Source organism: Glycomyces salinus (genome assembly GCF_016428645.1).
Classification (GTDB): Bacteria; Actinomycetota; Actinomycetes; order Mycobacteriales; family Micromonosporaceae; genus Glycomyces; species Glycomyces salinus.
Window position 1 is genome coordinate 1 of sequence record NZ_JAELXW010000034.1, and the last position, 56,076, is coordinate 56,076.

55 protein-coding genes and 1 pseudogene (1 of these 56 only partly in view) are annotated in these 56,076 nt (G+C 70.0%); 38 read left to right on the forward strand and 18 right to left on the reverse strand.

The window, feature by feature from the left end; genetic code table 11:
- Positions 1-144 precede the first annotated feature (144 nt).
- Entirely contained in the window at positions 145-879 is a 735-nt protein-coding gene (locus tag JFB92_RS11325) for an SDR family oxidoreductase (RefSeq protein WP_199038200.1), read from the reverse strand.
- Between the two features lie 102 nt (positions 880-981).
- Here JFB92_RS11325 and JFB92_RS11330 point away from each other — a divergent pair, with 102 nt between their 5' ends.
- Both JFB92_RS11330 and JFB92_RS11335 read left to right on the forward strand, forming a co-directional pair.
- Entirely contained in the window at positions 982-1,815 is an 834-nt protein-coding gene (locus JFB92_RS11330) for a helix-turn-helix transcriptional regulator (protein ID WP_199038202.1), read from the forward strand.
- 185 nt (positions 1,816-2,000) lie between these two features.
- Positions 2,001-3,185, forward strand: a complete 1,185-nt coding sequence (locus JFB92_RS11335) for an MFS transporter (RefSeq protein ID WP_199038204.1) — start codon at positions 2,001-2,003, stop codon at positions 3,183-3,185.
- Between the two features lie 4 nt (positions 3,186-3,189).
- Here the strand turns inward: JFB92_RS11335 and JFB92_RS11340 are convergent, their stop codons facing one another.
- Positions 3,190-4,179, reverse strand: coding sequence for a zinc-binding dehydrogenase (locus tag JFB92_RS11340; RefSeq protein WP_199038206.1), 990 nt, complete (start codon positions 4,177-4,179; stop codon positions 3,190-3,192).
- 73 nt (positions 4,180-4,252) lie between these two features.
- The gene (locus JFB92_RS11345; RefSeq protein WP_199038208.1) at positions 4,253-7,336 is read right to left on the reverse strand and encodes an AfsR/SARP family transcriptional regulator; all 3,084 of its coding nucleotides are present in this window, start codon (positions 7,334-7,336) and stop codon (positions 4,253-4,255) included.
- 217 nt (positions 7,337-7,553) lie between these two features.
- On the opposite strand from JFB92_RS11345, the gene JFB92_RS11350 reads away from it, so the two are divergent.
- Complete coding sequence (locus JFB92_RS11350) at positions 7,554-8,414, forward strand: D-glutamate cyclase family protein (protein WP_199038210.1); 861 nt, start codon at positions 7,554-7,556, stop codon at positions 8,412-8,414.
- Here JFB92_RS11350 and JFB92_RS11355 read toward each other — a convergent pair.
- Entirely contained in the window at positions 8,411-9,082 is a 672-nt protein-coding gene (locus tag JFB92_RS11355; RefSeq protein WP_199038213.1) for a winged helix-turn-helix transcriptional regulator, read from the reverse strand. The two genes, JFB92_RS11350 and JFB92_RS11355, sit on opposite strands and share 4 nt — an antisense overlap.
- A 197-nt stretch (positions 9,083-9,279) precedes the next feature.
- On the opposite strand from JFB92_RS11355, the gene JFB92_RS11360 reads away from it, so the two are divergent.
- The 3 genes from JFB92_RS11360 (at position 9,280) to JFB92_RS11370 (ending at position 10,603) form a co-directional block, all read left to right on the forward strand.
- The gene (locus JFB92_RS11360) at positions 9,280-9,882 is read left to right on the forward strand and encodes a carbonic anhydrase (RefSeq protein WP_199038215.1); all 603 of its coding nucleotides are present in this window, start codon (positions 9,280-9,282) and stop codon (positions 9,880-9,882) included.
- Positions 9,883-9,895: 13 nt separating this feature from the next.
- Positions 9,896-10,186 carry a 4a-hydroxytetrahydrobiopterin dehydratase gene (locus JFB92_RS11365; RefSeq protein WP_199038217.1) on the forward strand — a complete coding sequence of 97 codons (291 nt, stop codon included), beginning with the start codon at positions 9,896-9,898 and terminating at the stop codon, positions 10,184-10,186.
- A 69-nt stretch (positions 10,187-10,255) separates the two neighbouring features.
- Complete coding sequence (locus tag JFB92_RS11370; protein ID WP_199038220.1) at positions 10,256-10,603, forward strand: hypothetical protein; 348 nt, start codon at positions 10,256-10,258, stop codon at positions 10,601-10,603.
- Here the strand turns inward: JFB92_RS11370 and JFB92_RS11375 are convergent.
- A complete protein-coding gene (locus tag JFB92_RS11375) occupies positions 10,581-11,870 on the reverse strand; it encodes a pyridoxal phosphate-dependent aminotransferase (protein WP_199038222.1) in 1,290 nt (429 codons plus the stop codon). The two genes, JFB92_RS11370 and JFB92_RS11375, sit on opposite strands and share 23 nt — an antisense overlap.
- 97 nt (positions 11,871-11,967) lie before the next feature.
- Between JFB92_RS11375 and JFB92_RS26945 the strand changes: the two are divergent.
- Positions 11,968-12,792 (forward strand): annotated as a pseudogene (locus JFB92_RS26945) (LysR family transcriptional regulator); the annotation flags it as partial.
- A 93-nt stretch (positions 12,793-12,885) separates the two neighbouring features.
- Here JFB92_RS26945 and JFB92_RS11390 read toward each other — a convergent pair.
- Together JFB92_RS11390 and JFB92_RS11395 are read right to left on the reverse strand one after the other, a co-directional pair.
- The gene (locus JFB92_RS11390) at positions 12,886-14,157 is read right to left on the reverse strand and encodes a YibE/F family protein (RefSeq protein ID WP_199038226.1); all 1,272 of its coding nucleotides are present in this window, start codon (positions 14,155-14,157) and stop codon (positions 12,886-12,888) included.
- 120 nt (positions 14,158-14,277) lie between these two features.
- A complete protein-coding gene (locus tag JFB92_RS11395; protein ID WP_199038228.1) occupies positions 14,278-15,063 on the reverse strand; it encodes a maleylpyruvate isomerase family mycothiol-dependent enzyme in 786 nt (261 codons plus the stop codon).
- Between the two features lie 198 nt (positions 15,064-15,261).
- On the opposite strand from JFB92_RS11395, the gene JFB92_RS11400 reads away from it, so the two are divergent.
- Positions 15,262-15,768, forward strand: a complete 507-nt coding sequence (locus JFB92_RS11400; RefSeq protein WP_307789118.1) for a thiamine phosphate synthase — start codon at positions 15,262-15,264, stop codon at positions 15,766-15,768.
- Here JFB92_RS11400 and JFB92_RS11405 read toward each other — a convergent pair.
- Positions 15,765-17,111: a GH1 family beta-glucosidase gene (locus tag JFB92_RS11405; protein ID WP_199038232.1), complete on the reverse strand. Its 1,347-nt coding sequence runs from the start codon at positions 17,109-17,111 to the stop codon at positions 15,765-15,767. The two genes, JFB92_RS11400 and JFB92_RS11405, sit on opposite strands and share 4 nt — an antisense overlap.
- 281 nt (positions 17,112-17,392) lie before the next feature.
- On the opposite strand from JFB92_RS11405, the gene JFB92_RS11410 reads away from it, so the two are divergent.
- From JFB92_RS11410 to JFB92_RS11420, 3 genes are all read left to right on the forward strand, one after another.
- Positions 17,393-18,727, forward strand: coding sequence for an ABC transporter substrate-binding protein (locus JFB92_RS11410; RefSeq protein WP_199038234.1), 1,335 nt, complete (start codon positions 17,393-17,395; stop codon positions 18,725-18,727).
- An 83-nt stretch (positions 18,728-18,810) separates the two neighbouring features.
- Positions 18,811-19,785, forward strand: a complete 975-nt coding sequence (locus JFB92_RS11415; protein ID WP_307789119.1) for a carbohydrate ABC transporter permease — start codon at positions 18,811-18,813, stop codon at positions 19,783-19,785.
- Positions 19,782-20,732 carry a carbohydrate ABC transporter permease gene (locus JFB92_RS11420; protein WP_233162978.1) on the forward strand — a complete coding sequence of 317 codons (951 nt, stop codon included), beginning with the start codon at positions 19,782-19,784 and terminating at the stop codon, positions 20,730-20,732. Before JFB92_RS11415 ends, JFB92_RS11420 begins: the two co-directional genes overlap by 4 nt.
- Positions 20,733-20,745: 13 nt before the next feature.
- Here JFB92_RS11420 and JFB92_RS11425 read toward each other — a convergent pair whose 3' ends face one another.
- A complete protein-coding gene (locus tag JFB92_RS11425) occupies positions 20,746-21,855 on the reverse strand; it encodes a phospholipase D-like domain-containing protein (protein ID WP_199038236.1) in 1,110 nt (369 codons plus the stop codon).
- A gap of 234 nt (positions 21,856-22,089) precedes the next feature.
- Here JFB92_RS11425 and JFB92_RS11430 point away from each other — a divergent pair, with 234 nt between their 5' ends.
- From JFB92_RS11430 to dapB, 6 genes are all read left to right on the forward strand, one after another.
- Positions 22,090-22,320, forward strand: a complete 231-nt coding sequence (locus JFB92_RS11430) for a hypothetical protein (RefSeq protein WP_199038238.1) — start codon at positions 22,090-22,092, stop codon at positions 22,318-22,320.
- Between the two features lie 66 nt (positions 22,321-22,386).
- On the forward strand, positions 22,387-23,313 hold the full coding sequence (locus tag JFB92_RS11435; protein WP_199038240.1) for a bifunctional riboflavin kinase/FAD synthetase: 927 nt from the start codon (positions 22,387-22,389) through the stop codon (positions 23,311-23,313).
- Positions 23,314-23,400: 87 nt separating this feature from the next.
- Positions 23,401-23,670: a 30S ribosomal protein S15 gene (rpsO, locus tag JFB92_RS11440; protein WP_199038242.1), complete on the forward strand. Its 270-nt coding sequence runs from the start codon at positions 23,401-23,403 to the stop codon at positions 23,668-23,670.
- A gap of 289 nt (positions 23,671-23,959) precedes the next feature.
- On the forward strand, positions 23,960-26,374 hold the full coding sequence (locus JFB92_RS11445; protein WP_199038244.1) for a polyribonucleotide nucleotidyltransferase: 2,415 nt from the start codon (positions 23,960-23,962) through the stop codon (positions 26,372-26,374).
- On the forward strand, positions 26,375-27,673 hold the full coding sequence (locus JFB92_RS11450; RefSeq protein WP_199038246.1) for a M16 family metallopeptidase: 1,299 nt from the start codon (positions 26,375-26,377) through the stop codon (positions 27,671-27,673). It abuts the gene before it with no gap.
- Positions 27,670-28,404, forward strand: coding sequence for a 4-hydroxy-tetrahydrodipicolinate reductase (gene dapB / locus JFB92_RS11455; RefSeq protein ID WP_199038248.1), 735 nt, complete (start codon positions 27,670-27,672; stop codon positions 28,402-28,404). Before JFB92_RS11450 ends, dapB begins: the two co-directional genes overlap by 4 nt.
- A 7-nt stretch (positions 28,405-28,411) precedes the next feature.
- Here the strand turns inward: dapB and JFB92_RS11460 are convergent, their stop codons facing one another.
- Positions 28,412-29,188 carry a hypothetical protein gene (locus JFB92_RS11460; protein WP_199038250.1) on the reverse strand — a complete coding sequence of 259 codons (777 nt, stop codon included), beginning with the start codon at positions 29,186-29,188 and terminating at the stop codon, positions 28,412-28,414.
- Positions 29,189-29,281: 93 nt separating this feature from the next.
- Entirely contained in the window at positions 29,282-29,962 is a 681-nt protein-coding gene (locus JFB92_RS11465) for an LppM family (lipo)protein (RefSeq protein WP_199038252.1), read from the reverse strand.
- A 96-nt stretch (positions 29,963-30,058) separates the two neighbouring features.
- Here JFB92_RS11465 and JFB92_RS26580 point away from each other — a divergent pair, with 96 nt between their 5' ends.
- Positions 30,059-30,553, forward strand: coding sequence for a DUF2752 domain-containing protein (locus JFB92_RS26580; protein ID WP_199038254.1), 495 nt, complete (start codon positions 30,059-30,061; stop codon positions 30,551-30,553).
- On the opposite strand, the gene JFB92_RS11475 is transcribed toward JFB92_RS26580, so the two are convergent.
- Positions 30,544-31,362 (reverse strand): DUF4097 family beta strand repeat-containing protein, encoded by an 819-nt coding sequence (locus JFB92_RS11475; RefSeq protein ID WP_199038256.1) that lies wholly within the window; start codon positions 31,360-31,362, stop codon positions 30,544-30,546. The genes JFB92_RS26580 and JFB92_RS11475 overlap by 10 nt on opposite strands.
- A 12-nt stretch (positions 31,363-31,374) precedes the next feature.
- Positions 31,375-31,866: a hypothetical protein gene (locus JFB92_RS11480; RefSeq protein WP_199038258.1), complete on the reverse strand. Its 492-nt coding sequence runs from the start codon at positions 31,864-31,866 to the stop codon at positions 31,375-31,377.
- A 193-nt stretch (positions 31,867-32,059) separates the two neighbouring features.
- On the opposite strand from JFB92_RS11480, the gene thyX reads away from it, so the two are divergent.
- The 5 genes from thyX (at position 32,060) to JFB92_RS11505 (ending at position 36,224) form a co-directional block, all read left to right on the forward strand.
- The gene (gene thyX, locus JFB92_RS11485; protein WP_199038260.1) at positions 32,060-32,812 is read left to right on the forward strand and encodes an FAD-dependent thymidylate synthase; all 753 of its coding nucleotides are present in this window, start codon (positions 32,060-32,062) and stop codon (positions 32,810-32,812) included.
- A 116-nt stretch (positions 32,813-32,928) separates the two neighbouring features.
- Positions 32,929-33,825, forward strand: coding sequence for a 4-hydroxy-tetrahydrodipicolinate synthase (gene dapA, locus JFB92_RS11490; RefSeq protein WP_199038262.1), 897 nt, complete (start codon positions 32,929-32,931; stop codon positions 33,823-33,825).
- On the forward strand, positions 33,822-35,513 hold the full coding sequence (locus JFB92_RS11495; protein ID WP_199038264.1) for a ribonuclease J: 1,692 nt from the start codon (positions 33,822-33,824) through the stop codon (positions 35,511-35,513). Before dapA ends, JFB92_RS11495 begins: the two co-directional genes overlap by 4 nt.
- A gap of 70 nt (positions 35,514-35,583) precedes the next feature.
- Positions 35,584-35,796 carry a hypothetical protein gene (locus JFB92_RS11500; protein WP_199038266.1) on the forward strand — a complete coding sequence of 71 codons (213 nt, stop codon included), beginning with the start codon at positions 35,584-35,586 and terminating at the stop codon, positions 35,794-35,796.
- Positions 35,793-36,224: a PIN domain-containing protein gene (locus JFB92_RS11505; RefSeq protein WP_199038268.1), complete on the forward strand. Its 432-nt coding sequence runs from the start codon at positions 35,793-35,795 to the stop codon at positions 36,222-36,224. Before JFB92_RS11500 ends, JFB92_RS11505 begins: the two co-directional genes overlap by 4 nt.
- A 63-nt stretch (positions 36,225-36,287) precedes the next feature.
- Here the strand turns inward: JFB92_RS11505 and JFB92_RS11510 are convergent, their stop codons facing one another.
- Both JFB92_RS11510 and JFB92_RS11515 read right to left on the reverse strand, forming a co-directional pair.
- Complete coding sequence (locus tag JFB92_RS11510; RefSeq protein ID WP_199038270.1) at positions 36,288-36,983, reverse strand: hypothetical protein; 696 nt, start codon at positions 36,981-36,983, stop codon at positions 36,288-36,290.
- A gap of 53 nt (positions 36,984-37,036) precedes the next feature.
- Entirely contained in the window at positions 37,037-37,738 is a 702-nt protein-coding gene (locus JFB92_RS11515; protein WP_199038272.1) for an SDR family oxidoreductase, read from the reverse strand.
- Between the two features lie 73 nt (positions 37,739-37,811).
- On the opposite strand from JFB92_RS11515, the gene JFB92_RS11520 reads away from it, so the two are divergent.
- A complete protein-coding gene (locus JFB92_RS11520; protein ID WP_233162980.1) occupies positions 37,812-40,373 on the forward strand; it encodes an FtsK/SpoIIIE family DNA translocase in 2,562 nt (853 codons plus the stop codon).
- Positions 40,374-40,381: 8 nt separating this feature from the next.
- On the opposite strand, the gene JFB92_RS11525 is transcribed toward JFB92_RS11520, so the two are convergent.
- The gene (locus tag JFB92_RS11525; protein WP_199038274.1) at positions 40,382-41,479 is read right to left on the reverse strand and encodes a hypothetical protein; all 1,098 of its coding nucleotides are present in this window, start codon (positions 41,477-41,479) and stop codon (positions 40,382-40,384) included.
- A 93-nt stretch (positions 41,480-41,572) separates the two neighbouring features.
- On the opposite strand from JFB92_RS11525, the gene rimO reads away from it, so the two are divergent.
- The 7 genes from rimO to cimA all read left to right on the forward strand — a co-directional run bounded on the left by rimO (position 41,573) and on the right by cimA (position 48,505).
- Positions 41,573-43,078 (forward strand): 30S ribosomal protein S12 methylthiotransferase RimO, encoded by a 1,506-nt coding sequence (gene rimO, locus JFB92_RS11530; protein ID WP_199038276.1) that lies wholly within the window; start codon positions 41,573-41,575, stop codon positions 43,076-43,078.
- Entirely contained in the window at positions 43,075-43,656 is a 582-nt protein-coding gene (gene pgsA, locus JFB92_RS11535) for a CDP-diacylglycerol--glycerol-3-phosphate 3-phosphatidyltransferase (protein ID WP_199038278.1), read from the forward strand. The genes rimO and pgsA overlap by 4 nt, the downstream gene beginning before the upstream one ends.
- Before the next feature lie 56 nt (positions 43,657-43,712).
- Positions 43,713-44,144: a helix-turn-helix domain-containing protein gene (locus JFB92_RS11540; protein ID WP_199038280.1), complete on the forward strand. Its 432-nt coding sequence runs from the start codon at positions 43,713-43,715 to the stop codon at positions 44,142-44,144.
- A 116-nt stretch (positions 44,145-44,260) separates the two neighbouring features.
- Entirely contained in the window at positions 44,261-45,133 is an 873-nt protein-coding gene (locus JFB92_RS11545; protein ID WP_199038282.1) for a PspA/IM30 family protein, read from the forward strand.
- Between the two features lie 18 nt (positions 45,134-45,151).
- A complete protein-coding gene (pspM, locus tag JFB92_RS11550) occupies positions 45,152-45,949 on the forward strand; it encodes a phage shock envelope stress response protein PspM (protein ID WP_199038284.1) in 798 nt (265 codons plus the stop codon).
- A 17-nt stretch (positions 45,950-45,966) separates the two neighbouring features.
- Entirely contained in the window at positions 45,967-46,653 is a 687-nt protein-coding gene (locus JFB92_RS11555) for a hypothetical protein (RefSeq protein WP_199038286.1), read from the forward strand.
- Positions 46,654-46,801: 148 nt separating this feature from the next.
- Positions 46,802-48,505: a citramalate synthase gene (gene cimA / locus JFB92_RS11560; protein ID WP_199038288.1), complete on the forward strand. Its 1,704-nt coding sequence runs from the start codon at positions 46,802-46,804 to the stop codon at positions 48,503-48,505.
- A gap of 45 nt (positions 48,506-48,550) precedes the next feature.
- Here cimA and JFB92_RS11565 read toward each other — a convergent pair whose 3' ends face one another.
- Positions 48,551-49,693, reverse strand: coding sequence for a PQQ-binding-like beta-propeller repeat protein (locus JFB92_RS11565; protein WP_199038291.1), 1,143 nt, complete (start codon positions 49,691-49,693; stop codon positions 48,551-48,553).
- A 106-nt stretch (positions 49,694-49,799) separates the two neighbouring features.
- Between JFB92_RS11565 and JFB92_RS11570 the strand changes: the two genes are divergently transcribed.
- The 7 genes from JFB92_RS11570 (at position 49,800) to JFB92_RS11600 (ending at position 56,053) form a co-directional block, all read left to right on the forward strand.
- Positions 49,800-50,147, forward strand: a complete 348-nt coding sequence (locus JFB92_RS11570; protein WP_199038294.1) for a hypothetical protein — start codon at positions 49,800-49,802, stop codon at positions 50,145-50,147.
- Positions 50,148-50,190: 43 nt separating this feature from the next.
- The gene (locus tag JFB92_RS11575) at positions 50,191-50,967 is read left to right on the forward strand and encodes a fumarylacetoacetate hydrolase family protein (protein ID WP_199038296.1); all 777 of its coding nucleotides are present in this window, start codon (positions 50,191-50,193) and stop codon (positions 50,965-50,967) included.
- Positions 50,960-52,426, forward strand: a complete 1,467-nt coding sequence (gene gltX, locus JFB92_RS11580; RefSeq protein ID WP_199038298.1) for a glutamate--tRNA ligase — start codon at positions 50,960-50,962, stop codon at positions 52,424-52,426. The genes JFB92_RS11575 and gltX overlap by 8 nt, the downstream gene beginning before the upstream one ends.
- A 94-nt stretch (positions 52,427-52,520) precedes the next feature.
- Positions 52,521-52,853 carry a PadR family transcriptional regulator gene (locus JFB92_RS11585; RefSeq protein WP_199038299.1) on the forward strand — a complete coding sequence of 111 codons (333 nt, stop codon included), beginning with the start codon at positions 52,521-52,523 and terminating at the stop codon, positions 52,851-52,853.
- Complete coding sequence (locus JFB92_RS11590) at positions 52,850-53,941, forward strand: ICP22 family protein (RefSeq protein WP_199038300.1); 1,092 nt, start codon at positions 52,850-52,852, stop codon at positions 53,939-53,941. The genes JFB92_RS11585 and JFB92_RS11590 overlap by 4 nt, the downstream gene beginning before the upstream one ends.
- Before the next feature lie 296 nt (positions 53,942-54,237).
- Positions 54,238-54,954 (forward strand): aggregation-promoting factor C-terminal-like domain-containing protein, encoded by a 717-nt coding sequence (locus JFB92_RS11595; protein WP_199038301.1) that lies wholly within the window; start codon positions 54,238-54,240, stop codon positions 54,952-54,954.
- Positions 54,955-55,150: 196 nt separating this feature from the next.
- Positions 55,151-56,053 (forward strand): RpnC/YadD family protein, encoded by a 903-nt coding sequence (locus JFB92_RS11600; RefSeq protein WP_199038303.1) that lies wholly within the window; start codon positions 55,151-55,153, stop codon positions 56,051-56,053.
- Between the two features lie 22 nt (positions 56,054-56,075).
- Here the strand turns inward: JFB92_RS11600 and JFB92_RS11605 are convergent, their stop codons facing one another.
- A protein-coding gene (locus tag JFB92_RS11605; protein ID WP_199038305.1) for a cysteine hydrolase family protein crosses the window boundary here: on the reverse strand, position 56,076 shows a 1-nt sliver of it. The gene runs 566 nt beyond the window's last position; just 1 of its 567 coding nucleotides falls inside the window; its start codon lies beyond the right edge, outside the window — the gene reads right to left on this strand; only part of the stop codon is in view: it crosses the right edge, with 1 base visible at position 56,076.

Below are 56,076 nucleotides of genomic sequence, written 5' to 3' on the forward strand. Positions count from 1 at the left end.
AAGACGAGGGCCCGGCCCTCTACCCGATGTGGAGACACCCCGCCCGGTAGCGGGGAGCCCACGGCCGCCCGATACCGGCGACCACGAGAATCCCGGACGGTCGGTGGCCCGCTATCGGGCCACCGACCGTCCGGGATTCGGGCTCTACCAGGGGACCACCACCCCTTCGAGGAAGTCGATCTCGCCGTCGCTCAGGAACGCGCCGTTCGGGCCGTCGTCGCCGATCAATGCCGCGTCTATCGCCGATCGTGCGCCCTCGGCGGGAGTGCGGTGCCCCTGGTTGCCGTTCAGGTCGGTGGCCGTGTAGCCCGGCGTGACCGCGTTGATCTTGATCGGAGTGTCCCGCAGTTCCTTGGCGTAGGAGACCGTCAGCAGGTTCAGCGCCGACTTCGAGGCGCCGTAGGCGCCCGGCTGGATGTCTCCGAACGGGAAGCTCGGGTCCGTGATGGTGCCGAGCGAGCCCAGCTCGCTGGAGACGTTCACGATCCGGCCGGACTCGGCCCGGTGGACCAGCGGCAGGAACGCGTTGGTCACCGAGATCACTCCGAAGAAGTTGACCTCGAAGACCTTCCTGGCGGTGGCCAGGGTCAGCTCGCTGGTGTTCCAATTGCCGTCGGCCTTCGCGATCCCGGCGTTGTTGACCAGGATGTCCAGGCGGCCGTAGCGGTCCGCGACCTGTCTGGCGGCGTTGGCCACCGAGTCGGGTTCGGTCACGTCGAGTTGGAGGAACCCGACCCCGATCTCGGCGGCGGCCTTCCGGCCGCGCTCCTCCGAGCGCGCCCCGGCCAGCACGGTTACCCCGCGCTCGGCCAGACCCTTGGCGATTTCGAATCCGATGCCCTTGTTGGCGCCGGTGATGAGTGCGATCTTGTCTTCCATGGCTCGAGCCTGCGTCCGATTCGCGGGGGCGAAAAGAGGACGGCCTGTGGTGGTACCGCCGGTACCTGGATACACGCCGACGTTCGGAGGAGACTGGAGCGCATGGACCGAAAGCAGCTCGCCGATTTCCTGAAGGTGCGCCGGGCCGCGCTCCAGCCCGCCGACGTCGGGCTCCCCGACGGGCAGCGCCGCCGCACTCCCGGGTTGCGCCGCCAAGAGGTCGCGCAGTTGGCCGGGATGTCGGTCGAGTACCTCATCCGCCTTGAGCAGGCCCGCGGCCCCAAGCCGTCGGGCCAGGTGCTCGGCGCGCTGGCCCGGGCCCTCATGCTCGACCGCGACCAGCGCTCGCACCTGTTCCACCTGGCGGGGCAGTCGCCGGAACCCTCGCCGCCGTCCCGCGAGGTACCGCGGACGGTGCGGAACCTGCTGGAGAACCTGCATGATTTCCCGGCGTACGTGGTGAACGCGGCCTACGACATGCTGGCATGGAACCGAGTGTGCGCCGAGTTCATGGTGCGCCTGGAGGAAAGCGCGCCCTCCGAGCGCAACATCCTGCGAACGAGTTTCACCAGCCCCGGTGCCGCCGAGCATCTGTCCGATCCCGAGCATGCGGCTTTCCTGCGCGACTGCGTGGCGGATGTGCGTGCGAGCTTGGCTCGCAATCCCAACGACACCGAACTGCGGGCGCTGGTCGACGAACTGCTGCGGGCCAGCCCGGAGTTCGGGGCGATGTGGTCCGACCACGAGGTGCGGGTGCGGCGAGTGCGGACCAAGCGAGTGGTGCATCCGGTGATCGGCCCGGTCGAGCTGGACTGCCAGGTCCTGGACGTGCCCGGGACCGAACTGCGGCTGATCGCCTATGTCGCCGAACCGGGTTCGGCCACCGCGGCCGCGTTCGCGGAGCTCGCCGACCGCGCAGTCGGCGTTCGCAACTAGCACGCGATTGATATCACCAATGAAGTTCATCCGGTGGACTCCCCGGCGAGGCGATGCGCTCTTAGGCTTGACGTGGCGGCGCGCTCGGGGGCGCCGCGCGGCGACCGGATGGGCAGAGTGGCGGCCGGTGACAGCTTCTCATTCACCTCCCCGACCCTCCCGACGTCCTTCATCGGAGCCGCTCTATGCGCATGCCTCTGTTCGCCCTGTCCGTCGGCGCGTTCGGAATCGGCACCACCGAATTCGTGGTCATGGGCACCCTCAGCGACATCGCCGACTCGACCGGCGTCTCGCTGGCCCAGGCCGGTCTGCTGGTGACCGCCTACGCCCTCGGCGTCGTCATCGGCGCGCCGCTGCTGACCGTCGCCACCACGAAGGTGGCCCGCAAACGCCTCCTGATCGCCCTCATGGCCTGCTTCGCCGCGGCCAACCTCGCCACCGCCGCCGCCCCCGACTTCGCGTCCCTGCTCGGGGCCCGCTTCGTCGCCGGGCTGCCGCACGGCGCGTTCTTCGGGGCCGCCGCCGTGGTCGGGGCGAGCCTCGTCCCCTACGACCGGCGAGCCCGAGCGATCTCGGCGATCATGTCCGGCCTGACCGTCGCCACCATCGTCGGCGTCCCGATCGGCACCGTGGTCGCCAGCCAGCTGAGCTGGCGGTGGATCTTCGTGGGCATCGCCGCCATCGGCGTGGCCGCGATGGTCGCGATCGCCGTGACCGTCCCCGACACCAAGGGCGCCATCGCCCAGACCCGCCCGATCGACGAGGTCCGGGCGCTGGGCAACCGCCGCGTGATCCTCACCCTGGTGACCGGCGCGATCGGCTTCGGCGGCATGTTCGCCTGCTACACCTACCTCGAACCGCTCCTGTCCGAGGTCACCGGCATGCCGGCGGTGGCCGTAGCGGTCACCCTCGCCGTGTTCGGCATCGGCCTGACCTGCGGAAACGTGGTCGGCGGCCAGGTCGCCGACCGGTTCCCGCTGCCGGGCCTGTTCGGGGCCCTCGTCGCGGTCGCCGCGGTGCTGGTCATGATGTTCTTCACCGTCGCGAACCCGGTCATGGCCGTCGGCGGCGTGTTCCTCATGGCCGCCTCGGCCTCGATCGTCTCGCCGATCCTCCAGCGGCTGCTGCTCGACGGCGCCGGCCGGGCCCCGTCGCTGGCCTCGGCGCTGCACCACTCGGCGTTCAACCTCGCCAACGCCAACGGCGCGTGGCTGGGCGGGCTCGCCGTCGGCGCCGGCTTCGGCCTGACCTCGCCGATCCTGGTCGGCGTCGGCTTGTCGATCGCGGGCCTGGTCCTGGCGTTCGCGCTGGCCCGCGCCCACGCCGAGACCCCGGCCCGCACGATCCGCGAATGGGTCAAGGCCAGTTAGGGGGTCACGCGGTCGGAATCAGGACGACCTTCCCGGCCGTGCCGCGCTCCTCCAGAGCGCGGTGGGCCCGGGCGGCCTCGGCCAGCGCGAACGGGTGGACCGCCGGGATCAGGTTCCCGGCGGACAGCTCGGCCAGCGAGCGCTCCTCGAGCGCGCGCAGGCCGCCCAGCCTCGCCACCAGTTTCGGCCCCAGCGCCGAGGTCACGGTCAGTCCCCGCTCGACGATGTCCTCAAGGGTCAGTTCGGTGGCGCCGCCGGAGGACCAGCCGAACACGACCATGCGGCCGCCGAAGCCGAGCCGCTCGAACGCGGCCCGGCCGACCGCGCCGCCGACCGAGTCGTACAGCAGCGTGGCCTCGCGACCGCCTAGGGCGGCGTCGAGGCGCTCGGTCCAGTCCTCGGAGCGGTAGTCGACGGCCGCGTCCGCGCCGTTCGCGGCGACTTGCGCGGCCTTCGCCCCGCCTCCGGCCAGGCCGACCACGAAGGCCCCGGCCCGCTTGGCGGCCTGCACCAGGAGCGTCCCGATCCCGCCGGCGGCGGCCGGGACGATCACGACGTCGTCGGCCCCGGGCGGGCCCGCCTCCAGGACCATGAGCGTGGTCCGGCCGGTGCCGATCATGGCCACGGCCTCTTCGAAGCCGACCGCGTCGGGCAGGGCGTGCACCGACTCGACCTCGCGGACGGCCTTCTCGGCGTAGCCGCCGGAGGCGAAGCCCAGGTGCGCGACCGCGCGGACGCCGATCCAGGACTCCTCGACGCCCTCGCCGACCGCGTCCACGACCCCGGCGACCTCGCGCCCGGGAATCATCGGCAGCTCCGGCAGAGCGTACGGCATCCCCTCGCGATGGCCGGACCGGAACTTCGTGTCCAGCAGGTGGACCCCTGCGGCGCGCACGGCGATGCGCACCGCGCCCGGCCCCGGCTCCGGATCGGGCACCTCCTCCAGGCGGAGCACTTCGGGTCCGCCGAACTCGTGGTGTCGGATGGCGCGCATGTCGGTTCCTCTTTTCCAATGCCGGTCGTCGGCGCTCGCCGGGCCGTGGATCGGCCCGGCCGCAGGAATCAAGCTACGGCCGCGGTGACTGGCGCGGCATCGGTCGACCGACTGAAGACGATGCGGGTTCCTCCCGCGGAGGGTCGAGGCCGAGACGCGAGTACAGCTCCTCGGCCTCGGCGCGGCAGCGCTCGGCGGCCCCGGTGTCCCCGCCGGCGACGTAGGCGGCGGCCAGCGCACGCAGGCTGCGGGCCTGCCGCAGCGGGTCGGGCATGGCCGCGAACACGTCGGCGGCCTGGCGCCCTTGCTTGACCGCCTGGGCCGCCTCGCCGGTGCGGGTGTAGAGCCTGCACATGACCTGGGCGCGGACGGCGAGGGTCTCGCTGGTCTGGTAGCGGTCGAAGCCTTCGACGCGGTCCAGGGCCTCGCGGGCCCGGTCGACGGCGCCGGTGGCGACGTGGAGCTCGGCCAGCTGGTAGGTGTAGACCAGCTGGTGGCGCCACGAGTTGGTCTCCTCGACCAGTTCGAGTCCGCGGGTCAGGGCCGCCTCGGCGCGACCGTACTCGTCGTCGGCGCGGTGGACGGCGGCCTGCCGGAAGTACAGGCGGGCGCGGTGGTACTTGGAGGGGTTGCCGCGGAGCATCCGGGCCAGGAGCCGGCACATCTCCTCGGCGTGGGTGACGCGGCCGGTGTCGATGTAGAGCTCCGACAGCGTCAGCAGCGGGTACACCGAGGTCGGCCCGCCCTTGGCGGCGGCGTCGATCTCCTTGGCGCGCAGCAGCAGCGTCTCGGCCTCGCCGAAGATGCCCATGCGGCGCAGCACCGAGCCCAGACTGGTCAGCACCTCGACCTGGACGTAGGCCAGCCCGGACCGCTCGGCGGCGCGCACGGCCTCGCGCAGCAGCGAGACGGCCTCCCGGTAGCGGCCGAGCATGGTCAGCGTCGTGGCCAGGTCGCTTCGGGCGATGCCGGTGGCGTCGCCGCCCGCGGTGCGGCGCAGGAACTCCAACCGCTTGTACGAGTGCCGCATGGACGTGTCGAGGTCGCCTCCGGCGTAGGCGACGGCGTCGGCCAGGGCGTAGGCGCGGACGGCGTCCATCGGGTCGGGCGAGTCCCGGCCGGTCTCGATGCCGGCCTCGGCCACCTGGAGCAGCTGCGGGAGTTCGTAGACCTTCTCGGCCGGCGCGTCGCGGTATCCGGCGGCGGCGAAGTCCTTGAGCCGGGTCAGCAGCCGCGAGACGGTGGGGTGGCCGTTCCACTCCAGGAACGTCGCGACGATGTTGCGGTACTCGCCGACCGGCAGCGACCCGGGGTAGGCGGTGGCGTACCAGTCGACGACCTGTTCGCGCAGCCTTTGGAGCGCGGTCTCGTCGAAGGCGTCCTCGGCCTTGCGGCGGGCGTACTCGCCGACCAGGTCGTGGAAGCGGTAGCGGCCGGGCCGGTACTGCTCGATGCGGTGGGCGGCGGTCAGGCGGGCCAGGATGCTCTCGGCGGCCCCGGGCTCCCAGGTGGCCAGGGCCACGGCCAGGTCCTTGCCGAAGTCGGCGCCCGGCAGCAGCGCGAGGTTGAGGTAGAGCAGCTCCTCCTCGGGCCGCATGGTCTGGAGGGACAGGTCGAAGGCGGCGGCGACGGTGGTGGTCGGGTCGCCCTCGACGGCGAGTCGGGAGAGCCGGTCGCGGTCGGACAGGGACGCGGCGGTCTCGGCCAGGGTCGCCTCGGGCCTGGAGGCCAGGTTGGTGCCGACGATCCGCAGCGCCAGCGGCAGTCCGGCGCACAGCTCGGCCAGCCGGTCGGCCGCCTCCGGTTCGGCCGCCAGGCGCTCGGGGCCGAGCATGCTCGACAGCAGGCGCAGCGATTCGGCCGCGGCCATGGAGCTGACGCCGATCTGGAGGACGTCGTGGACGGCGGCCAGGTCGGCCAGCCGGTTGCGGCTGGTGACGATCGCCGCGCACCCGTCGGTGGCCGGAAGCAGCGGCCTCACCTGGGCGGAGTCGCGGGCGTTGTCGATCAGCAGCAGCGTGCGCGTGTCGGCAAGGCGGCTGCGCAGGAGCGCGGCGGCCTCGTCGACGTCGGAGGGGATCGCCCCGGCCGGGACGCGCAGGGCCCGCAGGAACCCGGCGAGGGCGTCCAGGGGCGTCAGGGGCGGGGCCCAGTCGAAGCCTCGGAGGTTGACGTAGAGCTGCCCGTCGGGGAAGCGCTCGCGGCTGCGGTGGGACCAGCGCAGGGCCAGGGCGCTCTTGCCGGCCCCGCCCATGCCGGACAGGACCGCGGTCGAGGGCCCGGGCTCCAGGAGCCGGTCGAGGGTGGCCATTTCGGTGGTTCTGCCGGTGAAGTGGACGTTGTCGGCGGGGAGTTGGGCCGGGGGCGGCAGGGATTCGGCCGGCGGGGCCGGCGGCGGTGGCGGTTTTGGCGGGCCGAGGGAGGGGTCGTCGCGCAGGATCGCGGTGTGCAACTCCCGCAGCCGCTGCCCGGGGTCGATGCCGAGCTCCTCGCGCAGCCGGTTGCGGACGCCCTGGTAGACCTCCAGGGCCTCGGGGACGCGGTCGGCGCGGTGGAGCGCGGTCATCAGCAGCTCGGCGGTGCGCTGCCGGTCGGGGTGTGCGGCGAGGATCCGCTGGAGGTCGGCGATGACCGGCTCGTCCGCGCCGAGGGTGAGGACGATCTCGGCCCGGTACTCGCAGGCGGCCTCGCGTTCCTCGTCCAAGCGGCGGGCCCCCGATTCGATGATCGCGCCGGTCATCCCGGCCAGGGCCGGGCCCCGCCACAGGTCCATCGCCTCGCGCAGGCTGGTCAGGGCCGCCTGGGGTTCGGAGGCGGCGACCTGTTCGCGGGCCAGGCGCAGCAGCGACTGGAAGTGCAGCGCGTCGATCTGCTCGGGTCGGGCGGTGAGCCGGTAGCCCTCGCCGACCTTCTCGATCTCGGCGGTGTCGGCGTCGAACAGCAGCCCGCGGGCGGTCGAGACGGTGTTGAAGATCTGGCGGACGGCGGTCTCGGGCGGGGAGTCCTGCCACACCGCGTCGATGAGCCGGTGCCGGGGCACCACGTGCTCGGCCTCGAGCAGCAGCACCGCCAGCAGGCGGGGCAGCACGCGGCCGGGAACGGCCACTGGCATGCCCTCGCGGGTCAGTCGGAGCGGTCCGAGGATGCCGAACTCCATGGCGACCTCCGGGGCGGCGGGCGTACCGGCGCCGTGGTCGGGGCGTTTCGGGCGTAGGCACGCGGGTTGTGCGGGAGCGGACGTCCAGTCTATGTGCAATCGAAGATCAACGGCGAACTGCCGCTTCGGACCTCGACGACGGACTCGTGAAAAAGTCATGAACGCTTTGGAGTGACCGCCCTCATGCTCGTGGCATCGAGTCATCGAGGAGGAAGTCATGATCTCCACACAGCGCCCCGACGCGGGGCTTCTTCCCGCCGATGCCCGAGCCAGGTTCCGTGAGGGTCTGGTCGCCTCGACCGGCGGCTGGGCTCCCGGGTTCGTGCAGACCGGGATGATCTCCGTGCCCCGCCGCCACGCGGTGGCCCTGCGCCGCTTCGCGGTCCGCAATCTGCGGGCGTGCCCGCTGCTCGACATCATCGGGCCGGGCCGGTTCACCACCTCGCTCGCCGAGGGCGCCGACCTCCGCCGCGACCTCCCCGCCTACCTGGTGTGGCGGAGCGGCACGGTGGTGGACTGGCGCCAGGACGTCTCGTCCCTGTGGGGCGAGGACCTGGTGACGTTCCTGGTCGGGGCCGCCTACACCTCCGACGGGCTGCTGCGGCGCAACGGCATCCCGATCCGGGCCCTGGAGCAGGGCAGGATCACGCCGCTGTACTACACCGGCATGCAGTGCATGAAGGCCGGCAGGTTCCGCTCGAGGCTGGTGGTGTCGATGCGTCCGATCCCGGCCCCGCTGGTGCCGCGCGCGGCGATGGTCACCTCGACCCTGCCCGATTCGCACGGCATGCCGATCTGGGCCGGGGCCCCGTCCCACCTGGGCATCTCCGATCTGACCCGCCCCGACTTCGGCGAGCCGGTCGAGTTCGGCCCCGAGGACGTCCCGGTGTTCTGGGCCTCGGCGGTGACGCTCCAGGAGGCGGTGGCGGCCGCGCGCATCCCGTTCGCGATCACCAACGCCCCCGGGCACCTGCTGGTGACCGACCGCAAGGCCCGCCAGGCCGCGGTCGGGGGCCGCTCGCGCATCCGCCGCCCCAAGCCCAAGGCCCCGGCCGACGATCTGGACCGCTTTTACTAAACCTCCTCCAGCCGGGAGGACGCGGCCGGTTCGGGGAGGCGGAACATGCCGAGGAACCGCTCGGCCATGGCCTGGTCGCCCTGGACGGTGATGCGCCCGGCGTGCAGGGAGACGTCCAGGCTGCGCCCGCCGAGGGTCAGCCGCTTGAGCGTCTCGGCGTCGGTGCGGATCACCGCGTGCGGGTGCTCGGGCCTGCCGGGGGCGAGCAGGAGCTGGGAGTCGAGGAGCTCGGCCACGAACGGCCGGTCGCCGACCCACAGCTCGAAGGCCGCGTCGAAGCCCTGCGCGGCCGCGGGGATGAACAGGCCGCGCAGGGCCAGGATGAGCGCGTCGGTGCCGATCGGGGCGTCCAGCGGCATGTCGGCCGAGCGGGCGCCCCAGCGGATGAGGCGGACGATGAGCGGCTCGAGTTCGCGGCCCCATTCGGTCAGCTCGTAGACCTTGGAGGCGGCCGGCGGCGGGAGGGTGCGCTTGGTGACCACGCCGTTGGCCTCCAGGTCGCGCAGCCGCTGCGAGATGACGTTGGCGCTGGCCCCTCCCAGGCCGCCGCGCAGGTCGGTGAAGCGTTTGGGGCCGAGCACGAGCTCGCGGACGATCAGGAGCGACCATCGCTCGCCGATGAGGTCGAGGGCGTGGGCCGCGGGACAGCCGTCGCCGTAGGTGCGCAAGGTTCCTCCAGGTCAGCGGGTCGGAGAGAAGCAGGTGTGGTTCTGCAATCGTAGTGTCTCGGAACAAGATCACAAGATCCTGATCAAGGACTAACGCATAACGGTTCGGTAAAGACGGGTTTGTAAAACGTCGGTCTCACTGCGCGGGCCGACTTGCGGCGGCCGCGAGCTTTGGGCACTATTCAGGGGTGCCAGAATTGACCGCAGCTTCGCTCATCGAGAACCACCGGGCCTCCGCGACGCTGGTCGGCCTCCTGGAAGGCAACGGCCGATTCGTCGCCGGGGAGCCGCGCTTCAAGCGAGACATCACCGCCGCGCGCGAGGCCGCGCCGAACCAGCATCCCAGCGCCGCCGTGTTCACCTGCATCGACTCCCGGGTGACCGCCGAGAGCGTCTTCGACTGCGACTTCGGGCAGCTGCTCGTGGTCCGCACCGCCGGGCACGTGCCCGACCGGGCCGCGGTCGGCTCGCTCGAGTTCGCCGCCGCCGAACTGGGCATCAGCCTGGTCGTCGTCCTCGGCCACGAGCGGTGCGGGGCGATCGGCGCGGCCCTGAGCGCCGTCGAGTCCGACACCCACGACCCGCGCTCGGACTACCTGGTCGAGCAGCTGTGGCAGCCGGCCTCCCAGGCCCTGTCCGAGATCGAGTCCGAGCCGGACGCGGCCTCGCACGCCATGCGCCTCCAGGTGCGGCGAACGGTCGCCGACCTCGACCGCCGCTCGTCCCTGGAGGGCGTCCTGGTCGTCGGCGCGGTCTACGACCTTGACACGGGAGCCGTCTCGCTGGTCGAGCAGAACTGACACAATCGGCGGTATGAGCGACCGACCATTGACCGAAGCAGAGATCGAACTGGCCCTGTCCGAGCTGTCGGGCTGGGCCCACGAAGGCGACCGGCTCACCCGGACCTGGACCTTCGACGGCCATCTGGCGGCGCTGGCCGCCGTCGGCGCCGTCGGCTGGGTCCAGGAGCGGAAGAACCACCACGCCGACCTGACCATCCGATACAACCGGCTGACGGTGGCCACGACCACCCATTCGGCCGGCAATAAGGTGTCCGCAAAGGACACCGAGCTGGCGGGGGAGATCTCCGCCCTGCTCGACTGACCCGATCCGGAGTGTGCATCCTCCCCGCGGAGCTGTCATCATGGATGGACAGCAGGTGGGGAGGGTGTCATGGACCCCAATGCATCACGGGCCTCCAGGGCCGCCAAGCGGATCGCGCTCAACCGGCTGGTGGTGGCCAGGCGCCGCGGATTGATCGATCGACGTGAGTACCGGCTGCGTCGGCAGCTGGCTCGGCGTGCCGAGACCATGGAAGAGCTCTGGTTCCTCTTGGAGGACTTGAACGGAGTCGGCGGCGGCAGGGACCACTGGCGCTACGGGCGCTGGCTCGGCCCGGTCCGCGACGGGCACGAACTGGAGATCCAGCGGTTCGTCGGAGCGGTGTTCCTGGTGGGCTTCCTGGTGGTGGTCGCCGCCGTCGTCTACGCCGCGATCGTCACGGTCGACGCGTTCCGGTGAGCGCCGACAGCTTGCCGCCCAAGGACTCCAAGGCGTCGGCGATCCACGGCGTGGCGACCGGGTCGTCGGACATGAGCGCGGCCAGGCGCTCGGACTCGGTCGAGCCGTAGACTCCCGGGACCGCCACGCGCAACCGCAGGCCGTCCTCGTCCCCACTGCGCTTCCGGTTCGGCTCGCAAGCGTCGCCGAACGCGGAACCGGGCAGGACCCCGACGCCGAACTCGTCGAGCAGCACCGCGGCCAGGTCCTGGCTGGACTCGATGTTCCAGCGCTCGCGGAGGACCGGGGCGAGCGGCCCGAAGTCGGGCCAGACGTAGAAGCCGCCCTGCGGTTCGCCGACCTCGCAGCCGACGGAGCGGAAGATCCCGGCCACGGCCCGGGCCACCGAGCCGTGGAGGCGCCGCGAGGCGGTCAGGCGCTCGGTCAGCTCCTCGGGGTCCGACCAGGCGTAGGCGGCGGCGTGCTGCATCGGCATCGGCGTGGACGACCACAGTTCCGAGGCGATCCCGCGGACCCGCTCGCGCAGCTCGGCGCCTTCGCCGCCGTCGGGGAACCGCGCGGCTCCGATGCGCCAGCCGCCGAGGGCGTAGTTCTTGCTCAGGGCCGTGGTCGTGACGGTCCGCTCGGGAGCCCAGGCGGCGGGGGAGGGGAAGGCCCCGTCCTCGAAGACCAGGTCGCGGTAGATCTCGTCGGCCAGGATGACCAGGTCGAGCTCGCGTGCGGCCTCGCACAGGCCCTTGACGGCGGCCTCGGAGGCGAGGCGGCCGGTCGGGTTGTCCGGCAGCGTGGCGACGACGATCCTCGGGTCGAGCCCGGCCCGGCGGGCGTCGGTGACCGTCCGGCGCAGCCGGTCGGCCTCGGGGACGCCGCCCTGACCGGACGGGGTGCTCACGCGCAGGGGCGTGCGTCCGATCAGTTCCGCCTGGGCCGCGTAGGACACCCAGGCCGGGCTGGGGACGACCGCGTCGCCGCCTACCGCGCGGAGGACGGCGAACAGCAGCGGTTTGGATCCGGGGCCGAGCAGCACCTGGTGTTCGGCTGTGGGCAGTTCGCGGCGGGTCCAGTATCCGGCGACGGCCTCGCGGGCCGGGCGGATGCCGGACACCGGGCCGTAGGAGGTCTTCGCGGCGGCCTGAGCCAGTCGCTGCGCGAGCCGCGGGTGCACCGGGATTCCGGCCTCCCCGAAGGCGAGCGCGAGCACCTCCTCTCCGGCGGCGCGGCGGGCGGCGATGGTCTCGCTGGCGGCGAGGGTGGCTGAGACGCTCACGGGTGCTCCTTCTCGGACGGTGTGTCTGGAACCAGCCTGGTTCCGCCAGAGCATCAATGCAAGTATTCCTAGCTTTCGCAGAGGGTAAGATTTCCTTATGCTTGATGTGCGCCGCCTGCGGCTGCTCTACGAGTTCGCCGCCCAGGGATCGATAGCGGCCACTGCCGTCGCCACTGGGCAGACGGCCTCTGCCGTCTCCCAACAGCTTGCGGCGCTTGAGAACGAGACCGGTGTGGACCTGCTCGAGCGGACCGCCCGCTCGGCCCAGCTGACCGACGCCGGGCGTCGCCTGGTCGAGCACACCTCCCGCATCCTCGACGCCATCGAGGCCGCCGAGACCGACCTGATCGACCACGCCGACGAGCCGCGCGGCCGGGTCGTCGCCACCGCCTTCCCGACCGTGGCCGTGGCCCTGGCCGGGCCGCTCGTGCGACGCCTGCGCCGCTACCCGGAGCTGACGATGGTGCTGCGCCAGCAGCGCAGCGCCGCCGACTCCCTGGCCGAGGTCCGCGGCGGCAAGATCGACCTGGCCCTGGCCGACGACTGGACGGGCCTGCCGCGCACCGGTGCCGACGGGCCCCTGACCTACCACCACCTGGTCGCCGACCCGCTGGTGGTGGTCCTGCCCGCCCGCCACCGGCTGGCCGACCGGGACGAGGTCTCGGTCCACGACCTGGCCGACGAGCCCTGGATCGCCTCTCCGGAGGGCGAGCCGAGCCGCCTGGCCCTCGACCGGCTCTGGCGCACCGAGGGCGTCAGCGCGACCGTCAGCGAGTTCGGCGGCCTGGAGACCATCATGTCCCTGGTGGCCAAGGGATTCGGTGTCACCGTCGCGCCGCGGATGGCCACCGCCTCCCGCAGCGACCTCGCCGTGCGGACCCTGACCGAGAAGGCCCCCGGCAGGGACGTCTACGCCGTCCACCGCCCGGCCTCCACCGGCCGCCCGGCGGTCATGGCAGTCCTCCAGGCCCTCCACCAGGCGTCCCGGAAGCTCATGAGTTCCGCCGAGCGCGGATTAGCGCAGGTGGGAGGGAGGGAACGGCAAGTCCGTGTCGTCCCAGGTCCCGCCCTCGGCCTCCGGCGGCCTCGGCCGTGGGCGCTTGCTCTCCTTGGGCTTCTTCTCCTTGGCGGGCTTCGCCTCACGCCGGGCCAGGGTCGCCGCCAGCCAGGTCGTGATCGGGACCGCGGCTATCAGGCCGATGGTGCCGACGATCGAGCGGGCGATCTCAGTGGCGATCGTCTGGCTGGTCAGGATCTGTCCCAGCGGCCTGCCGGCGGCCACGATGAGCACCAGCAGCGGCAGCGAGGCGCCCGCGTAGGCCAGCACCAGCGTGTTGATCACGCTGGTCAGGTGGTCGCGGCCCACCCGCATGCCGGACTTGAACAGGTGGGACCGGCCCCATTTCGGGTTGGCCTTGGCGACCTCGTCGACCGTCGCGGCCTGCGAGACGGTCACGTCGTCGATCACGCCGAGCGCGCCGATCAGGATCCCTGCCAGCAGCAGGCCAGACATGTCGATCGGGAACTGGTAGGCCAGCGAGGAGGTCTCCTCGTCGAGCACGCCGGACAGGAAGGCCAGGTCGACCGCGGCCCCGGCCAGCAGCCCGGTCAGCACCAGCGCCGCGAGCGTCCCGAGCACCGCCACGGTCGTGGTCCGGTTCCATCCGTGCGAGAGGTACAGCGAGACCAGCATGATCGCCGCCGCTCCCACGATCGCCACCAGCAGCGGCGAGGAGCCGTCCAGGATGGCCGGAACGATGAACAGCAGCAGCACCGCGAACGTGACCGCCAGGCTCAGCAGCGAGCGGACGCCCTTCCAGCGCCCGAAGGCGATCACGGCCAGGGCGAAGGCGATCATCAGCGCCCACAGCGCGTTCGAGCGCTCGTGGTCGATGATGTGGTAGTTCTGGCCGCTCACCGAGTCGGGCGTGTAGATGAGCACTACCTCCTGGCCGGCCTCGGGGTCGGCCGCGCCCGGTCCGGAGGGGATGTCGACGATGATCTCCGCGCCGGAGTCGGGGCCGCTGTCCAGGCTGACCACGACGTCCCCGCAGCGGGTGGCCTGGAGCTGCTCGGACAGCTCGGCCTGCGCCGGGTCGCATTCGGTCTCGCTGACGGCGATGACGCGGCCGGTGACCTCGGTGCCGTAGCCTTCGCCGTCGGCCTGCTGCAGGTCGTAGGGCCACATCAGCGCGAGCCCGATTATCGTGGCGATCGCGGCCGGGACGAGGATCCACAGGGCCGCGCGGGGTACTGCGTCGTTCGGTGCGAGTCGCTCTCGGTTCACCCGTGAGAGCTTACGGGCCCGACCGGCTCCGTCCGTGACACCGACCCGGCCGGAGTTTCGCTGGGCAGAATATCACCGCTTATGCCTATTTATGTCGCATTGCATGCTGTAGCGCTCTAGTCACTGAACGTCGACCGGGTCCACCCAGCGGACCGCCGAGTAGTTCCGCCACAGTTGCAGCAGTGCCGGGTCGCCGCTCACCGTGAGGTCGTCGAAGGGAAGCCGGTTCCACAGGGCCAGGTAGAGCAGCTCCACGGGACCTTCGATCGTGCAGTGGGGCGACTCGACCTCGTTGAAGGTCACCAGTGGTCCCGTGTCGGTCGGATGGATGTACCAGTCGCCGTGGCCCGGCGGCAGATCGATCGCATGGACGTGCAGCACCGAGGGCCGCAGCGCCCGGACCCGGCTGGAGGGCCTCCCGTGGAATCCCAGCAGCAGCTCGTCGATCCCGTCGGCGGCGAAGTCGCGGTTGATGGGGGAGATCTCGTCGCCGCGGGCCTGCTCGGCGTCGACGCGGTGGATCGTGGTCTCGTGGGCCTGCCGCCGCGCCCAGAACCGCTTGGAGGAGTCGCTGGGGAAGACCTGCCAGCACTGGAGGTCGTCTGGGGCCGCCTCGAGCGTCTCGGCCAGGCGGTTGAGCCCCACCCGCACCCAGTCGACCAGGAGTTCGTCGAGCGGCATCGGCCCCACGATCTGGTGGAACTCCCGCTGCCGCGGGTCCTGCCGCAGCGCTCCGCCCACGATGGCGTGCGCCCAGCGATGGACGGTGCCCATGTGGGTCAGCAGGTCCTTGACGGTCCAACCGGGGCAAGTCGGCACAGCGGCGTTGAGTGCGAGTTCTCCTCCCGCGATGGCGATCCGCTCCCCCTCGGTACGCAAGACGTTGATTTGATCGCCGGTATTCATCCACAGCAGTCTTTCACCTGTGTTGTGAATTACGCAAGTTTGGGACGTCAACCGATATGGAAGTGTTAGAACGGTAGACCAGTGTGGTAAGGGAGGTACCCGGCAAATCAGAAAGGCTCGCCCCACATGGCCGCCCCGCAACACCGACTCATCGTGATATCCGACGTAGCGGCCTGCCCCACGGGCCTTGTCGAACAGGTGCGGAGAGCCCTTGACGGCGGCCCCTTCGCTCTGATACTGCGCGACAAAGAGCTCGAATGGGTCGAAAGGCGACGCCTCGCCGAGGAGCTCGGCCCGCTCCTCGCCTCCGGCGGCGGCACGCTCATCGTGGCCGACCCGCCGGAGCCGGTGCCGGCCGCGCACCTGTCGGCCCGCCGCCCGGTGCCCCGGCCGCGCCCGGAGCTGCTGGGACGCTCGGTCCACGCCGGAGAGCCGATCGACCCGGACCTGGACTACGTCACCTACTCACCGGTGTGGACCACCGCCTCCAAACCCGGCTACGGACCGGCGGTCGGCCTGGGAGGCTTGGCCGACCGCGCGGCGTCGACACCGGTCGCGGTGTACGCCCTCGGCGGCGTGACCGGCCCCGACCGCGCCCTCGCCGCGCGGGAGGCGGGCGCGGCGGGAGTCGCGGTGCAGGGCGCGGTCATGCGCGCCGAGGACCCGGGGCGGGTCGTCGCCGCGATCCGGAGTGCGCTCGATTAGCGGTCGAGGCCGCCCGCGGCGATGACGTCCGCGTAGAACCGGGCGCTGGCCTTGGGGGTGCGCTTCTGGGTGGTGTAGTCCACGTGCACCAGGCCGAAGCGCTTGTCGTAGCCGAAGGCCCACTCGAAGTTGTCCATCAGGGACCAGGCGGTGTAGCCGCGCACGTCGACACCAGCCTCGATCGCGTCGTGGACCGCCGCGATGTGCGAGCGCAGGTAGTCGATCCGCTCGGTGTCCTCGACATTGCCCTCGGCGTCCGGGCCGGTCGGATAGGCCGCGCCGTTCTCGGTGACCATCAGCGGCACGTTGTAGTCCTTGTGGAGGCGCACTAGGAGGTCGGTCAGGCCGGTCGCTTCGACCGGCCACCCCATGTCGGTGACCGGCAGTTCCTCGGGCGTCCAGACTTCGACGTCGGTCACCCCGGGTGCCACCGGCGACTCCTCCGCGCCGGGGGCGTCTCGCACCCAGGTGGGGTTGTAGTAGTTGACGCCCAGCAGGTCCAGCGGCTGATTGATCTGCTCCAGGTCGCCGTCCTGGACGAAGGACCAGTCGGTGTGGCGCGCGGTGAGCCCCAGCAGGTCCTCGGGGTAGGCACCCTTGAACAGCGGTTCGAAGAAGATCCGATTGGCGACCGCGTCGCCCTTGCGCACGGCCGCTTCGTCGCCGCGGAACTGGGTCGGATTGAGCACGATCGAGACCTGACCGGCCCCGGCCGAGCGCAGCGCCTGCACGGCCAGACCGTGGCCCAGCAGCAGGTGGTGGGCGGCGGTCAGGGCGGCGGTCGGGTCGGTCCGGCCCGGGGCGTGGTGGCCGTTGCCGTAGCCCAGGTACGCCGCGCACCACGGCTCGTTGAGGGTCCACCAGGTGTCGACCCGGTCGGCCAGGCGGGCGCCCACGATCGCGGCGTACTCGCCGAAGCGCTCGGCCGTCTCCCGCTCGGGCCAGCCTCCGGCGTCCTCCAGGGTCTGGGGCAGGTCCCAGTGGTAGAGGGTCGGCATCGGCTTGATGCCGGCGGCGGTGAGCCGGTCGACCAGCCGGTCGTAGAAGTCGAGGCCGGCCGGGTTGGCCGGGCCGGAGCCGTCGGGCTGGATGCGCGGCCACGCGATCGAGAAGCGGTAGGTCTGGACGCCCAGGGACTTCATCAGCTCGACGTCCTCGTCGAGGCGGTGGTAGTGGTCGCAGGCCACGCGGCCGGTCTGTCCGCGCCAGACCTTGCCGGGGGTCGCCGAGAAGGTGTCCCAGATCGACGGGCCGCGGCCGTCCTCGTCGGTGGCGCCTTCGACCTGATAGGAGGCGGTCGCCGTCCCCCAGAGGAATCCGTCGGGGAACTGAAGCTGTGGCATGTGAGGGCACCTTTCCAGTCAGAAACCCCGCCGATGATACGCCACTGATACCGCTCCCATTCACCCGGTGTCCCACTGATATCGAAAGAGCGACCTTGAGTAACGATTCGGTAATCTAGCCTTGACTCGTCATGTTAGCCAGAGCACTATTCCAGTTGTCGTTCCCCGAAGGCGGGTGAGGCGGTCCGGACCGACGGCGCCAGGCGCCGTTGCGAGGGGCGGTGGGAGGCAGTCGGACTCGCCGGGAACCAGATGCTCCATATAGGAAGAGGGATTCCCCGATGAGCAAGACCCGACGATTGGCGTTCCTAGTGGCTGCCACCAGCGCCACCGCGCTTGTCGCCGCAGCCTGCGGCGCGCCCGAAGAAGACGACGATGCGCGCGGTGCCGTTCCTGACGACGCCACCGACTGCGCCAATTACGAAGAATACGGCGACCTCGAAGGCGAGACCGTCTCCATCTTCGGATCCATCCGCGACCAGGAAGCCGACGAGATGACGGAGGCCTGGAGCTACTTCGAGGAATGCACCGGCGTCACCATCGAGTACGAGGGCTCCGGCGAGCTCGAGGCGGACATCAAGGTCCGCGTCGACGGCGGCAACGCCCCCGACATCGCACTGCTCCCGCAGCCCGGCCTGATGGCCAACTTCGCCGACAGCCTCGTGCCCGCCTCCGATGAGCTCACGGCCCTGGCCGAGGAGGGCTGGAGCGAGGACTGGCGCGGGTACGGGACCGTCGACGGCACTTTCTACGCGCCGCCGCACTCCTCGAACGCCAAGTCCTTCGTCTGGTACTCGCCCTCGTTCTTCGAGGACAACGGCTATGAGATCCCGACCACCTGGGACGAGATGATCGACCTCTCCGACCAGATCGCCGCCGACGGCACCATGCCCTGGTGCGTCGGCTTCGAGTCCGGCGGCGCCACCGGCTGGCCCGGAACCGACTGGATCGAGGACATCGTGCTCCGTGAGGGCACCGACGTCTACGACCAGTGGGTCGACCACGAGATCCCGTTCAACGACCCGCAGATCGTGAGCGCGTTCGAGAAGGCCGGCGAGATCCTCACCAACGAGGACTACATCTACGGCGGCACCGACACCATCAGCTCGACCCCGTTCCAGGAGGCCGGCTGGCCGATCCTCGAGGACGGATGCGCGATGCACCGCCAGGCGTCCTTCTACGGCGCCATGTGGGAGGGCGGCATCGAGGTCGCCGAGGACGGGGACGTGTTCGCGTTCCGCTTCCCCGAGACCAACGAGGGTGACAACACCATGCTGGTCGCCGGCGAGTTCGTGGCCGCGTTCAACGACAACGAGGCCATCGAGGCCACCCGCCAGTTCCTGGCCTCGTCGCTCTACCACAACGCCCGCCTCCAGACCGGCCCGTGGAGCACCGCCAACCAGGGAGTCGACCCGGCCAGCGCCACCACGCCGATCAACGAGTTCGCCACCGAGATCCTGACCGACCCGGACGTCACCGTCCGATTCGACGGCTCGGACCTCATGCCCGGCGAGGTCGGTGCCTCGTCGTTCTGGACCGGCATGATCCAGTGGGTCGACGGCGAGAAGTCCGCCCAGGAAGTCGCCGACGACATCGAGAACAGCTGGCCGCAGTAGTACGGCAGCGATCATGATGGAGCCGAGCGGGGCCCCCGTGGCCCCGCTCGGCCCGTTGCCCGAACCCTTGGAGCGCAACCGCAGTGGAAATCACCGATCTCACTGACCGCTTCGGACTGCTGCTGGTCGGCCTGGTGGCGTTCGCCGCCGTCCTGATGGCCCTCTACGGCATCGCCGAACTCGCGTCGCGACGCAACCGCAGCAAACTCGTCGCATTCATATTCCTGCTCCCGGCCGTCCTGTTCCTGGCGGTCGGTCTGGTCTACCCGGCCATCCGCACCCTGTTCATGTCGTTCTACAACAAGGACGGCTCCGAATTCATCGGTCTCGACAACTACCATTGGGCGCTGACCGACCCCTCCGCCCTGCAGACCCTGATCAACACCGCGCTCTGGATCATCGTCGTCCCGCTGGTCTCGACCGCGCTGGGCCTGCTCTACGCCGTCCTCATCGACGGCCGCCGCGGCGAGCGCACCTACAAGGCCCTGGTGTTCCTGCCGATGGGCATCTCCTTCGTCGGCGCCTCGATCATCTGGCGCTTCGTCTACCAGTACAACGGCACCGGCGAACAGATCGGCCTGCTCAACCAGCTCCTGGTGTGGGTCGGCATCGAGCCGGTCAACTGGCTCAACACCTTCCCGATCAACAACTTCCTGCTGATGGTGGTCCTGATCTGGATCGAGGTCGGCTTCGCCACCGTGGTCCTGTCGGCCGCGCTCAAGGGCGTGCCCACCGAGATCATCGAGGCCGCCCGCATCGACGGCGCCAACTCCTCGCAGATCTTCTGGAACGTCACGGTCCCGTCGATCCGCTCGGCGATCATCGTGGTCGCGGTGACGGTCTTCATCGCCACGCTCAAGCTGTTCGACATCGTCCGGGCGATGACCCGCGGCGAGCACAAGACCGACGTGCTCGCCCACAACATGTGGGACCAGGCCCTGCGCCTCGGGAACGACGGACGCGGCGCGACCATGGCCGTGCTCCTGTTCGCGCTCGTCATCCCGGTCGTCATCTACCAGGTGTACAACGTGCGCCGTCAACAACTGGAGGCCCGATGAGCGCCAAGACCTCCGCATCCGAAGCGCCCGCCAAGATCGGCGAGTCCCGCGGGGAGCGCATCCGCCGGATGCTGTCCAGCCGCACCGCCAGCCTCGTCGCCGTGCTGATCGCCGTCCTGTGGACGATCCCGACCTTCGGCCTGTTCGTCAACTCCTTCAGACCGACCGACGACATCCGCGCGACCGGCTGGTGGAAGATGTTCACCGAGCCCTCGTTCACCCTGGAGACCTACAACTACGTCCTGTACTCGACCTCCCAGGGCGGCGGGCTCGCCCGCAACCTGATCAACACCGTCGTGATCACCATCCCCGGAGTCGTCATCCCGGTGACGTTCGCGGTGATGGCGGCCTACGCGCTGTCGTGGATCGAATTCCGCGGCCGGAACCTGCTCTACATCTCGATCTTCGCGCTGCAGGTGGTCCCGCTGCAGATGGCGCTCATTCCGCTGCTGTCGTTCTTCAGCCGAGGGCTGTCGATCGGGGGAGTCACGATCATGCCCGCCTGGGAGCTGTCCGGGGTGCAGACGATCGTCCAGGTCTGGGTCGCGCATACGATCTTCGGCCTGCCCTTGGCGATCTTCCTGCTCCACAACTTCATGCGGGAGCTGCCCGGCGACGTCATGGAGGCCGCCCGCATCGACGGTGCCAGCCACTCGCAGATCTTCCGCAAGGTGGCACTGCCGCTGGTCACGCCCGCGCTGGCCTCGATCGCGATCTTCCAGTTCCTGTGGGTGTGGAACGACTTCCTGGTCGGACGCACCTTCGGCGGCGGCCTGGCCACCCAGCCGCTGACCGCGGTCCTCGGCGACCTCGCCGGGACCAGGGGCTTCGGCTGGACGAGGCTCCCCGCCGCGGCGTTCATCGCGATCATCGTCCCGCTGATCGTGTTCCTGCTGCTCCAGCGCTACTTCGTGCGCGGGCTGCTGGCGGGATCGGTCAAGGGCTGAGACCGGGGCGCGTTCACCTCGCGCCCCGCCACAACTTCATGAAGTAGTCCGCGTAGACGCCGACGACGGCCCCGCCTCCGGCCCGGAGCAGGTTGTCGTCGGCGTTCTTCAGGCTGTTGCCCGACAGGTTGTGGGTGCCGGTCCAGACCAGATTGCGGTTCGCGCCGTTGAACTCGGCCTGGACGAGCAGGAACTTGTTGCGGTGGTCGCCGTGCACCCGCACGCTCCCGGGCCCGGTGGCCCGCTCGATCCACCCCGGGTCGTTGGAGTCCTTGTCGAGGACCACCGTCCGCACCTGGCAGCCGAGCCGCTGGACGCGCCGCAGCTGCTCGCGCACCTCGGGGCGGTTCGGCTGGAAGTTCGCGTGCGCGACCCACACCCGGTCGCCGGCGTCGCAGCCGGTGATGTGCCGCAGCTGCGCGGCCACCGGGTCGGCCAGGCGCGGGAAGAGCCACACCCGCGTCCGGTGGTCGCCGGAGCCGGCCTTGTCCTTCTCGTTCCAGCCCTTCCAAGAGCCCTGGTAGAGCCGCTGCCAGTAGGACGAGTAGTAGTCGTACAGGCCGCGGTCGCCGCGGACGGCCAGCAGGTTGTGCCCCTGCGTCAGGTGGAACGGCGTGAAGCTGAAACTGGTGGTGATGACGGTGGGCCTGCCGTCGCGCTCGACCAGGAAGAACCGGTTGTGGTCGGGCCCCTTGCGCTCGCCGTGCGGGTTCGGCAGGCACGCGGCCCGGCACTGCTCGACGGCGATCCCCTCGCGCTTGAACAGGCGCTTGACCGGGTCGTTCAGGTCCGGATCGAAGCCGGCCGTCCCGAGCACGACCTTCACGTCGACCCCGCGCCGCTCGGCGCGCACCATCGCGTCGGCCACCGGCCGCACCCCTCGGCGCAGGCTCCACTGGTAGACCGCCGCCCGGACCGTGTCGCCGCTGCGGGCCCGGTCGATCTCGGCGGCGATCTCGCGGACGATCGAGGCGTCCTTGCCGACGCCGCGCGGATCGGTCCGGCACACGGTGTAGCGGCCGACATCCACACAGCCGGTACCGGCGGCCTGTGTCGGGGCGGGCACCGTGGCGGCCAGCAGCGCGGCGGCCAGAACGGCGATGAAGAGCCGGAGCCGTGTCATCGGATCACCCCGAAATGTGAGGAATATTGTCGACACAACATGACACCGCTCACGGTCGTCCGAGTCCCGGAGACCGGTATTGGCTGCTCGAAGGGCCCACGGCCATGTAATTCCCCGAGGCGTGAAAGCGGCTCTCGTAGAGAACGATTCTCGTAAAACGCAGTCAGATACCCGACGCTTCTCCAAGAATTCAGGGTGTAGGACTTCCCGCCCATCCGCACCCAGGAGGCCGTCATGAGCGCCAGCCCCACCGGAGAACTGCCGGAGGAATTCCGCGACGCCCTCCCCGAGCAGGCCACCGATCAGCCCGAGTCGCCGGCGCTCTCGGACGAGCAGCCCGCCCCGATCGAGACGGTCGGCAACGGCTGGCTCCTGCTCGGGATATTCGTGCTGGTAGCAGTGGGCGTCGTAATGCTGCTGATATTCGCCTCGGGAGGCAACGCCGACTCCTCGATGATCCTTTAGCGGCCGCCGCCACCTCCACGCCGAGCCGCGGCCCTCACCGCCGCAGGCAGTGAGAGGATCGACCGCGTGGAAACCTGGAGAGGAATCGAGGCGACCCCCGACCGATGGCCGTCGTCGGTGGTCGCCATCGGCGTGTTCGACGGGGTGCACCGCGGTCACGCGGCCCTGATCCGCACCACCGTCAAGGCCGCCGCCGAGCGCGGCGTCCGGTCCGTGGCGGTCACCTTCGACCCGCATCCGACCGCCGTGGTCGCCCCGCACGCGGTGCCGCCCCGGCTCACCGGCCTCGACCGGCGCGTCGAGCTGCTCGGGGCGCTCGGAGTCGACGGCGTGTGCGTCTTGCCGTTCACCAAGGAGCTCTCGCTCCAGAGCCCGGAGGCGTTCGTCGGCGGCGTGCTGGTCGACCGGCTCCACGCCGACGCGGTCGTCGTCGGCGAGAACTTCCGCTTCGGCCACAAGGCCGCCGGAGACGTCGGGAGACTGGCCGAACTGGGCACCGAGCTCGGCTTCGACGTCCTGCCCCAGAGTCTGAGCGCCGACACTGATACCTACTCGTCGACCCGCGTCAGGAACGCCGTGGCGGAGGGCGAGGTCGCCGCGGCCGCCGAGATCCTCGGCCGCGAGTTCGGCGTCGAGGGCTCGGTCGTCCACGGCGCCGGGCGCGGGGCCGACATGGGCTTCCCGACCGCCAACATCGAGCCGATAGAGGGCATGGCGATCCCCGCCGACGGGATCTACACCGGCTGGCTCCACCTCGACTCGCGCCGCCACCCGGCCGCGATCAGCATCGGCACCAACCCGACCTTCGGCGACAACGAGCGCAGCGTCGAGGCCTACCTGCTCGACTTCGACGGCGACCTCTACCGCGCCGCGGTCCGCCTCGACTTCGTCTCCCGCCTGCGCGGTCAGATCGCCTTCGACAACGTCGGCGACCTCGTCGAACAGATGGAGACCGACGTCGCACGGACCCGCGCCGACTTGGGCCTGGGCTGAAGCCGCTGCTAGCCTTGACCGGATTGTTCCGAACCGACCAGCCTGCACGACACCGCGGACTGGCCGCAGATTAGAAAGGTGTTCGCTATGGCGCTTGACGCTGCCAAAAAGGCGGAGATCATCGAGGAGTACGCCACGCACGAGGGCGACTCCGGTTCTACCGAGGTCCAGGTGGCCCTCCTGACCGCCCGCATCTCCGAGCTGACCGCCCACGTCCAGGAGCACAAGCACGACCACCACTCGCGTCGTGGCCTCCTGCTGCTGGTCGGTAAGCGCCGCCGCCTGCTCAAGTACCTCCGCAATGAGGACATCAGCCGCTACCGCGCGCTCCTGGAGCGCCTCGGCATTCGCGGCTGACACAGAAGGGGGAGCGGGCGACCGCTCCCCCTTCTGCTTGGGGCCGGATTTGTGCCGCCCGCCGTGTCGGCGACGCCGAGTAACGTAGGGTGGGCTCAGAGCACCGGCTCTGAAAAGAGTGCCTCGCCTGATGAGGCACGGCGCGACTCGCCGAAGTCCGCCGGTCCTCGGTAGTGGCATCCGGACCGCTCCGCGAATGCGACGGGGCGACAATCCGTGTGCTTCGATCGAAGACCGGCCCCTGCCGGCGCGCCGCGCTCCGAACTACAAATGAGGAGTAAGACGCTCAATGTCCGAGAACGAACGGACGCCCGAGGCATTCAACCTCGGAGAACACCACGCCAAGGCCGTCATCGACAACGGTGACTTCGGCAAGCGTGAGATCATCTTCAGCACCGGTCGCCTCGCCAAACTGGCGCAGGGTTCGGCCGTCGTCCAGATGGACGACACCGTGGTCCTGTCGACCACCGCCGCGTCGAAGTCCCCGAGGGACCACCTCGAGTTCTTCCCGCTGACGGTCGACATCGAGGAGCGGATGTACGCCGCCGGGCGCATCCCCGGCTCGTTCTTCCGCCGCGAGGGCCGCCCCTCCGAGAACGCGATCCTGACCTGCCGCCTGATCGACCGCGGCCTGCGCCCCTCCTTCGTGAGCGGCCTGCGCAACGAGGTCCAGGTCATCGGCACCATCCTCGCGGTCGACGAGAGCGACGAGTACGACGTGGTCGCCATGAACGGCGCCTCCATGTCCACCCAGCTCTCCGGCCTGCCCTTCTCCGGCCCGCTCGGCTCCACCCGCGCCGTCCTCATCGACGGCCAGTGGGTCTGCTTCCCGACTCTGGAGCAGATCGAGAAGGCCACCTTCGACATGATCGTGACCGGCCGCGTCCTCGAGTCCGGCGACGTCGCGATCATGATGGTCGAGGCCGAGGCCACCGAGAACACCGTCAGCCTCATCGACGGCGGGGCGACCAAGCCCACCGAGGAGGTCGTCGCCAGCGGCCTGGAGGCGGTCAAGCCGGTCATCGCCGAGCTCGTCCGCGCCCAGTCCGAGCTGGCCGCGGTCGCGGCCAAGCCGGCCGCCGAGTTCCCGCGCTTCCTCGACTACCAGGACGACGCCTACGCCGCCGTGGAGTCGGCGGTGGCCGACGAGCTCGAGCAGGCGCTCACCATCGCCGACAAGCAGGAGCGGGGCACCGAGCTCGACCGGGTCAAGACGGTCATGCTCGAGAAGGTCGGCGCCGACTTCGAGGGCCGCGAGGGCGAGCTTTCCGCGGCGCTGCGGTCGCTCACCAAGAAACTGGTCCGCAAGCGCGTCATCGCCGAGGGCGTCCGCATCGACGGCCGCAGCCCGGTCGACATCAGGCCGCTGGCCGCCGAGGCCGGCATCCTGCCGCGCGTCCACGGCTCGGCCCTCTTCGAGCGCGGCGAGACCCAGATCATGGGCGTGACCACGCTGAACATGCTGCGCATGGAGCAGGCCATCGACACCCTCTCGCCGGTGACGAAGAAGCGCTACATGCACAACTACAACTTCCCGCCGTACTCGACCGGTGAGACCGGCCGCGTCGGCTCCCCGAAGCGCCGCGAGATCGGCCACGGCGCGCTCGCCGAGCGCGCCCTGATCCCGGTCCTGCCCTCCCGCGAGGAGTTCCCCTACGCGATCCGGCAGGTCTCCGAGGCGCTCGGCTCGAACGGCTCGACCTCGATGGGCTCGGTCTGCGCGTCCACGATGAGCCTGATGAAGGCCGGCGTGCCGATCAAGGCCCCCGTCGCGGGCATCGCGATGGGCCTGATCAGCGAGGAGACCGACGGCGAGACCAAGTACGTCACGCTGACCGACATCCTCGGCGCCGAAGACGCCTACGGCGACATGGACTTCAAGGTCGCCGGCACCCGCGAGTTCGTGACGGCCCTCCAGCTCGACACCAAGCTCGACGGGCTGCCCTCGGACGTGCTGGCGCAGGCGCTCGGGCAGGCCAACGACGCCCGCCACGCGATCCTCGACGTCATGGCCGAGGCCATCGCCGAGGTCGGCGAGCTGTCCGGCACCGCGCCGCGGATCACCACGCTGAAGATCCCGGTCGACAAGATCGGCGCGATCATCGGCCCCAAGGGCCAGATGATCAACCAGATCACCGAGGACACCGGCGCCGACATCACCGTCGAGGACGACGGTACGATCTATGTGGCCGCCGAGAAGGGCGAGCAGGCCGAGGCCGCGGTCGAGACGATCAACGCCATCGCCAACCCGACCCTGCCGAACGTGGGCGACCGCTTCCTGGGGACCGTGGTCAAGACGACCGACTTCGGCGCGTTCATCTCGCTGGTGCCCGGCCGCGACGGCCTGCTGCACATCTCGAAGGTCGGCGACGGCAAGCGCGTCGACCGCGTCGAGGACGTGCTGGGCGTCGGCGACAAGCTCGAGGTCGAGATCGGCGACATCGACAACCGGGGCAAGATCTATCTCGACAAGGTCTACCCGGAGGGCGAGGAGCCCGAGGGCTACAAGAAGGGCCGTCCCGAGCGCAAGGAGAGCGACCGCGGACGCGGTGGCCCCCGCGGCGGGGACCGCGGTGACCGCGGCCCGCGCCGGGAGCGCCGTTCCGACGACGACCGGCCGCGCCGCTCCGACGACGAGCGGGGCGGCGGCGAGCGCCGTCGCCGCCGGACCCGCCGCACGGAATCCGGAGGCTCCGAGGAGTAGATGAGTCGCCCCCAGACTCGAACGCTCGTAGATGACCCGCTGGGCGGCACCGTCGAACAGACGGTGCTGCCCAGCGGGCTTCGTGTCCTGACCGAATCGGTCCCGGCCCTGCGCTCGGCCTCGGTCGGCGCCTGGGTCGGGGTCGGCTCGCGCGACGAGGCCCCCGAGATCGCCGGCGCCTCCCACTTCCTGGAGCACCTGCTGTTCAAGGGGACCGCCAAGCGCACCGCCGCCGAGATCTCGGAGTCCATCGAGGCGGTCGGCGGCGACGCGAACGCCTACACCGCCCGCGACCACACCTGCTTCTACGAGCGGGTCCTCGCCGAGGACCTGCCGCTGGCGGTCGACGTGCTCGGCGACTCGGTCTCGGCCTCGCTGCTGGACCCGGCCGACGTCGAGACCGAGCGCGACGTGATCCTCGAGGAGATCGCCGCGGCCGCCGACGAGCCGTCCGAAGTGGTCTACGAGCACTTCAACCGGACCCTGTTCGGCGACGGGGCGCTGGGCCGGGACATCGCCGGGTCGGCCGAGACGGTGCGCGCGATGACCGCCGACCAGATCCGCGGTTTCTACCGGCGCCATTACCTGCCGGAGAACCTGGTGGTGTGCGCGGCCGGCGGGATCGGGCACGCCGAGTTCGTCAAGCTCGTCCGGGAGGCGTTCGCGCCGCTGGAGGGCGGTCCGTCCGTCCCGCCGCAGCGCCCGGCCGACGGGGCGGTGCCCGAGCGGCCCGGGCGGCTGGCGGTGGTGCGCGACGACACCGAGCAGGCCCACCTGGTCGTCGGCTGCCGGACCTTCGAGCGCCGCGACGAGCGGATGTGGGCCCTGAGCATCCTCAGCAACGTGCTCGGCGGCGGCATGTCCTCGCGCCTGTTCCAGTCGATCCGCGAGGAGCGCGGCCTGGCGTACACGGTGTCCTCATCGGACTCTTATTTCGCCGACACCGGCTCGTTCAGCGTCTACGCCGGATGCCGTCCCGAGAAGGCCGCGCAGGTCCGCGAGCTGATCGTCGAGGAGCTGGAGCGGGTCGTCCGCTCCGGGGTCACGGTCGAGGAGCTGAGCCGCGGCAAGAAGATGTACGAGGTCGGGGTGCTGCTGGGCCTGGAGGACTCCCACACCCGCATGAACTGGCTGGGCCGGGAGCGGCTGCTGTACGGCGAGGTCACCAGCCTGGAGCGGGATCTGGCCCGCAACGAGGCGGTCACGGCCGACCAGGTGCGCGCCGTGGCGGCCGATATCCTGTCGCAGCCGATGACCACCGCGGCCGTGGGGCCGTTCGACCAGAAGGAATTCGCATGATCAAAGTGGGTGTGCTGGGGGCCGGGGGCCGGATGGGCCGGTCCGTGTGCGAGGCGGTCGACGCCGCCGACGACATGGAGCTGGTGGCCACGGTCGACCAGGACCAGTCCCTCGAAGGGCTCACCGACGCCCAGGTGGTCGTCGACTTCACCCTCCCGGGCGCGGTCATGGACAACCTCGCCTGGTGCGTCGACCGCGGCCTGCACACCGTCGTCGGCGTCTCCGGCTTCGACGCCGCCCGGCTCGACCGGGTCCGCGAGCTGCTCGGCGACGATCCCGAGGTCGGCTCGATCATCGCGCCGAACTTCTCGATCGGCGCGGTCCTGGAGATGCAGTTCGCCGCCAGGGCCGCCAAGTACTTCCCGTCGGCCGAGATCATCGAGACCCACCACCCGCGCAAGGTCGACGCGCCCTCGGGCACGGCCCTGCACACCGCCCGCCTGATCGCCGCGGCCCGCGAGGAGGCCGACCTGGGCCCGATGCCGGACGCCACCGCCGAGGACGCCACCGGCGCGCGCGGCGGCGAGGTCGACGGCGTCCACATCCACGCGATCCGCTCGGCCGGCTACGTCGCCAGCCAGGAGACCCGCTTCGGCGGCCCGGGGGAGCGGTTCGTCATCAGCCACGACTCGCTCGACCGGGTCTCGTTCATGCCCGGCGTCCTGCTGGCCGTCCGCGCGGTCCAGGACCGCCCGGGCCTGACCGTCGGCATCGACGACCTCCTGGACTGAGCCGAGCTCACTCCACCGGCGTCTCGGTGGCCTGTTCCTCTTCGTCGGCGGCTGGCGACTCCGAGGCGTCCTCGCCGCCGTCGGTGGCCCCCTCGGTCGGCTCCTCGGTGGTTGTCTCCTCCGTCGGGGCCTCTTCGGTGGGCTCGTCGGCCGAGGTCTCCTCGGTCGGCTCCTCGCCGGTGGCCTCTTCGTCCGGGGTCTCGGTCCCGCTCTCGTCGCCCGTGTTTTCGGGGCTCTGGCCGGTGTCGTCCTGGTCGTCGCTGATGTAGACGGTGCTGGGCGGCGGTTCCTTGAAGATGTACTGGGTCGGGTTGCCGGCGGTGATGGTGCCGAACAGGAACAGCGCGCCCATGGTCAGGGCGAAGACCGAGACGCTGGAGACGAGGATCGCCAGCAGGGTCCGCTTGCGCGAGTGCGCTCCGCCCGAGTCGGCCTCGGCCGCCCGGTCGGCCTCATCGGCCGGTTCGATCCGGACCGTCTCGGCCTCCAGGTCGACCGTGGCGCCGGTCTGGATCCGGGTCTCGGCGGCGCGGGAGAGGACCGTGATCTGCTGCTTGACCGTCTCACTGGTGCGCCGCATGGTCCGCAGGATCAGGACCGCGCCGATGGAGGTGCAGATGCTGAGGACGGCCGTGCCCAGGAGCGTGCCCCACATGTCGAGGACCTTCACCAGCAGCGCGCCGAGGGTCGTGGCGCCGCTCGCCGCCAGCACCTGGCCGAGGCTCAAATCGAGCTCGGGGTCTTTCTTATTGTGTCCCTTGGAATTCGAGCGGTGCTGGGTCACCAGCCCTCCCCTTGCGGCGTTATCGAACCGTGATTGGAAACCGGCTCCCCAGCATACGGTTCGTATCGCCGCCGACCACGGATTGTGCCGGAGCTAACGGGAGTACCGGCGCATCCGGCTCCACTGCCACAGCCACAGCAGCGCCAGCACGACCGCCAGCGCCGCGATCCCCGCGCCGGCGAAGGCCCAGCCGTCGTACTCCCGGGCCTCGGCGTGGAGCCGGTAGTCCTCCCCGGGGCTCATCCGCCACGTCACCGTGCGGCCCTCCAGCTCCCCGTTGTGGTCGGTCACCCGGGCCGGGAAGTTCACGCGCATCAGGATCTCGGCCTCCTCGATGCGCTCGGGGAACACCAGCCCCGCGTCGTCGTACCGCAGGTCCCAGCGGCCCTGGAGCACGTAGCGGCGGTCCTCGTAGGTCAGCCGCATGAAACCCCAGTCCTGGTCGCCGAATTCGGCGAACTCGCTCAGGGGCCGGCCGGTGAAGGTCGCGGTCCTGCCGACGTAGCCGTCCTCGCGGTACGCCTCGCGCTGCCCGCCGGGCACGCCGTCCATCAGCGCGTCGAGGAAGGCGTCCAGTTCGGCGCGGCTCACCGCGTCCTCGCCGGTGGCGACCTCGTCGAGGAAGTCCTGGCTCCAGGCGGCGGTGAACGACCCGCCCACCGTCTCGTCGGGACGGATCTCCAGTTCGAGGTCCATCCGCATGCAACCGGTGGCGGCGATCAGGAGGAAGAGGGCGCCGCAGGCGGCGGCCAGGCGCTTCGCGAGACCGAACATGCCCAGAGCCTAAGCCCGAGGCGGGCGCGAACCGGCGCTTTCGGCCGGAAACGGCCTGGACCGCTCCCGCGGGCCCGGCCGGGTTAGGCTGAGTTGGTGTGCGCAGTAGAGGAAGCGACGCCCGAGGCGGGCGCACTGGCCCGCCGTCGGGGCTGGGCCTCGCGCCTGGCCGCGGGCCTGCTGGCCCGTCAGTGGCTGGCCCCGGTGGCGCTGCTGAGCTGCTTCGCGCTGGCGGCCGGGGGAGTGGCGGCGACGAATCCGACCGACGACACCGGCCCGACCACGTGCCTGTTCAAGATGACCACGGGCTTCGACTGCCCGGGGTGCGGCGGCACGAGGGCCTTCTTCTATCTGCTGAACGGGAACCTGCCGGAGGCGGCGCGCCACCACCTGATGGCGGTGTTCGCCGCGCCGTTCCTGGTGTGGATGTACCTGGCCTGGGCCCTGCCGAGAGTGGCGCCGAGAGTGAGGTGGCGGCTGCCCGGCCTCCGACTCACCCCCGGCGTCCTGTCCGGCTTCCTCATCGCCTGGGCCGCCTTCTGGGTGGTCCGCAACCTCCCATGGGAACCGTTCACGCTGCTTTACGTGTAAGCCAGCGCCTTGTGCAGGTAGATGTCGCCCGAGAGCGAGCGGGCGCGGATCTCGAGGCTGGTGGCGTCCTCCGACGGGGCCGGCGAGGTGTCGCCGGGGGCCAGCTCCGAGGTGACCGTCCCGGCCTTGGCGTCCAGGTCCATCCACACGTCGGTGCCCGCGACCACGCCGAGGCTGATGCGGCCCGAGACGGTCGAGACCCGGCAGCTGCCGGACCTGAGCGCGCCCATCTCGATCCCGCCGGAGACGGTGTTGACCCGCACCGATCCGTCGGCCCGCTCGACGCCGATGGCGCCGGAGACGGTCTTGGCCGAGAACTCCCCTCCTACGTGCTCGGCCTTGACCTCGCCGGAGGCGGTGTTGGCCCGCAGCTCGTCGGTGCACTCGATGACGCTGACCGCGCCCGAGACGGTGTTGGCGCGGACGGTGCTCGCATGCTCGACGGTGACCGAGCCGGCCACGGTCTTGGTGGCGACCGGGCCGAGCTTGCCGTGGAAGCTGACCGGGGCCGCGGCCGAGTTGACCGAGACCTCCGAGCCCAGCGGCACCTTGACCGAGACGTGGACGCCCAGGTTCCGCCTGAAGAACCAGTTCGACTGCTTCTCCGGGGCCACGACGCGCAGGTGCCCGCTCTCGAAGTCGACGCGGGCCAGGTCGGCCGCGTCGCCATCGCCCTCGGAGCGCTGCGCGGGCTTGATCTCGACCAGGATCAGGTCGGAGTCGTGTGCGGTGACGGTGGCCGAGCCGTCGAACAGCGTGATCGAGGCGGTGATCGGGCCGTCGTGGGTGAATTCGGTGTACTCGTTCATCGGTGTGTCCCCTCAGGCCCGGGCGTAGCCGGTGATGCGCTGGCTGTATTTCGCGCCGCTGGTCTGGCCGCTGGTGCGCGAGGCGTGCACGGCGGTGTTGATGGCCCGCACCAGCCAGGCGTTGACCGAGGCGCCGTCGGAGGTGGCGGCCTTCTCGACGTCCTCCTTCAGCGTCTCGGGCAGGCGCAGGGTGATGCGAGCGACGTCGTCGTCGGTCGGCGGGGCCGGCGGCGGAACGGTCTCGGTGGCCTCGACGTCGGTGACGCGCAGGTCCACTTCCTTGCCGCGCACGCGCAGGTCCACCGAGGCCGAGGAGCCGGCCTGGTCCAGTCCGGCGGTGATCTCGGCGGCGGCCTCGGAGAGGGCCTCCATGAGCGCGAGCCTGGCTCCGGCGTCGAGCGCCTCTGACAGCAGTTCAGCGGTCCGCGCGGCGTCCTCGCCGGCCGGTGCGGCGGCGGCGGTGAGGCTCCGGCGGAGCGATTCGATATACGGCGTCAAGTCCATGACACCATAGTGACATCAAAACTGATGTCTGTCAACCGGCGTTATGGAACCGCCGCCGGTAATACCACCGCAAAAACCGTAAAACACCCCGGCTCGCGGGGTCGGGCGCGGTAGAGCCCACACCCCGCGTCCGAGTACCCTGGCGAGAGCTATAACTACCAGTGACCGCACCGCACACGAGGGGGACCCGGGCATGCCCGAAATCGTACCGATGGACGTCCGACTCATCGCTTGGACGCACTTCGAGCCCCCCGCCGACGTTCCCTGGGACACCGACGCCGAAGGCGGCCAGGCCCTCGCCGAATTCGCCGGCCGCGCCTGCTACCAGTCCTGGAAGAAGCCCAATCCCAAGACCGCCACCAACGCCGGCTACCTCGACCACATCCTCCAGGTCGGCCACCTCTCGGTCCTCGAGCACGGCAGCGTCTCCTTCTACCTCTGCGGCATCTCCCGATCGCTGACCCACGAACTCATCAGGCACCGCCACTTCTCCTACTCCCAGCTGAGCCAGCGCTACGTCCCCGAGCGCGACGCGAAGATGGTCGAGCCCGAGGTCATCTCCTCCGACCCCGAACTCCACGAGCGCTTCCTGGCCGCGGCCGAGGCCTCCCAGACGGCCTACAACGACCTCCTCGAAGGACTCCAGAAGAAGTTCGCCGACGTCGCCAACCCCACCCTGCGCCGAAAGCAGGCGCGCCAGGCGGCGCGATCAGTCCTGCCCAACGCCACCGAGACCCGCATCGTCGTCACCGGCAACTACCGCGCCTGGCGCCACTTCATCGCCATGCGCGCCTCCGAGCACGCCGATGTCGAGATCCGCGCGTTGGCCGTCGAATGCCTGCGGCAGCTCAAAGAGAAGGCCGCGAACGTCTTCGCCGACTTCGAGATCGCCGTCCTCGACGACGGCACCGAGGTCGCCCACAGCCCCTACGTCACCGAGGGCTAGCGGCACGAAGACCCGTGAAAGCCGCCACCACTGGCGGCGAGACTTGAGACAGTGAATCAGAATGTAGCGGCCGGGCACCCGTCACCGGCCGCCCAGATCAGCATTGGTGAAAGCACATGCGCAACGTGACGCGCCCTTTCGGGCGCACCCTGGCGGCGATGATCACGCCCTTCACGCCCTCGGGCGAACTCGACGTCCAGGGAGCCGCCGAGCTCGCCCGGTACCTCGTCGACGAGCAGGGACTCGACGGCCTGGTCCTCAACGGCACCACAGGTGAGTCGCCGACCACCACCGACGCCGAGAAGACGCAGTTGATCGAGGCCGTCGCCGAAGCGGTCGGCGACCGCGCCCACATCATCGCCGGCGCCTCCACATACGACACCCGCCACTCGGTCCACCTGGCCCAGGACGCCGAGAAGGCCGGGGCCCAGGGCCTGCTGCTGGTCACCCCCTACTACTCGCGGCCGCCCCAGGAAGGCATCGAGGCCCACTTCACCTCGATCGCCGACGCGACCGACCTGCCCTGCATGCTCTACGACATCCCGCCGCGCTCGTGCGTGCCGATCACCGACGCCTCTTACCAGCGCCTGGCCGAGCACCCGCGGATCATCGCCGTCAAGGACGCCACCGCCGACCTCTCCTCGGCACAGCGGGTCCGTGTCTTCACCGGCCTGAGCTTCTACTGCGGGGTCGACGCGCTGAACCTGGCCGCGTACGCCACCGGCCAGATCGGTGTCGTCTCGGTCATCGCCCACCTGGTCGGCAAGCACATCAACGCCATGTTCGACGCCTACGACGACGGCGACGTCGAACGCGCCATGGCCATCAACGACGCCGTCCTGCCGGCCCTGCGCGCCCTCCAGGGCCCGGCCCAGGGCGTCATCGCCGTCAAGGCCGCGCTCGCCCAGAAGGGCCTGCCCGGCGGCGAGCCGCGCCTGCCGCTGACGCCCGCGGACACCGTCATCAACGACTTCATCGCCGAGAACCTGGCGATTGTGGGGGAGGCCCGATGAGTCTGACCAGACCCGGCGACCTAGGCGAGCCCGGACCGCTTCCGAACGGCGGCCTGCGCGTCACCCCGCTCGGCGGCCTGGGGGCCATCGGCCGCAACATGACGCTGTTCGAATACGAGGGGCGCCTGCTGATCGTCGACTGCGGCGTGCTCTTCCCCGACGTCGAGCAGCCCGGCGTCGACCTGATCCTGCCCGACTTCACGCCCATCCTCGACCGCCTCGACGACATCGAGGCCATCGTCATCACCCACGGGCACGAGGACCACATCGGCGGCATCCCGTTCCTGCTCGAGCACAAGAACGACATCCCGCTGGTCGGCTCCAAGTTCTCGGTCGCGCTGGTCGAGGCCAAACTGCGCGAGCGGCGCATCAAGCCGGTCAGCAGGATCGTCGCCGAGGGCGATTCGGTCGAACTGGGGCCGTTCGGGCTCGAGTTCCTGGCGGTCAACCACTCCATCCCGGACGCGCTGGCCGTGGCCGTCCGGACCGGCGCCGGACTGGTCCTGCACACCGGCGACTTCAAGATGGACCAGCTGCCGCTGGACGGGCGCATCACCGACCTGGCCGGATTCGCGCGCATGGGCGACCAGGGCGTCGACCTGCTCCTGTCCGACTCGACCAACGCCGAGGTGCCCGGCTTCGTCACCTCCGAGCGCGAGATCGGCGGGGTGCTGGAGAACCTGTTCGAGGACGTCCGCGGCCGCATCATCGTCGCGAGCTTCGCCAGCCACGTCCACCGCGTCCAGCAGGTCCTCGACGCCGCGGCCATGCACGGCCGCAAGGTCGCCTTCGTGGGCCGCTCGATGGTGCGCAACATGGCCATCGCCCGCGACCTGAGCCTGCTCCAGATCCCCGAGGGGCTGCTGGTGAGCATGGACGAGGCCGTGCGGCTGCCCAACGACGAGATCGTCTATATGTCGACCGGCTCCCAGGGCGAGCCGATGAGCGCGCTGGGCCGCATGGCCTCGGGCGACCACCGGCACATCACCGTCGAGCCCGACGACACGATCATCCTGGCCTCCTCGCTGGTGCCCGGCAACGAGACCGCCGTCTACGGCGTGATCAACCGGCTGGCGCGCACCGGCGCGACGGTCATCCACAAGGACGTGGCGAAGGTCCACGTCTCCGGCCACGCCCCGGCCGGGGAGCTGCTGTACGTGCTCAACTGCGTCAAGCCGTCCAACATGATCCCGGTGCACGGCGAGGCGCGGCACCTCCAGGCGCACGCGCGGCTGGCGATCGAGTCGGGCGTCCCGGCCGACCAGGTGATCGTGGTCGAGAACGGCGACGTGGTCGACCTGGTCGACGGCCGGGCCTCGCTGATCGGGCACGTCCCGAACAACCTGATCTACGTCGACGGGCTGTCGGTCGGCGACGTCGGCGAGCCGGTCCTGAACGAGCGCCGGATGCTCGGCGACGGCGGCTTCATCGCCGCGACGGTCGTCATCGACTCCGAGAACGGCAAGGTCGTTGGCGGCCCGACCGTCTCGGCCCGCGGCTTCTCGGAGGACCCGAAGGCGTTCGAGGGCGTCCTGCCGCTGATCGACGAGGCGATGGAACGGGCCGCCGCCGACGGCGTCACCGAGGCCCACCAGCTCCAGCAGATCCTGCGCCGGACGGTGGGCAAGTGGGTCAACGACACCTACCGCCGCCGCCCGATGATCGTCCCCCACGTGCTGGAAGTGTGAGAGCTCACCAGCTTTCGGGGCTCCTGCGCGGGCGTGGCGCAGCCACGCCCGCGCAGGTATACTTTACGGTATGACCATGACGACGATCAAAGTACCGAAAGTGCTGAGAGACCGCCTGCATCAGATGGCCTCTCAAGACGGGCTCACGCTCGCCCAGGAGATCGAGCGCCTCATGGAACGAGCCGTCCCGCGACCGAAGCCCTCCATGGGAATCGCCAGGAGCGACAAGCCGCTGACCGCCGAAGAGATCGACGCTGAACTCGCCGCGGGACTCGGTGAATGAGGGCCACCATCGTCGACACGAGCGCGATCCTGGCGCTGTTCGACAGCGGCTATGAAGAGCACGGTTCGCTGGCTCGAGCAGTGAACGAAGACGACCGGCCACTCATCGTCTCCCCGTTCGTGGTGAACGAGGCGGACTACATGCTCCAGCGAAAATACGGAAACGACATCGCGATGCGGCTGCATTCCGATGTCGTCCACGGAGCCTTCGAGCTCGCGCAATGGAGCTCCATCGAGCACGCTTCGGCGCTCGAGATCATGCGATCATTTCTGGACGATGACTACATCGGCATCGCCGATGCTTCGAATGTCGTTCTGGCGGACCGATATCGGACCACGGACATTATGACGCTCGATCAGCGGCGTTTCCGGAAGCTGCAACCGATCTGGGGAGCCGACTATTTCACGCTCATCCCGTACGACGCCTGACGGTGTTCGGATCGGACCTGACTCCGGCCCGGCCGAAAGCGGCCGGGCCGGGCGTGCCGTTCTCTATCCGGGGGTGACGGTCACCGTCGGGGCCGGGCCCTGGCCCGGTCCGGGGGCCGGGTGTTGCGGGGGCGGGCTCTGGTAGGCCGCCCGGTTCATCTTGACGTGCATGAAGAACGTGCTGGCCGCCAGCAGCGCGACCGCGAAGATCATCAGGTATATGCCGCTCTCGGCGGTCACCTCGGTGTCGCTGATGCCTTCGTCGATGCTGTCGTACTGGGACAGCATCTCCCGGACCGCGCTGACCGGGTGGTAGGCGAAGGCCGCGGCGAACGTCGCGACGCCCACCGCGGTCATGCGGGCCGGCCAGCGCAGCGCCTGGCTCCCGGCGGCGCTCAGACCCACCGCCGCCAGCAGCACCACGACCAGCACCACCGTCTCGGCTCCGAGCGCGGCTCCGTTGTTGTCCAGGGAGGTAAGGCTGTAGAAGGTGTACGAGTCGGTCTCGTCGGATTGGATCGAGATGCGAGGGATCAGCACCGACACGCACATCAGGATCAGCCCGATCAGGGCCATCGCCAGTCCCAGCGGCGACGGGCCCTCCCAGGCGCGGCGCGGCGGAGCCATCGGCGGCGGCACGGGCGGCATCTGCCCGGTCGGGATGGGGCCGGTGAACTGCTGTCCGGCCGGCGGCGGGGCCATGTCTGGCTGCTGTGAGGGCTGATACTGCTGGGGCTGGGAGGGCTCTGGGGCTGGCATTGAAGTCACCGTCCAGATCTTACTGGCCCCCGGCCAGGGGCGCGACGCTCGATTCAGGACCGCGGACGGATCGGCAGCGGGTTCGGCGGTTCGACGCGCAGCTCGTTGATCACCATGTCCGACGGGGCGTCCAGCACGCTCGCGATGGTCGCGGCGATCGAGTCCGGGCTGGTGGCGCGCCGCGGGTCGTAGTCGGAGTCGTGTCTCTCGCGCACGTGGCGCTGCATGTCGGTGTCGAAGTGCGAGGGGAAGACGGACGTCACCCGAACCCCGGCGGCCTTCTCCTCGGCGCGCAGCGAGTCGGCCAGTGCCCGCAGCCCGTGCTTGCTCGCCGCGTACGAGCTCCACTTGGGCCCGGCGACCAGCCCGGCCCCGGAGTTGACGAACACCACGTGGCCGCGCGCGTTCCGCAGCGCCGGGAGCAGCAGCCGCGTCAGCTCGGCCGGGGCGACCAGGTTCACCGTCAGCGAGTCCTGCCACCGCTCGAGCTCGGTCCCGCCGACCGTGGCGATGTGGGCGATCCCGGCATTGTGGACCAGGGCGTCCAGCAGATCGATCCCGGCCGCCTCGGCCGCCGCCGCGAGGCTCTCGGGCCGGGAGAGGTCGGCGATGAGTGCCTTCGCGTACGGGAGGCCCTTCAGGGCGTCCTCGTCGCGGGCGTGGGCGATCACCCTGTCGCCGCGCGCGGAGAGCAGCTCTGCCAGGGTTCGCCCGAGGCCGCGTCCCGCGCCGGTCACCAGAATCGTTCTCGACATGCGCTAGAGCCTAGCTCGACCGATCGGCATCGGTGCCGGTGTCGATGCACGCGGCAGCGGTAACGTATGGGGAATGATGGCGAAGACTTCCGGGAAGGCGCGCAAGGCGGCGGCCAAGCGGTCCTCGTCGGCCAAGCGGAAGCCCACCGCTAAGAAGTCGGCGAAGAGAGCGGTCAAGAAGACGGCCAAGCGGGCGCCAGCTCAGCGAGGCAAGAGCACGACGGCCAAGGCCGCCGCGAAGAAGCGCCGTGCCGACGCCATCCCGGGCCCGATCGAGGCCGGCGGGATGGCGCTGCGCGGTCTGTGGGTCGGCACCGCCCGCGCGACCGGATGGGTGGCCCGCTCGGTCGGCAAGGAGGCCGCCACCGCCCGCGGGATCGACCCGGCCCACCGCCGCGACGGCCTGGGGCTGCTCTTGATCGCGGCGGCCATCGTGCTGGCGATGGCCGTGTGGTTCGACGTGGCCGGTCCCATCGGCGAGCATCTCGCCTTCGGTCTGGACTGGGGCCTCGGCCTGGCCACCCGCGTGCTGCCGGTGCTGCTGGTCCTGTGGGGACTGCGCGTGATGCGCCACAAGCCGCCCGAGGAGGCCCACGGCCGCTCCCTGGTCGGCTGGACGGCGATCTGGCTCGCCAGCCTCGGTCTGCTGCACATCATCTCCGGCCTGCCGGTCGATCTGGACGACCGCATGGCCGGGGGCGGCCAGATCGGTTGGATCATCGGCGGCGGCCTGGCCCTGGGCGTTTCGGCCTACGCGGCCTTCCCGCTGCTGGTCCTGCTGCTGCTGTTCGGCGTGCTGGTCGCCACCGCCACTCCGGTCAACCAGATCCCGGCCCGGCTCGTCCGGCTCTGGGAACTGGCCACCGGCAAGGTCGAATCCTACGAGGACACCGAGGACGCCGAAGGGGAGCGGCCGATGACGCGCCGCCAGAGCCGGGCGGCCAAGAAACTCCAGGAAGAGGAGGCCCGCAACGTCCACCGCGCCACCACGGTCCTGCCGCGGCTGGCGCCCGAGGAGGTCCCCGAGCTCAACGCCGAGCCCGCCGCGGACCGGGAGACCACCGCGATCCCCGAGCCGGTCAGGGAGCCGCCCAAGCACACCCCGCCACCGAAGAAGGTCGAGCAGCCGACCCTCTCCGAAGGCTCGGCCGCCATGGACGGCGACTACGTGCGCCCGCCGCTGAAACTGCTCCCGAGCGGCCCGGCCGCCAAGAAGCGCTCGAAGGCCAACGAGACGGTCATCGCCGCCCTCCAGGAGGTCTTCGAGCAGTTCAACGTGGACGCCGCGGTCACCGGGTTCACCCGCGGCCCGACCGTCACCCGCTACGAGATCGAGCTGGGACCGGCCGTCAAGGTCGAGCGGATCATCCAGCTGTCCAAGAACATCGCCTACGCGGTCAAGAGCCCCGACATCCGCATCATCAACCCGATCCCGGGCAAGAGCGCGGTCGGCGTCGAGATCCCCAACACCGATCGCGAGGACGTGGCCCTGGGCGACGTGCTGCGCAGCGACCTGGCCGCCTCCGACGACCACCCGATGATCGTGGGTCTGGGCAAGGACGTCGAGGGCGGCTACATCCTCACCAATCTGACGAAGACTCCTCACATGCTGATCGCCGGCGCCACCGGCTCGGGCAAATCCAGCTGCATCAACACCCTCCTGGGGTCGCTGCTGATGCGCTCGACCCCCGAGCAGGTCCGGCTCCTCCTGATCGACCCCAAGCGGGTCGAGCTGACCCAGTACGAGGGCATCCCGCACCTGGTCCACCCGATCGTGACCAACCCGAAGAAGGCCTCGGACGCGCTCCAGTGGGTGGTCAAGGAGATGGACATGCGGTACGAGGACCTCGCCAAGGCCGGGGTCCGCAACATCGACGACTTCAACCGCAAGGTCCGCTCCGGCGAGCTCAAGGCCGAGCCGGACGCCGAGCGCGAGCTGCGGCCCCACCCGTACCTGCTGGTGATCGTCGACGAGCTGGCCGACCTGATGATGGTCGCCGCCCGCGACGTCGAGGAGTCGGTCGTGCGCATCACCCAGCTGGCCCGGGCCGCCGGGATCCACCTGGTGCTGGCGACGCAGCGGCCCTCGGTCGACGTGGTGACCGGGCTGATCAAGGCCAACGTGCCCTCGCGGCTGGCGTTCTCGACCTCGTCGCTGGCCGATTCGCGGGTCATCCTCGACCAGCCGGGGGCCGAGAAGCTGGTCGGGCGCGGCGACGGCCTGTTCCTGCCGATGGGCGCCTCCAAGCCCGAGCGCATCCAGGGGGCCTGGGTCGGCGACGACGAGATCGAGAAGATCGTCGCGCACGCCAAGGACCAGATGGAGCCGCACTACATCGAGGAGGTCACCGCGCCCCCGGGGGAGAAGCGGGACATCGACCCCGACATCGGCGACGACCTGGAGGTGCTGTGCCAGGCGGTCGAGCAGGTCGTGACCACCCAGTTCGGCTCTACCTCGATGCTCCAGCGCAAGCTCCGGGTCGGCTTCGCCAAGGCCGGGCGCCTGATGGACCTGATGGAGACGCGCGGCGTCGTCGGGCCGTCCGAGGGCACCAAGGCCCGCGACGTGCTGGTCAAGCCCGAGGAGCTCGACGGCGTGATCGCCTCCATTCGCGGCGAGCCGGCCGGCCCCTAGGACGGCCTCTAAGTGAAGTCGACCGAGATGTCGTGGTTCTCGTCGCCGCTGATGTTCATGTCGACGCCGTGCTCGGTCCACTCGATCACACCGTCCGGATGGAACGAGAGGTCGAACTCCAGGGCATCGGCCGGGACGTCGTATACCAGGGTGAAGTAGCGGCCGATGTCGCCGCCCTCCCACTCCTCGTCGGTGTGGTCGACGCTGGAGGGGGCCAGCTCGCCGTCGGGGCCCTCGACCTTGAGGACCTCTTCGGCGTCGATGTCCCAGATCAGGTCCAGTTCGGCCGATTCGCGCCACCACACGAACTCGATGGTCAGCCGGGCCCGGTCGTTCTCGGCCAGCCAGCCCTCGGTCTCGTTGTAGACCGACCGGTCGACCACGAACGAGGTCGAGTAGCCCCACCGGTCGAGGCTGTACTCGTAGCCGCCTTCGGACTTGGAGGCGCTGACCTCGTTCTCCACCCAGTCGGTGGTGATGGTCTGCCGCGAGCCGTGGTAGAGCGCTTCGATCAGTCCCTCGCGGGTGCGTTCACGCAGGTCGATCGATTGGACGCGCTCGGAGTCGTCGACGGTCAGCGAGATCGGGGCGTCCTTCTCGACGACGGTGAAGTAGGCCGCGCCGGGGGCCGGGGCCTCGCCGTCGAAGCTCCATTCGCGTTCGCCGACGCTCAGCGTGGCCGTCAGCTCGGTGTCGCCGTCCACCTGGAGCGGGGCCTCCACCTCCGGTTCGGGCGCGAACTGGATGAGCGCGAACTCGTACCCGGCCGGGGGCGGGTACAGCGCCTCGTCGTCGCCGAACAGGAGCCGGGTCTGGTAGCCGTCGGGGAACTCCTCGAAGGTCGCGACGCAGTCGACCTGCAGCGCGAAGTGCGGCCCGATGAGGGTGCCCTCCTCGGCGGGGAGGCGGTAATCGTCTCCGTCGGGGCACACCGATTCGGTCGCCTCGGTGTTGTCGAAACTGTATCCGGCGCTGGTGTTGAGGGTCCCGGACGGGACGTCGCCGCAGGCCGAGACGGCGAGCGCTCCGGCGGCGGCGAGGGCGAGCAGGGGGGCGCGTCTGCGGCCGGCATGGGCCTGGGCACTGGCGTTGCCGATGGGGGACATAGGACCAGCCTATGGCATGGCCGCAAGGCTGGGGCCGCATCGTACAGGAGGACGAGCTTCGCCGCGCATATCGCCACGCGGAGGGGTGTAAAAATGTGGCCCCGGCCGCCGCGCGGCGACGGACGGGGCGCCGGTGGGTACGCTTTTGTGGTGTCAACAGCTCAACCGCCCGCAAAGACCGTAGCGGTCCTCACACTCGGCTGCGCCCGGAACGAGACCGACTCCGAGGAGCTGGCCGCGCGGCTGGCGGCCGGCGGGTGGAGCGTGACCGGCGACGGCGAGAACGCCGACGTGGTCATGGTCAACACCTGCGGCTTCATCGAGCAGGCCAAGGCCGAGTCCATTGACGTGCTCCTCGACGCCTCCCAGACCGGCGCGAAGGTCGTGGCCACCGGCTGCATGGCCGAGCGCTACGGCACCGAGCTGGCCGAGAGCCTGCCCGAGGCCGACGCCGTGCTCGGCTTCGACCACTACCCGGACATGGCCGCCCGCCTCGACGACATCCTGGCCGGGAAGCACCTGGACTCGCACCGGCCCGGCGACCGCCGCAAACTCCTGCCGCTGTCCCCGGTCGACCGGCAGGCCGCGGCCACGGTCGTTCCCGGCCACACTCGGGCGGAGCAGGCCGAGGCCGCCGCCGACTTCGCCGGGGCCCCCGCCCACCTGTCGGTGGTGCGCAAGCGCCTGTCGACCGGCCCGGTCGCGAACCTGAAGATCGCCTCCGGGTGCGACCGCCGTTGCTCGTTCTGCGCCATCCCGTCCTTCCGGGGCTCGTTCGTCTCCCGCACCCCCGAGGAGATCGTCGCCGAGGCCGCGTGGCTGGCCGGGGACGGGGTCAAGGAGCTCAACCTGGTCTCGGAGAACACCACCTCCTACGGCAAGGACCTGTCGGACCCGGACGCGCTCGAGCGCGTCCTTGAGGGCCTGGCCGGGATCGACGGCATCGAGTGGATCCGCCTGTCCTACCTCCAGCCGGCCGAGCTGCGGCCGGGCCTGATCGAGGCCATGTCCCGCATCGACAAGGTCGTGCCCTACTTCGACCTGTCCTTCCAGCACGCCTCGGCGAAGGTGCTGCGCCGCATGCGCCGGTTCGGGTCGACCGAGAACTTCCTGGCCCTGCTCGAGCAGATCCGCTCCCGCGCTCCCGAGGCCGGTGCCCGCACCAACGTCATCGTCGGCTTCCCGGGCGAGACCGAGGACGACTTCGAGGAGCTGATCCGGTTCCTGTCCGAGGCCCGGCTCGACGCCACCGGCGTGTTCGCCTACTCCGACGAGGACGGCACCGAGGCGGTCGGCCTCGACGGCCACCTCGACCAGGACGTGGTCGACGAGCGGGTCACACGCGTGTCGATGCTGGTCGACGAGCTGGTCAGCCAGCGGGCCGCCGACCGGGTGGGCCAGACCGTGACCGTCCTGGTCGAATCGGTGGCGGATGACGGCGTGGACGGGCGCGCGGCCCACCAGGCCCCGGAGGTCGACGGCTCGGTCGCGCTGGTCGGCGAGGTCGACCACCTGCGCGTCGGCGACTTCGTGACCGCGAAGGTGGTCGACTCGAACGGGGTCGACCTGGTAGCCGAGGTCCTGGAGGAGCCCCGGTGAGGTCCGAGTCCCGGCCGGTGTCGCCGTGGAACATCGCCAATGTGGTGACCGTGGCCCGGATCTTCCTGGTCCCGGTCTTCGCGGTGTTCGTGGTCCTCTCCGGCATGGAGGACTCGGCGTGGCGGATGCTGGCCGCGGCACTGTTCGTGTTCATTTCGGCGACCGACTTCGTCGACGGCTGGCTGGCGCGCTCGCGGGGCCTGGTCACCGAGTTCGGCAAGCTCGCCGACCCGATCGCCGACAAGGCGCTGATCGGGACCGCGTTGGTCCTGCTGAGCTTCTACGACGCCCTCCTGTGGTGGGTGACGGCGCTGATCCTGTTGCGCGAGTTGGGGATCACCGCGCTGCGCGTGGCCGTGCTCAAGCACGCGGTCATCGCGGCCGGGCGCGGCGGCAAGCTCAAGACGGTGCTGCAGATCGCGGCCGTGGCCTGGTACCTGTGGCCGTGGCCCGAGCCGCTGGACGCGGTGGGTCCGTGGCTGATGGGGGCTGCGCTGCTCCTCACTGTCGGAACGGGAATCGATTACCTCTGGAAAGCCTTTAAATTGAGGAGGGGTGACGCGGGCCGGACGCGCTAGGCTTGCAGAACCCACTTAGGCTCGATGAGAGCGAACGCGGCGTGGAGGAGAGTTCGATGGTCTTGTTGCGGGAACTGCTGGGGGAGACCCTGCGACGACGCCGCCGCGCCCAGAAGCGCACGCTGCGGGATGTGTCCAAGCAGGCCAACGTGAGTCTGGGATACCTTTCGGAGATCGAGCGGGGGCACAAGGAGCCGTCGAGCGAGCTGCTGGCGAGCGTCTGCGGGGCGCTGCGAGTGCGGCTGTCCGAGGTTCTGGCCGAGGTCTCGCTGGAGGTCGCCGCGCATGAGCGGGGCGCCGACGGGCCGAGCCGTCAGGTCGCGGTCCTGCCGCTGCCGCGGGATGCCGAGTCCGGCAAGGACACCCCCGATGAGCAGGCCCGACGTCGTCGCCCCGTGCCGCCCGGCGCGCCCGCTTCCATCGCGCAGGTCCGGTCTCGGCATCGTTGTGGCGAGGTGACCGATTCGGTCCTCCGCACGGCTGCCTGAGGGCGACCGATGATGTAGTTTTGGCTCATGAACCGGTCACCCTGGCGCGCATTCGTGGCGGGGATGTCCGACACTATAGGGAAGTCGGCGTTTACATCACCGGAAGGACCCCGATAATGGCCAATCCGTTCGTCAAGGGCTGGAAGTACATGATGGCGCTGTTCGGTGCCAAGATCGACGAGCACGCCGACCCCAAGATCCAGATCCAACAGGCGATCGAGGAAGCGCAGAAGCAGCACCAGGTGCTGGTGGGGCAGGCGGCCTCGGTCATTGGGAATCAGCGTCAGCTCGAGATGAAGCTCAACCGGTCCATGGCCGAAGTGGAGCGTCTCCAGGCGCAGGCGCGGCAGGCATTGGTGTTGGCGGACAAGGCGCGTGCCGAGGGCGACGAGGCGAAGGCCCAGCAGTTCGAGCAGACGGCCGAGGTCCTGGCCAGCCAGCTGGTCTCCACCGAGCAGTCCCTCGAGGACATGAAGACCATGCACGACCAGGCGCTCAATGCCGCCGACCAGGCCAAGAAGGCCGTGGAGAACAACCAGATGATGCTCCAGCAGAAGCTGCAGGAGCGCACGAAGCTGCTCGGCCAGTTGGAGCAGGCCAAGATGCAGGAGACCATCGCCTCGTCCCTGGAGTCGATGTCGCAGACGGCCGCGCCCGACAACGTGCCGAACTTCGGGGAGATCCGCGACAAGATCGAGGGCCGCTACGCCAACGCGATGGGCCGCGCCGACCTGGCCAGCAACTCCGTCGAGGGGCGCCTGCTGGAGGTCAACCGGGCCAGCCGCGACATGGCCGGGGCCTCCCGCCTGGATCAGATCCGGTCCTCCCTGGAGGGCGACAAGCTCTCCGGTTCCTCCGGCCAGTCCTCCTCGACCGCCACTCCGGCGGTGGAGTCGTCCAAGGAGACGGTCACCGACGCCCGCCTGGCCGACATCCGCGCCAGCATGGAAGAGGGCGGCACGGCCGAGGCCGACTCGACCAAGGGCTGACCCCGGAAGGAAACCCCAGTGGACGCCAAGGCCCGCAAGCGCGCCAGACGGCGCCTGCGAGGTCGGCTGTCCTCGGCCAGGTTCTGGACCGCCGTCTCCGGCGCCTCGGTCGCCGGGTCGGCCTTCTTCGTGCCGTTCGACGGCCTGACCGGTTCCGACGGGGTCTGGGTCGTCGTCGCCGGATTCTCCACCGCTCTGGCGGTGCTGCGCTGGCTCGACTACCGGCGGCTGTCGCGCCTGATGCCCGCCGAGCGGGACTCGCTCGAACTGCACGGCGCGGCCGTCCTCGGCGACGAGGTCCGCGGCTTCTTCGGCGAGGCCGCCGGGGCCCTGCGGCGCGAGCGCATCCGCAAGCAGTTCCGCCGCAGCGCCGCCTGGGGTCCCTACCAGCGTCTCGAGCGCGCCAGCGTGACCGCCGAGCAGATGGCGGACCGTCTCGGCGACCATCCCGACGCCGCCGAGGTCCTCGCGCGCGCGTCCACGGCCGGGCCGGAGCTGTACCGCCTCGCCTTGACCGTCCGGGACGTCGAGCAGGCGATGAAGATCACCGGCGGGCCCCGGCGGGACGCGCTCGGGGCCGAGCGCGACCGCCTGGTCGAGCGCCTCGTCGCCGGGGTGGACGCCTACGAGGACATGGTCTCTGCCGCCGGGGAGTGCCTGGCCGGGTCGGTCGGGCTGCGGGAGGCGCTGGCCGCGAACGGCCACGACCGGACCTTGGAGACCCTCACCGACGCCGCCGAGCGGCTGCGCGCGGCCGGGGCCGCGGCCAGCGAGATCCGAGGCAAGGTCGAACTCCCCGAACGTGAAATATCCTAATTTGGTCTAATTCGGGAATGATCAAGCAGTGTTCCCGAGTCGCGCTGATAGCGTCTGGTCTCATGCTCGCCGCGGCGGTTCCCGCCCATGCCGCCGAGCTTCCGGGCGAGCCCGTGACCGTGCAGCTCAAGGGCGCGCCCGAACTGGCGCTCGCCTGGGGCGGTGACGGCGCGGTCATCGCCTCCGATGGCGACCTGTGGTCGTTCCGCCCGGTCGAGGCCATGGTCGACGCCGGTGAGGTCCTCATCGTGCACGAGGACGGCGGCGAGTGCCTGACCCCGTCCGAGTCCGGCCCGCCGGAGGCGGCCCCGCTCGAACTGGTCGACTGCGCCGACGCCGAGACGTGGGCGGCCGTGTTCGACGACATCGCCTCCAACCAGGACTGGAGGTTCACCGATCCCGAAGGGCGGTTCCTCGGTCTCGCGCCGGGCGTCGAGCCGGTCGACGGGGCGCCTGTCGTCGCCGAGGCCGTGCTGGGCACCAGCAGCGTCCACGACCAGGAGTGGCTGTTCGAGTCGGCCCCGGAGGAGACCCCGCCGCCCCAGAAGGAGTCCCCCGAGTCGCCCTCGGAGGTCGCGCAGCCGAAGCTTCCGACGACCGGCGCCGGAGTCGCCGTCGGCGCCGCCGGCGCGGTGGCCGCGATCGGTGCGGGGGTCGGCGTGCTCATGTGGCTGCGCCGCCGCAGCCTGCGCGTCAACTGGTGACACACCGTTTCCCATATGTCGGGAAATGCTGGTTCGCCCGGGTGGTCGGTGGCATACTTCCAGTCGTGACCTTCCAGCTCATTATTAGCTGCGGGCGCTCGGTGGAGCATCGACTCTAGATGCCGTCACCGAGCGCCAGACCTCCTGCATGGCAGGGGGTCTTTTTCGTTGGAGCAGAACCACCGTTCAGGCGGTCCCCGCGAACGCACAACAGCAGTCCCGAAACCAACTGGAGCACAACGTGACGCATACACACACCGGCGGAGAGTTCCACGTCTTCGACACCACGCTCCGCGACGGCGCGCAGATGGAGGGCCTCCGCTACTCGGTGGCCGACAAGCTCGCCGTGGCCGAGCTGCTCGACGAGCTCGGTGTCGACTACATCGAGGGCGGCTGGCCCGGGGCGATCCCGTCGGACACCGAGTTCTTCGCCAGAGCCGCCGAGGAGCTGAACTTCAAGCACGCCAAGCTCGTCGCGTTCGGGATGACGCGCCGGGCCGGGGCCACGGCCGAGACCGACCCCGGCTACCGGGCGCTCCTCGACTCTCGGGCCCCGGTGCTGTGCCTGGTCGCCAAGTCCGACATGCGCCATGTCGAGCAGGCCCTGCGCACCACCCCCGAAGAGAACCTCGAGATGATCACCGACTCGGTGCGCACCGGCCGCGAACACGGCCGCGAAGTGTTCATCGACTGCGAGCACTTCTTCGACGGCTTCCGCCACGACCCCGAATACGCGACCCTGGTGGTGCGCACCGCGCTCGAAGCCGGCGCCGAAGCGGTCGTCCTGTGCGACACCAACGGCGGACGCATCCCCTCCGACATCACCGAGGCCGTCACCGACCTGCGCCGCCGCCTCGAAGCCGACCTGCCTCCCGAGCGGGTCCGCCTCGGCATGCACGCCCAGAACGACACCGGCTGCGCCGTCGCCAACACCATCGCCGCCGTCCAGGCCGGGGTCATGCACGTCCAAGGCACCGCCAACGGCTACGGCGAGCGCCCCGGCAACGCCAACCTGTTCAGCGTCGTGGCCATCCTCGAGACCCAGCTCGGCATGAAGGTCCTGCCCGACGGCGGCCTGGAGAACCTCACCCGCATCTCGCACGCCGTCGCCGAGATCGCGAACATGGCCCCCGACGAGCACGCCCCCTACACCGGGCACGCCGCCTTCGCCCACAAGGCCGGACTCCACGCCTCCGCGATCAAGGCCGACCCGGCCCTGTACAACCACATCGAGCCCACCGCGGTCGGCAACGACATGCGCATCCTGGTCACCGAGATGGCCGGGCGCGCGTCGGTCGAACTCAAGAGCCGCGAACTGGGCGTCGACCTCTCCGAGGACCGGGACGCCCAGGACCGGATCACCGCCCGCGTGAAGGAACTGGAGTCCAAGGGCTGGTCCTTCGAAGCCGCCGACGCCTCCTTCGAACTGCTGGTCCGCGACGAGGTCGAGGGCGGCCTGCCGCGGCCGTTCACCCTCGACACCTACCGCGTCATCGTCGACCACGACCCGGACGGCGAGACCGTCGCCGAGGCCACGGTGCGGCTCGACGTCGACGGTGATCGCGTCATCGCCACAGCCGAGGGCAACGGCCCGGTCAACGCGCTCGACGCCGCGCTCCGCAAGGCCCTGTCCGAACGCCACCCGCGCCTGGCCGAGCTGACCCTCTCGGACTTCAAGGTCCGCATCCTGGCCGGGTCCACCGGGACCGACGCGGTCACCCGCGTCCTGATCTCCATGAGCGACGGCCGCCACGAGTGGACGACCGTCGGAGTCGCGCCGAACATCATCGAGGCCTCCTGGAACGCCCTGTGCGACGGGCTGGCGTACGGCCTCAACCGCCGCCGGGCATGAGCGAGGGCCCGGTACGGATCGGTACCGGGTCCTGAACCTCGTCCGTCAGTCGAAGACGGCCAGCCGCTTCTGCTCCATCTCCCCGTCGCCGAAGGTGGTGAACGACCCGCCCGCGGCCAGGTTCGAGCCGCGCGGATGGGTCTTGAGGTCCCACACCCCGATCACGCCGTTCGCGCCCGGGTTCCACCGCAGCAGGTTCCCGTCCGTGTCGACCGCCAGCAGCTTGCCGCGGTCGGCCAGTACCCCGTCGACGCATTCGCCAGTCGGGCCCGACCTGTTGGTGGTGCACGCCCGGTCGAAGTGGCCCCCGGCGATGACCGTCCCGTTCCAGACGGCCACGGCCTGCATGCCGCCGTCCACCCCCTGGTACCAGAGGGTGTCGCCGTCCTGGTCGAAGGCGCGGACCTCGCCGCCGCGGCCGTCCAGCGCCGCGTACACCTGGTCGCCGTAGAGGGTGATCTGCCTGGTGAGCACGAAGATCCGCGGATCGAAGTCCCGGTCGAGGTCGCCGTCGCCGGCCTCGAACGCCGCGAGCTTGCCGTACCGCTTCTCGTTCTCGGCGTAGCTGAAGGAGCCGGAGACGTAGAGCCGGCCGTGCCCGTACTCGATGTCGCGCACCGATCCCTCCTGGAGGCTCGGAGTGAACGACTCGACCACCGCGCCGGTGTCGGCGGTGACCGCGGCCAGGTACCTTCTCTCGGTCTGGCCGACCTTGGCGAACCGCCCGCCCAGGTACACCCGGTCGCCGAGCGGCTCTATGGCGAACACCGTCGCCGACGGGCCGGGCCTCCATGTCGTGTCGAGCCGGCCGCTGTCGAGCCGGAAGCGGGCCACGCGCGGCGTGTAAGTGTCGTCGATGTAGCGGAAGTTCCCGGCCACGTACAGGTAGCCGCCGTGGGCGACCACGTCGTAGACCTTCCCGTCGAGCTCCGGCGCGAACGGCAGCAGCCGGCCGCTGACCGAGTCGATCGCGGCCAGGTAGTATCGCCGGTCGAACTCGCCGTCGACATCGCGGGCGCGGGTGAACATGCCGCCGACGTACAGCACGTCGCCGTCGTAGGCGACCTTGCGCACATCGTCATTGAAGGAGGCGGTGGACCGGGGAAGGTCTTCGTCGATCGCGCTCGCGGGGACCTGTGCGACCAGGACCACCAGTAGCAGTGTGAGGATTGTGAGTGCACGGCGCATTGCGGCAGTCTCGCACGATCGGGGCCCGACTGGCCGTTTCGACACGGCGCGTCGCCGTCGCGGGCGTGAAACCTCCGCCATCGCCCGGCCGTACTAGAGTTGAACCGTGACTTCCTACAAGACCGAACGTGCCCGTGCCGCGGCCCGCGCCGCCGACTCGGCGGTGTACTCGCGACGCCGTTTCGGCTCCGGGTTCCTCCTCGGCCTGGTGATTCATCTCATCTTCGCCTTCGCGCTGGGGTTCGTCCTGGTCGACAACGTGGGGTCGACGCTGGGCGCGCGCCTCGGTTCCACCGCCATCTCCTGCCTGATCGCGACCCCGGTGGTGTTCGCGCTGGGCTTCGCGATCGGTCTCTCCGGGAAGCTGCGCCGCCTCGGCATGGGCGTGGTGCTCGGCGCCCTGCTCGGCACCGTCCTGATCGTGGTCCCCTTCCTCCTGCTCAATGTAATCTGAGGCCGACAGCTTCGAACCACGGATCCTCAGAGAGGGGCGCAGTGTGCGCATCGCACGGATAGCCCACGCCACCGGCATGTCATTCGCGGTACTGGAAGGGGAGGGCCCCGGCGCGACGGCCGCCGAGATCGAGGGCCACCCCTTCGCGCAGATCAAGATGACCGGCCAGCGTTGGGCGCTGGAGGACGTGCGGCTGCTCGCGCCGATCCTGCCCTCCAAGGTCGTGTGCGTGGGCCGCAACTACGCCGAGCACGCCGCCGAGCTCGGCAACGAGGTCCCCGACGAGCCGCTGATCTTCATCAAGCCGTCCACGTCGATCATCGGCCCCGGAGAGGCCGTCCGCATCCCGGCGGTCTCGGACCAGGTCGAGCACGAGGCGGAACTGGCCGTCGTCGTCGGCCTGCCCGGCGCCCGCGGCATCGACAAAGACACCGCCGCGGCCTCGATCTTCGGCTACACCTGCGCCAACGACGTCACCGCCCGCGACCTCCAGCGCAAGGACGTCCAGTTCACGCGCGCCAAGGGCTTCGACTCCTTCTGCCCGCTCGGGCCCTGGATCGAGACCGACTTCGACCCCGGGGACGCCGAGATCCGCTGCGAGGTCGGCGGCGAGGTCCGCCAACTGGGCTCCACCAAGGACATGGTCTTCGACCCGGCCACCCTGATCTCCTACATCTCCCAGGTCATGACGCTCCTGCCCGGCGACGTGGTCCTGACCGGCACCCCGGCGGGCGTCGGGCCGCTGCAGAGCGGCGAAACCGTATCCGTCTCCGTCGCCGGCATCGGCGAACTGTCCAACAAGGTGATCGACAGTGAGTAGCGTCCGCACCCGCTTCTGCCCCAGCCCGACCGGCCTGCCGCACGTCGGCCTGGTCCGCACCTGCCTGTTCTCGTGGGGCTACGCCCGCGCCAAGGGCGGCCGGTTCGTCTTCCGCATCGAGGACACCGACGCCGTCCGCGACTCCGAGGAGTCTTACCACCAGCTCATCGAGGCCCTCTCGTGGCTCGGCATGGGCTGGGACGAGGGCCCCGACATCGGCGGCCCCCACGCGCCATACCGGCAGTCCGAGCGCGGCGACGTCTACGCCGACGTCATCGAGCGCCTGGTCGAAGGCGGCTTCGCCTACGAGGCGTTCAGCACCAATGAAGAGGTCGAGGCCCGACACCGCGCGGCCGGCCGCGACCCCAAGCTCGGCTACGACAACTTCGACCGGGACCTGACCGAGGAGCAGAAGGCCGCCTTCCGCGCCGAGGGCCGCAAGCCGGTCTACCGGATGCGTATGCCCGATGAGGACATCGTCTTCGTCGACGCCGTCCGCGGCGAGGTGCGCACCCCGGCCGGGACCGTGCCCGACTACGTCGTCGCCCGGGCCGACGGCTCCCCGCTCTACACGCTGACCAACCCGGTCGACGACGCGCTCATGAAGATCAACATGGTCGTCCGCGGCGAGGACCTGCTGTCCTCGACCCCGCGCCAGATCGTCATGTGGCGGGCCCTGATCGAGCTCGGCCTGGCCGACGAGGTGCCCGAGTACGCCCACCTGCCGCTCATCGTCGACGAGCGCGGCAAGAAGATGTCCAAGCGCGACCCGCGCTCGGACCTGCTCAAGTACAAGCGCGAGGGCTACCTGCCCGAGGGCGTGCTCAACTACGTCGCCACGCTCGGCTGGTCCATCTCGGGCGACCGCGACGTGTTCACCGTCGCCGAGTTCCTCGAGAAATTCGACCTCCACGACGTCAAGTCGAACCCGGCGCGCTTCGACGAGAAGAAGTTCGACGCGATCTGCGCCGACCACTTCCGCGCCGTCGACCCGGGCGAGCTGACCGAGATGCTCGTCCCGTGGCTCCAGAAGGCGGCGCTGCTGCCCGACGAGCCGACCGAGGAGCAGCGGCACGTGCTGGCCGTGGCCGTCCCGCTGGTGCAGGAGCGCTGCACGACCCTGGGGCAGGCGGTCGAGATGCTGCGGTTCCTGTTCTGCGGCAAGGAGGTTCCAATCGACGAGGCGAGCGTCAAGAAGACCTTCAAGGGCGACGCCGCCGAGGTCCTGGACGCCTCGATCGCCGCGCTCGAGGACATCGAGTGGACCACTGAGGCCATCGAGGGGGCCCTCAAGGAGGCCCTGGTCGAGGGCATGGGCCTCAAGCCGCGCAAGGCGTTCGGCCCGGTGCGCGTCGCGATCAGCGGCAAGACCGTCTCGCCGCCGCTGTACGAGTCGATGGAGCTGCTGGGCAAGGACGTGAGCCTGACGCGGCTGCGCTCGGCCCGCGCCTCCCTCTGAGAACGACCGCACGGGACCGGCTCCGCTCTGCGGAGCCGGTCCCGTGCGTATCCGGCGCTGGCCACTACTGTGCATTGAATGGTACTGTGTAAGAGTGGATAGATCGCAACTGCTCAAGGGCCTGCTCGACATCATCGTCCTGCGGGTCTTGGAGACCGGTGACGCCTACGGCTATGAGATCCTGCGGCGCCTGCGCGGCTCCGGGTTCGACGAGCTCGGCGACGCCTCGGTGTACGGGACGCTCAGGCGCCTCTACCGGTCGGGGCACCTGTCCACCTACGTCCAGCCCAGCGAGTCGGGCCCGAACCGCAAGTACTACGCGCTGACCGAGACCGGGCGCAAGCACTTGAGCGGGATGCGCGAGGCATGGGAGGACGTGAGCGCCAAGATGCAGGCACTGTTCGATTCGCCGAAGGGGCAACCATGACCGACACTCCTCAAGGGGCCGCCGATGTCGCAGAGTACCGTCTCGCGGTCGAGAGGCACCTGGCCGACCTGCCCGAGCCGATCCGTGAGGACCTCCTCAACGGTCTAGAGGATCACCTGACCGAGGTCGCCGCCGATCGCGAACCCGGCACCACGCTCGAGGATCTGCTCGGTAGGCCCGAGGCGTACGCCCGTGAACTCCGCGAGACCGCAGAGATCGAGTCCGAGGGCCGCCGCGATGGGTTCTGGCGGTCCGTCCAGGCCGGCTTGGAGCCGTCGGTGACGTGGATCCGAGCGAAGACCGAACAGTACACCGCCAGCGCCGGTGTCGGGGAGGCCGGAGAGTTCCGCAGGAAGCTGAAACCTGGCTGGTGGGTGCTGCGCGGCCTCGCCGCGGCGGCTCTGGTCTACTACTTGATCGCCGGTGGGGCGGTACTGGTCACCCTCCCGGTCCTGAGTGAGGGCATCGTCCAACTCCTGGTCTTCGCCGTCATGGCGCTGCCATTCGTGTGGCTCTCGCTTCGGCTCGGCGCGATGTCGGAACAGTGGGGAATCGGCCGTCGCCGGCTGGTGGCGCTCGGCGGAGTCGTTCTCGTTTGGCTGGGCCTGCTGCCGTACGCTACCTTGCCGAGCCTCTACGGTCCGGACTACGGCCAGTCTTTCGTCGCCGACTTCGAGGACCCGAACGAGGGCGTCACGAACATCTATCCCTATACCGAAGACGGTGAGCCGTTGGCCGGTGTCTACCTGTTCGACCAGGACGGGAACCCGCTGTGGATCGGCGACCCCGACGCCTGCGACAGGCTGCACGAGGATCCTTTCGGGGCCGAAGGGTATTCCGATGAGGCGGTACCGACGCCGGACCCGTTGGAGGAGGGGTCCTACGACGAGGCTGAGTACGGGTATCTCTATCCACTGTGTGACTCGGACCCGTGGCCGACCGATGAAGCGAGCGGGTTGCCGGTTCCGGAGGATTCCGGGGCCAGCGGGCCCACGGGCGAGCAGGCCACCGAGCCCGTCGATCCCGGCGGGGAGCAGTCCACCGCTCCGGCCGAGGACTCGACCCCCTCGCCTGAACCCACCGAGTAGGGTCGCGCACCCAACGTCACGGCCTGCGATGCCGGTCGGGCCCGGATTCCCCGGTATGTGAGATTGACCCCTGTAGACCTAGATTTAGAAAGGTCTGACTGGTCCGGGGGCCCGGCTCGGCCGAACGGGGGAGCTCTTCCCGGGGCGCGCCCCGGCGTCGGTCGCGAACAGCTCGATAGGACTGGTATCGGTCAATAGTGGCAATTGGGGCAACCGATACCGGGTGAGAATGTGCCGTGTTCGGTCAACTACTCACGGGTAGGTCACCGTTATACAACGGCCTTAGCCTGGCGCGAGTGCTTACCAAGCTGACCCACGCTAAGCACGCGGCCCCCGGCGTCATCCGGCGCTACGGCCGCGTCATCCGCAACCGCACCTTCGCCTCGATCGGCGCGGTCGTGGTTGCGACCTCGACGGCGACCACCGCCGGGGCCGCGATCACCCAGACCGACGACCGCAGCCAGGAGGAGGTGCTGGCCTCCGAAATTGTCGCGGAGGCTTCTGAGGCCGACTACCAGTGGCAGGACGTCCCGGAGATGGAGAGCATCCTGCCGGTCAAGGAGACCGGCGATGAGGAGGCCGCGCGCTCCGGCGCCGCCGAGGTCCCCGAGGTCGAGGAAGAGGAGGAGGAACCGGCAGAAGAGCCCGAGTCCGACTCCGGCTCCGGCTCGGACTCCGGCTCGATGGACATCGCCGCCGACTGCTCGTCGTACTCCGGCAACAAGGCCATCGGCTGCACGATGACCCTCGACGCCGGCTGGGGCCTGGGGGAGTTCTCCTGCCTGGAGTCCCTGTGGGACCGCGAGTCGGGTTGGAACGAGACGGCCTACAACTCCGGTTCGGGCGCCTACGGCATCCCCCAGTCCCTCCCGGGCGACAAGATGGCCTCCCACGGAAGCGACTGGGAGACCAACCCGGCCACCCAGATCGCCTGGGGACTCGACTACATCCAGGGCCGCTACGGCAGCCCGTGCGGGGCCTGGAACCACTCCGAATCCAACGGTTGGTATTAGAACCTGACCGTATTCAGACCCCAACTGAATACTGGATACTGGATACTGGATAGCGAAGGGGCGGCGCCGAGGCGCCGCCCCTTCGTCATGGTTGTGGCCTGTGAGGCCCGTCGCCTTTCGGGCGATCGCGTGTCCGGCGGGGGATCACGGTCGTTGACGTATCGGAACCAGCGATCCGACTTCCCCCGGAGGCGTCATGGCGGACGATTGGCATGAGAACATCGTCAACCTGATCCAAGACCAACCGAGATTCGCGGCCGAGCTTCTCAGAGCCGCCGATGGCGAAGACTACGGAGACATAGCCGTGTCGAATGCCGAACGGAGCGCCAACGCCCTCGGGTCGAAGGCGACCACCGAGCGCAGGGCCGACGCGGTCTCGGCATTGACCCTGGAGTTCAGCGAGGTGGACCGGCTGCTGGTCATCACCGAGGTCCAGGGCAAGTGGAGCGAGGAGAAGAACCGGCGGCTGCTCGGGTATGTCTCGCGGGCCTTCGAGGACAATCCCGACAGCGAGGTCGAGCTGTTGATGATCTGCCGGACCGATGCTCTCGCCCGGAAGTTCAAGCAGGGAATCCGGGTCAACCGTCGCTGGCAGCTCGCTCCGCTGACGCTCAGCCCGGGGGACCTTCTTCCGTACCGTGATCCGGACGATCCCGGAGCGACACCCGAGTCCGCGGTCCTGCGGGTGCTGCTCAACCCGAGTCCTGACGATCCCGAGTCGGTGATCAGAACCGTAGACGACTTGCTCGGTACTATTGAACCCGAGGTCGCAATCGACTACATAAATATGATCGCGGATTGCCTAGACGAGAACGCACGAGTGATCCTGGAGAGCCTCATGAGGACCAAGCCGAGACCATACCGCTACCACAGCGAGTGGACAGATCAGCTTCGCCGTGAGGGCCGCCAAGAGGGCCGCCAAGAGGGCCGACTCCAAGAGGCCCGGGAGGCGCTCGTCGATGTGTGCATTGCGCGGTCGATCGTCCTCGGGGAAGCCGAACGGGCGCTCATCGAGCAGTGCGGTGACCTCGACAGACTCCGTGAGTGGCGCAGCCGCGCACGCAGCGCGAAGCACCTGGCGGACATCTTCGCCGTTTAGCTCGGCTCGGACCGGTGCCGAGT

Bases quoted from the DNA above. Each gene is read 5' to 3' on its own strand.
- JFB92_RS11330 (WP_199038202.1), top strand. From the start codon at position 982: ATGGACCGAAAGCAGCTCGCCGATTTCCTGAAGGTGCGCCGGGCCGCG.
- JFB92_RS11555 (WP_199038286.1), top strand. From the start codon at position 45,967: ATGATCAAGCAGTGTTCCCGAGTCGCGCTGATAGCGTCTGGTCTCATG.
- dapB (WP_199038248.1), top strand. From the start codon at position 27,670: ATGATCAAAGTGGGTGTGCTGGGGGCCGGGGGCCGGATGGGCCGGTCC.
- JFB92_RS11420 (WP_233162978.1), top strand. From the start codon at position 19,782: ATGAGCGCCAAGACCTCCGCATCCGAAGCGCCCGCCAAGATCGGCGAG.
- JFB92_RS11540 (WP_199038280.1), top strand. From the start codon at position 43,713: ATGGTCTTGTTGCGGGAACTGCTGGGGGAGACCCTGCGACGACGCCGC.
- JFB92_RS11395 (WP_199038228.1), bottom strand. From the start codon at position 15,063: ATGAATACCGGCGATCAAATCAACGTCTTGCGTACCGAGGGGGAGCGG.
- JFB92_RS11510 (WP_199038270.1), bottom strand. From the start codon at position 36,983: ATGCCAGCCCCAGAGCCCTCCCAGCCCCAGCAGTATCAGCCCTCACAG.
- JFB92_RS11505 (WP_199038268.1), top strand. From the start codon at position 35,793: ATGAGGGCCACCATCGTCGACACGAGCGCGATCCTGGCGCTGTTCGAC.
- JFB92_RS11515 (WP_199038272.1), bottom strand. From the start codon at position 37,738: ATGTCGAGAACGATTCTGGTGACCGGCGCGGGACGCGGCCTCGGGCGA.
- rpsO (WP_199038242.1), top strand. From the start codon at position 23,401: ATGGCGCTTGACGCTGCCAAAAAGGCGGAGATCATCGAGGAGTACGCC.
- JFB92_RS11565 (WP_199038291.1), bottom strand. From the start codon at position 49,693: ATGCGCCGTGCACTCACAATCCTCACACTGCTACTGGTGGTCCTGGTC.
- dapA (WP_199038262.1), top strand. From the start codon at position 32,929: ATGCGCAACGTGACGCGCCCTTTCGGGCGCACCCTGGCGGCGATGATC.
- JFB92_RS11520 (WP_233162980.1), top strand. From the start codon at position 37,812: ATGATGGCGAAGACTTCCGGGAAGGCGCGCAAGGCGGCGGCCAAGCGG.
- JFB92_RS11340 (WP_199038206.1), bottom strand. From the start codon at position 4,179: ATGCGCGCCATCCGACACCACGAGTTCGGCGGACCCGAAGTGCTCCGC.
- JFB92_RS11450 (WP_199038246.1), top strand. From the start codon at position 26,375: ATGAGTCGCCCCCAGACTCGAACGCTCGTAGATGACCCGCTGGGCGGC.
- JFB92_RS11365 (WP_199038217.1), top strand. From the start codon at position 9,896: ATGAGCGACCGACCATTGACCGAAGCAGAGATCGAACTGGCCCTGTCC.
- JFB92_RS11545 (WP_199038282.1), top strand. From the start codon at position 44,261: ATGGCCAATCCGTTCGTCAAGGGCTGGAAGTACATGATGGCGCTGTTC.
- JFB92_RS11590 (WP_199038300.1), top strand. From the start codon at position 52,850: ATGACCGACACTCCTCAAGGGGCCGCCGATGTCGCAGAGTACCGTCTC.
- JFB92_RS11325 (WP_199038200.1), bottom strand. From the start codon at position 879: ATGGAAGACAAGATCGCACTCATCACCGGCGCCAACAAGGGCATCGGA.
- JFB92_RS11495 (WP_199038264.1), top strand. From the start codon at position 33,822: ATGAGTCTGACCAGACCCGGCGACCTAGGCGAGCCCGGACCGCTTCCG.
- JFB92_RS11500 (WP_199038266.1), top strand. From the start codon at position 35,584: ATGACCATGACGACGATCAAAGTACCGAAAGTGCTGAGAGACCGCCTG.
- JFB92_RS11345 (WP_199038208.1), bottom strand. From the start codon at position 7,336: ATGGAGTTCGGCATCCTCGGACCGCTCCGACTGACCCGCGAGGGCATG.
- JFB92_RS11525 (WP_199038274.1), bottom strand. From the start codon at position 41,479: ATGTCCCCCATCGGCAACGCCAGTGCCCAGGCCCATGCCGGCCGCAGA.
- JFB92_RS11465 (WP_199038252.1), bottom strand. From the start codon at position 29,962: ATGTTCGGTCTCGCGAAGCGCCTGGCCGCCGCCTGCGGCGCCCTCTTC.
- thyX (WP_199038260.1), top strand. From the start codon at position 32,060: ATGCCCGAAATCGTACCGATGGACGTCCGACTCATCGCTTGGACGCAC.
- JFB92_RS11370 (WP_199038220.1), top strand. From the start codon at position 10,256: ATGGACCCCAATGCATCACGGGCCTCCAGGGCCGCCAAGCGGATCGCG.
- JFB92_RS11480 (WP_199038258.1), bottom strand. From the start codon at position 31,866: ATGGACTTGACGCCGTATATCGAATCGCTCCGCCGGAGCCTCACCGCC.
- JFB92_RS11410 (WP_199038234.1), top strand. From the start codon at position 17,393: ATGAGCAAGACCCGACGATTGGCGTTCCTAGTGGCTGCCACCAGCGCC.
- JFB92_RS11335 (WP_199038204.1), top strand. From the start codon at position 2,001: ATGCGCATGCCTCTGTTCGCCCTGTCCGTCGGCGCGTTCGGAATCGGC.
- rimO (WP_199038276.1), top strand. From the start codon at position 41,573: ATGTGGCCCCGGCCGCCGCGCGGCGACGGACGGGGCGCCGGTGGGTAC.
- JFB92_RS11445 (WP_199038244.1), top strand. From the start codon at position 23,960: ATGTCCGAGAACGAACGGACGCCCGAGGCATTCAACCTCGGAGAACAC.
- JFB92_RS11475 (WP_199038256.1), bottom strand. From the start codon at position 31,362: ATGAACGAGTACACCGAATTCACCCACGACGGCCCGATCACCGCCTCG.
- JFB92_RS11350 (WP_199038210.1), top strand. From the start codon at position 7,554: ATGATCTCCACACAGCGCCCCGACGCGGGGCTTCTTCCCGCCGATGCC.
- JFB92_RS11600 (WP_199038303.1), top strand. From the start codon at position 55,151: ATGGCGGACGATTGGCATGAGAACATCGTCAACCTGATCCAAGACCAA.
- JFB92_RS11430 (WP_199038238.1), top strand. From the start codon at position 22,090: ATGAGCGCCAGCCCCACCGGAGAACTGCCGGAGGAATTCCGCGACGCC.
- JFB92_RS11405 (WP_199038232.1), bottom strand. From the start codon at position 17,111: ATGCCACAGCTTCAGTTCCCCGACGGATTCCTCTGGGGGACGGCGACC.
- JFB92_RS11425 (WP_199038236.1), bottom strand. From the start codon at position 21,855: ATGACACGGCTCCGGCTCTTCATCGCCGTTCTGGCCGCCGCGCTGCTG.
- cimA (WP_199038288.1), top strand. From the start codon at position 46,802: ATGGCAGGGGGTCTTTTTCGTTGGAGCAGAACCACCGTTCAGGCGGTC.